Raw genomic sequence first — 55,869 nt, forward strand, 5'->3', positions numbered from 1 at the left:
CGCCGCCCGGGACACCACGCGGCCGCGAGGCGTCCGCCGGGCGTCCGTGCGGTGCCGCGCCCGCTCCCGAGCAGCGCCCCCATAGCCCAATCGGCAGAGGCGGCCGACTTAAAATCGGCACAGTGCGGGTTCGAGTCCCGCTGGGGGCACCGGTCAGAGGTCCCGCGGAACGGTGGTCGGGCGCACCGGCCGGTCCGTGCTCGATGTCGGCCACAATGGTGGCATGACCTCCTCCGCCAACCACCCCACCCCGGAACCCGCCCTCCGCGCCGAGCTCGCCGCCCGGATCGACGACGTGCTCGCACGCCTGGACGCTGCGGCCGAGCGCTCGGACCGTGACGGCGGCGCGATCACCGTGCTGCTGGCCACCAAGACCCGCACCCCGGCCGAGATCTCCCTCGCCGTGGACCTGCTGCGGGACCGCGGCCGCCGGATCGCGGTGGGGGAGAACCGAGCCCAGGAGATCGCCAAGCACTCCGATCCGCTGCTCGCGGACAACGGCGTGCCGCGCCACTTCATCGGCCGTCTGCAGACGAACAAGGCCAGGGACGTGGTGGCGTTCGCGGAGCTGATCCACAGCGTGGACCGCCCGGACATCGCCGATGCGCTCGAGCGCCGGGCCGGGATGGCGGACCTGCGCAGGGACGTGCTGGTGCAGGTCAACACCTCGGGGGAGGAGTCCAAGGGCGGCTTCGCCCCCACGCTCGAGGCGATCGCTCCCCTCGTGGAGCGGCTGCGGGCGAGCGAGACCCTGCGCCCGGTCGGGCTGATGACGATCGGCGCGAACACGACGGATGCCGAGGCCGTGCGCTCCTCCCTGCATGCGCTGCGCGCGCTGCGCGACCAGGTGCGGGAGCAGCTCGACGCCCCCGAGCTCACGGAGCTCTCGATGGGGATGAGCGGCGATCTCGAGATCGCCGTCGAGGAGGGCGCGACCATCGTGCGCGTCGGCTCCGCGATCTTCGGTGCCCGCTCCGCCTGATCCGGCCCGGCGCCCCGGGCCCGGTCGGCACGGCCCGACGGCGCGGGCTCAGCGCCCGTCGGGCAGCACGAGCATGGTCGGCAGGCCGTACTCGTGCTCGAGCACCTCGCAGGCCGCGCCGGCGGCGATCAGGTCGGTGCCGCGGGTGGAGAGCAGCACCTCCACATGCCTATGGGCCCCCGTGCGCAGGCCCTCGTCGAGCGCGGAGCGGACCGCGTCCATCGTGGCCCGGTGGTGCGCGTAGACGGACCGTCCCCCCAGGACCACCCGGTCCACGTCCACCAGGCGCACCAGGTTCAGGACCGTGGTCGCGAGGACCTGCGCCGCGGACTCCTGGTCGCCGGCGCCCTGCGCGGCGAGGTACTCGGCCTGGGCGCAGCCCCGACGGCCGCACGGGCACGGCTCGCCGCCCATCCGCACCACCATGTGGCCCGCCTCGCCGGCGCGCGACTGGGCACCGCGCACGATCGCGCCGTCGAGGCGGAGCGCGGCGCCGAGACCCTCCTCCGCCAGCACCAGAGCGGCGTTGTCGAGCAGCCCGGGCTGCGACCAGCTCTCGCCCACCAGCGCCGCCCGGGAGTCGTGGTCCAGGAGCACCGGCATCCCGAGCTCCGCGAGCAGCAGGTCCCGGATCGGCGCACCGCGCCAGGCATCGGTGGGGGAGGAGCCGAGCACGACGCCCTCCTCGGAGTCGACCGGCCCCGGCATGCCGACGCCGACGCCCAGCAGCTCGCCGTCCCCGTGACGGGAGAGCTCGCGCGCGGTGGCGGCCAGGGCCCCGATCAGGGCGGGCACCGACTGCGCGGCGGAGACCTCCGTCGCTCGGCGCTCCAGCACCTCGCCGGTGAGGTCGGTCACGACCCCGTGCAGGCGCGAGCGCGTCAGGTGCAGCCCGATCGCGCGACGAGAGGTCGGCACGATCCGGTACAGCGTGGTGGGCTTGCCGGGTCCGGAGGAGACCGATCCCGCCTCCGCCATCAGTCCCCGGCCGATCAGTCGGGAGAGGATCTTCGAGATCGCCTGCGGCGTGACCTGCAGGGCGTCGGCGAGACCGGTGCGTGCGACCGGCTCCCCGCGCCGTGCCACGGCGAGCACGGCGGCGTCGTGCGCGCCCGCCATGCGGTCGAGAGGTCCGGTGGGTCTCACGGCGCTCATCCTCGCACGCCCGCCCCCGGCGACCTCTCGATGCGCGTGCCCCGCGCAGGCTCCGAGCGCCGCGATCCCGAGTGCTGCCGCCTTCCCCCTTGACGTAACGCAACAGCGTTGGCTTACTCTGGTCGCCCGGTCGATGACGCCCTCCAGACACTGCTCCCGACCGTCGAGGACCCGCGATGACCCAGATCACCCCCGCCCGCAGCGCCCCGCACGAGATCTCCTCGCGCCGCCGCGCCCTCGCCCTGGCCGCCATCGCCCTCGGCGGCGTCGGCATCGGCGCCTCCGAGTTCGCCACCATGGGCCTCCTGCCCGGCATCGCGGACGGCCTGCTGTCCGCGCAGATGGCGGCCGACCCCGACGCCGGCATCGCCCGCGCCGGGATGCTGATCACCGCCTACGCGCTCGGCGTCGTCGTCGGCGCTCCCACCCTCGCGCTGCTGTCCGTGCGCTGGAGCCGCACCTCGATGATCACCGGGCTGGCCGTCGCGCTCGCCGTCGGCACCGCGCTCTCCGCGGTGATGCCCACCTTCGAGCTCACCGTCCTGGCGCGCTTCCTCGCCGGAGTCCCGCACGGCGCCTACTTCGGCGTCGCCTCCCTGCTCGCCGCCTCCCTGATGGGGCCGGGCAGCCAGGGCAAGGGAGTGGCCGTGGCGCTGTCCGGACTCACCCTCGCCAACCTCGTCGGGGTCCCGCTGATGACCGCCCTCGGCCAGGTCGCCGGATGGCGCTCCGTCTACCTCGTCATCGCCGCCCTCTTCCTGGTGACCGTGGTCGCCCTGCGCTGGGCGGTCCCGGCCCAGGAGGCCGTCGCGGGTCGTCGGGCGCGCGATGAGATCGTGGCGCTGCGCCGCGTGCGGCTCTGGCTCATCATGGGCATCGCGGCCACCGGCTTCGCGGGTGGATTCGCCGTCTTCAGCTACGTCGCCGACATCACCACGCAGGTCGCCGGCGGCACCGCCGCGCTCGTCCCCTGGGTGCTGGCCGCCGCAGGGCTGGGCATGACGCTCGGCAACGTGCTCGGCGGCGTGGTCACCGACATCTCGCTGCGCGGCACCCTGCTGATCGGGTTCCCGGTGTACATCGCCGCCCTGGCCGGTCTGTTCCTCGGCTCGCAGGGCTCCCCGGCCGGGCTGCTGATCGGCTTCTTCGCCGTCAACGTCGCGAGCTCCGCGCTCGGTCCGGCGCTGCAGACCTGGCTCATCTCCGTGGCGCATCGCTCCGAGGTGCTCGGCGCCTCGCTCAACCAGGCGGCGTTCAACGTCGCCAACGCCCTCGGCGCGGCCCTCGGCGGTGCCGTGATCGCCGGCGGGCTCGGCTACCGGGCACCGATGCTGGTCGCCATCGCTCTCGCGAGCACCGGCTTCCTGCTGGTCATCGGGACGCTGCTGGGGCTGCGCCTGCGGGCCGCCCGTACCCTCGCGGTGCTGCGCGAGCACGAGAGCACCTACACCGGCTCGATCCCGGTGGTCGTGACGGAGCAGGCCGAGAGCGCCGCCGAGCAGACTGAGCAGGTCGAGCAGACTGAGCAGACTGAGCAGGCCGAGCAGACTGAGCAGGTCGAGCAGGTCGAGGGCGCCTCGAGCCGCACCGGAGGGATCCCGGTGCCCGTCGGCTCCTGATCCGTCGGCCCCGGGCGGCGCGTCACATACCGACATCCGCCTGCGGGAGCGAGGGCCGTGCGACCTACAGTGGCGAGGATCCGATCGCCGCGCACACGAGGAGCATCCGTGCACATCCAGACCGCCGCCGTGCACACCCTGAGGGACTTCGAGCACGGGGCCGTGGTCCCGCCGGTGCACCTGGCCTCGACCTTCGAGCTCGACCGGGCCACCGAGGACGGCGCGTACGCCTACCAGCGCGGCTCGAACCCCACCCGGGCCCAGCTCGAGACGGTGCTCGCCGCGCTCGACGGCGCGGAGCACGGCTTCGCCTTCGCCTCCGGCATGGCCGCGACCGCCGCCTCCCTGTCGACCCTGGTTGTCGGCGACGAGGTGCTGCTGCCGGCGAGCGTCTACGGCGGCACCTACCGCTTCGTGGACCTGGTGCTGCCGGGCCGCGGGGTCACCGGGCGCTTCGTGGACGACCTCGGCGCCCTCACCGACGAGGACTTCACGCCCAGCACCCGGGCGGTGTTCGTCGAGACGCCCGCGAACCCGACCCTGCGGATCACCGACCTGCGCCGCATCGTCGAGCTCGCGCACCGCCACGACGCCCTGGTGATCGTGGACAACACCTTCATGACCCCCGTGCTGCAGCGCCCCCTCGAGCTCGGGGTCGACGTGGTCGTGCAGTCCGCCACCAAGTACCTCGCCGGGCACTCGGACCTGCTGGCCGGGACCATCACCACGAACGACGCCCGGCTCGCGGAGGCCTTCGCCCTCGCGCAGAAGGCGCAGGGCGGGGTTCTCGCGCCGCTGGACTCCTTCCGCCTGATCCAGGCGATCAAGACCCTCCCGCTGCGGCTCGAGCGTCAGCAGGCCAACGCCGAGCGGATCGTCGCGCACCTGCGCACGCGGGAGGACGTCGCCCGGGTCCACTTCCCCGGCTCGTACAGCGAGGAGGAGGCGAGGATCCACGCCTCCCAGGCCTCGGGCCCGGGGGCCGTGCTCTCCTTCGAGCTCGCCGAGGGGCTGGACCGTGTCGCCTTCCTGCAGGCGCTGCGCTACCCGGCCTATGCGGTGAGCCTCGGCGGGGTCGAGTCCTTGATCTGCCGCCCCGCCACCATGACGCATGAGGCGATGACCCCCGAGGCGCGGGCGAACGCCGGCATCTCCGACGAGCTGCTGCGCCTGAGCGCGGGGATCGAGGACGCGGCGGATCTGATCGCCGACCTCGACCAGGCGCTCGAGGCCGCTGTCCTCTGAGCGTGCTTCGCTGACGGCGGAGCGTCCGTCCAGCTCGATCCCGGGATCCGTCGGTATCATGGCCGGGTCGGTCCGACGGGAGCACCATGGCGTCCCGCGTCGACCCATCTGATCCCACGTGAGGAGCACCATGGCACGCCACAACATCGTGTTCGGCCGCGACCAGGCCGTCCAGGGTGGCGCGAACTACAACGCCCCCCGCTTCGGCCAGCAGGCGACGGCCGCCCCCGCCCAGAACACCCAGTGGTCCTCCGGCTTCGACCAGCAGGCCACGGGCCGGCAGGGCGACGACCAGCTGGAGGCGATGTACGCCCGCCCGTCCGCGACCGGTCACGACACCGGCCGCATGACCCTCCGCGACGCGCTGAACGCGATCACCGCGACCCTCGGCATCATCGTCGTGGTCGGCTTCGCCGTCGCGATGCTGCCCTACGGGCTCGCGCTGGTCGCCGGCGACGAGGGGGCGCAGGCCGGGCTCGCCATCGCGGGCGCCGCGACCTTCATCGGCGTGATCGGCGGTCTCGTCGCCGCGCTGGTGAACATCTTCAAGAAGCAGCCCTCGCCGATCGCGGTGGTCGCCTATGCCGTGTTCGAGGGTCTCTTCCTCGGCGGCATCAGCGGGACCATGGAGTACATCTACCCCGGCATCGCGATGCAGGCCGTGGTGGGCACGCTCACGGTCGCCGTCACCGTGCTGGTGCTGTTCCGCTTCGGCATCCTGCGCACCTCGCCGCTGCTGACCAAGATCTTCATGGTCGCGATGGTCGCCTACCTGATCTTCGGACTCGCGAACATCGGCGTCATGCTGATGACGGGCCAGAGCCTGCGCGAGGGCTGGGTCGGCCTCGCGATCGGCGGCCTCGCCATCGTGATGGCCTCCTACTCGCTGGTCATGGACTTCGAGGACGTCAAGCACTCCCTCGAGGCCGGGGTGCCGCGCAAGTACGCCTGGCGCCTCGCCTTCGGCGTCGCGGTCACCATGGTGTGGCTGTACATCGAGGTGCTGCGCATCCTGATGATCCTGCGCGGCGGCGACTGACCGGTCCCGCGGCCCCGGCCCGCACCGCGGGGCGGAGCACGGTCGGCAGCACGCACGCACGTATGCTGAACGGCGGGTCCCTCCGGGGGCCCGCCGTTCCGCATCCCCGGTGAGAGGAAGGTCGATGGCGGACCTGTGGCAATGGGTGCTCGACCACGGCGCCCTCGTGATCACCTATCTCTACTGGGCGCTGGACATCGTGCTGCGGCTCGTGAGCCTCATCGTGGTGCCCCGCAAGCGCCGCCCGGGCTCGGCGATCGCCTGGCTGCTGGCGATCATGGTGTTCCCCCTGGTGGGCTTCCCGCTGTTCCTGCTTCTGGGCAGGTCCCAGCTGCCACGGCGACGCCTCGAGAAGCAGAGGCTCGTCAACCGCCTGATGCGGGTGCGCGCCCACGCCATCCCCGACAGCGAGCTCGACGAGGACGTCCCCAGCTGGCTGCAGTCGGCGGTGCGCCTGAACCGGGAGCTCGGCGCCTTCCCCCTGACCGGCAACAACTCCGCGGACCTGGAGATCGACTACGAGACCTCGATCGCACGGATGGCGGCCGACATCCGCACCGCGCACGACTCCGTGCACGTGCTCTTCTACATCATGGGCCTCGACGAGACCACCGAGGACTTCTTCGAGGCCCTCGGCGAGCGGGCCGACGCGGGCGTGAGAGTGCGGGTCCTGTACGACCACTGGGGCGCGGCCAGCCACGGGAAGCAGTACCGGGCCATGCGGCGCAAGCTCGACGCCCACGGCATCGAGCACGCCCCCATGATGCCGATCCGGCTCTTCCGCGACGGCGCCTTCCAGCGCCCTGACCTCCGCAACCACCGCAAGATGGTGATCGTCGACGGCGAGATCGGCTGGATGGGCAGCCAGAACATGATCGCCTCGCACTACGACAAGCCCTCCAACATCCGCCGCGGGCTGCACTGGCAGGAGACGATGGCGCGCTTCCGCGGCCCCATCGTCTCCGAGCTGAACCTGCTGTTCGCCACCGACTGGTACTACGAGTCCGGGGAGATGCTCCCCGAGCCGACGCTGGTGCGCCCCTCACCGGACACCTCCGGCAGCTACGAGTGCCAGCTGGTCCCCAGCGGGCCGGGCTTCGTCGCGGAGAACAACCTGGCGCTGTTCAACCAGCTGTTCTACTCGGCCACGCGCCGCATCGTGGCCGTCTCGCCGTACTTCGTGCCGGAGGAGTCCATGCTCGCGGCCCTCGTCACCGCGGCGCGGCGCGGCGTGGAGGTGGAGCTGTTCGTCTCCGAGATCGGCGACCAGTTCCTGGTCTTCCACGCGCAGCGCTCGTACTACACGGTGCTGCTGGAGGCCGGGGTGAGGATCTGGCTCTACCGCTCCCCGACGATCCTCCATGCCAAGCACGTGACCATCGACGACTCGGTGAGCGTGGTCGGCTCCTCGAACATGGACATCCGCTCGTTCCTGCTGCAGATGGAGTGCTCCCTGATGATCGGCGGCACCGACTTCATGGAGAAGATCCGCGAGGTCGAGAGCTCCTATCGCGCCGCCAGCCGGGAGCTCACGCTCGAGGAGTGGGAGAAGCGGCCCCGCGCCGTGCACGTGCTGGACAACCTCTGCCGCCTCGCCTCCGCCGTGGTGTGAGGGCCGTTCGCGGCCGGGCTCAGGAGTACCCGGTCAGCGACTCGTAGGCCTCGTCCGCGGCCTGCTCGTGCTCGGTGACGCCGACGGCCGTCTCGGTGACGAACACGCTGGGCCCCTGCGGGGTGTCGATCACGACCACCACCAGCTCGGTGGCGGAGGTCTTCTCCAGCGGTGAGGAGGAGAAGTTCACGACCGCCGTGGTGCGATAGCCGGGCATGCCCGAGATCGTCACCGGCTCGGTGATCTCGTCGTCCAGGGAGCGGCCCTTCGCCTCGCCCCAGATGCTCGCGTAGAAGAAGCAGTCCACGATCTTCTGCGAGGCGACCTCGGCGCCGGGGTACTCGATGCCCGGCTGCCATTCGACCGCTCCCACGGCGATCGTGGAGTACCAGGTGTCCTCGACGAGGGCCTGCGCCCCCTGCGTGTCGTTCGCGTGGGACAGGCCCATGGGCGAACTGCGACCGTCGTAGATCGACGGGGGGATGAACTGCAGCCCGCCGCCGCGCAGCTTGCCCGAAGGGTTGGAGGAGGTGCGTTCCTGGCTGTCGGGGCTCCAGCAGCGCTCCTCCTCGACGTCGGTGGGGGTCGGGGACTCCGACGGGTCCGTCGCCTCGGGGTCCGTCGCCTCGGGATCCTCCGGCGCGGTCGTGTCCGTGCTCGGGGAGGCGACGCCGCCGCCGGTCCCTCCCGGTCGCAGCACCAGATAGCCCACCGTCCCCCCGACGATCAGCAGGAACACGATCGCGAAGGCGATGCCGCCGATGAGCAGGGCGGTGCCGCGGCCGCCGGAGGCGGAGGGCTGCTGCTGCTGCGTCAGGGGGTACTGCGGCTGCGGTCCGGTGTGCACGGCGGCTCCTGTGACGGTCTGGTCGTCGGCGACGGTCTGGTCGTCACTCGACGACGTCGAGGCTCGCGATGATGTCCTCGAGGTTCTGGGCGTGGTCGGGCTGATCGGCGGCGACGTCGCTCGCCAGGGCGCTGGGCCCCTCCGGGGTGTCCACCACGATCGAGGTGACCACCGAGGCGCTCGAGGTCTCCAGCTGCGCGGAGTCCTCGAAGTGGTAGGTGGCCTGGACGATCCAGGCGGCCGTCCCGTCCACCGTCGTCGCCTCGGAGCGGTAGTCGGTGACGTCGGGGTTCTCGCCGAAGGTCTCGATGACGCCCGAGGTGGTGGCGTAGCACTGGAAGATCGCGACGGCCGCGGGCTCGAGGCCGGGGAATCCGCCCTCCTCCTCGGGGAAGCTGACCCGGCCGAGGTTGACCACGCTGTACCAGAACCCCTCGACCAGGCGGGACTCGGCGCCGATCTCGGTGAGATAGGGCAGCGCGCGGGCGGACCAGCCGTCCCCCCAGCCCTCGGGATTGGTGTACTCGAGCCCGCCCCCGCGGACCCTGTCCGGTGCCGAGGGCTGCTGGGGCGCGGTGTTGCCCGGCACCGTGCACTCGGTGGTGGGAGCCTGGGTGAAGATCGGCGGGGGAGGCGCGATGTCCGGGTCCTCGGGATCGGGCACGTACTCCGACTGGCCCTCGGCCGAGCGGGGACCGGTCTGATAAGCGGTGGGGGGAGGGTCCTCGAGCACGGAGCGGAAGACCGTCTGGGAGAGGACCAGGGCGATCACGGCCAGCACCACCACCGCGCCGCCGATCACCGCGAGCATGGTGACACGGGTGCGGCGCACCGCCCGCTCGCTCGGCTCCCCGAGGGTCACCGCCTGGGCCTCGTCGCCGAAGGAGGGCAGGTCGCCGTCGTTCGCGGGGCCTCCGGAGGAGAAATCGGGCAGGCCGGAGTCCTTCGACCGCTGCTGGTCACCCGACCGACTCATCGTCACCTCCCCGGCGCCGCGGGACCGTCCCCGCCGTCGCTGCCCGTGCTCGTCCCCCGGGAGATTCTCGCACGCCCGGCGGATGCCACCGGGACCAGGATAGAGATGCCAGGTGCGATTGGTACTCTCCGCTCACGGAGCAGTCCCGACGCCGGGACGACTCCGGCGGCCGACGGGCCCTGCAGGGCCCGTTTCCGGAGCCCGGACCCCTCGACGATGGAGAACGCATGCGCCCGCCCCTGGTCCTGACCATCGCCGGCTCGGAGTCCGACGGCGCCGCCGGCATCCAGGCGGACCTCAAGACGTTCACGGCGCTGGGCACCTACGGAGCGACCGCGGTCAGCATGATCACCACCGTCACCGATCAGGGGGTGCGCGGGACGCACCCGCTGCCGGCGGAGGTGGTGCGCGGGCAGATCGACGCCGTCGCCGCGGACCTGCTCATCGACGTCACCAAGATCGGCGCCCTGGGCAGCGCGGCGGTGGTCGACGCCGTCGCCGGGGCGGTGCGCGAGCACCGCGCACGCCTGGGCCGCATCGTGCTGGACCCGGTGATGGTCGGCGCCGACGGCTCGGCGCTGATCACGGCCGAGGGGGCGCGGGCGCTCGGCGAGAAGCTGCTGCCGCTGGCGGATGTGGTCACGGCGAACATGGCGGAGTCGGCGCAGCTGCTGGGCCGTCCCCTCGCGACCTCGATCGAGGAGATGCGGGAGCAGGGCCTCGCCCTGCAGGCGAGGGGTCCCCGTGCCGTGCTGATCACGGGCGGACGGCTCGCGGGGGAGGACGTCGTCGACGTCCTGGTCCACGAGAGCGGCACCGATCTGCTGCGCGGCGAGCGGGACCCGGGCCGCCGCGTGCGCGGGGCGGGCACGACGCTCTCGGCGGCGGTCGCGGCGCAGCTCGCCCGCATCGCCGAGTTCGACCGTGCCGGGGAGCTGGGCGAGATCGGGGAGGCCGGCGACGAGGACGACATGGTCACCATCGTCGCCTCGGCCCGCGAGTTCGTCGCGAGCGCGGCCGAGAACGCGCAGGACTGGCGGATCGCGCGGACGGACGGCGGCCTGAGGCCGCTGAACCACCTCATCACGCTCGACCGGTAGCCTCCGCCCGCCGCGCCCTCGCCCGCCGCGCCCTCGCCCGCCGCGCCCTCACCCCTCGAGCAGCCCCAGTCGTTCCTTGAGCGCGAGCATCCGGCCCGCCGACTCCCGGACCCGCTCCTCCTGCTCGGCGCCCTGCTCCGCCCACGCCTCGATGGCGTCGACCATCTCGCCCGTGAGCGAGGCGTCGGCCGTGAGGACCACGTCCCCGCCGGCCTCGAGCAGTCGCGTGGCGCGCTCGGCCACCGGGACGTCGGCGACGGCCTTCGCGGCACCGACGTCGTCGGTGACCACGAGGCCGTCGAAGCCGAGCCGCTCGCGCAGCAGGTCCTGGATCGCGGCGGCCGAGAACATCGCGGGGACCTCGGGCTCGAGCTCGGGATAGATCGCCGAGGACATCATCACCAGGTCCGCCCCGGCCTCGATCCCCGCCCGGAAGGACTCCAGGAAGGGGTCCTCCATCCCGGTGACGGGGTCCTCGATGCCCTCGGCGGAGAAATCCGTGTTCTGCTCGACCCGACCCAGTCCGGGGAAGTGCTTCAGGGTCGCGCCGACGCCCTGAGCGGCGAGCGCCTCGGTCGCGGCGGCGACGCACTCCCCGACCTCCCGGGGCTCGGTGCCGAAGCCGCGGTCCAGTCCGCCGACGGGCTCGTTGGCGCCGCCGAGCTCGGGGTCGACCACGTCCGCGACCGGGGAGAGCGCCACCTGGATGCCGCGGGCGGCGAGATCCTCGCCGATCGAGGTGTACGCCTCCGCGACCGCGTCCGGGCCCTGGGCGCCGAGCTCCTCGGCCGACGGGGTCCGGCGGGCCGCGTCCCCGCGCAGCATCCGCACCTGTCCGCCCTCCTGGTCGACGGCGATCAGGGGCGGCAGGTCCGCGCGGGAGAGCTCCGCGGCGGCGGCGACCGTGCGCTCGACCTCCGCGGCGCTCTCCCAGACCTGCAGCAGGAAGATCCCGCCGGCGTGGTGGTCGGCGAGGATCTCCCGGGGGATCTCGCTGCCGGCCGCGACCCCCACCAGCACCAGCTGACCGGCGAGCTCGCGCGGGGAGAGGTCCTCCAGCAGCAGCTCCGCCGGGCCCGGCGGCTCGGTGGTGGGCTCGGAGGTCGGCTCCTCCGTCGGCTCCTGGCCGGTGCCGCCGTCGTCGGACCCGCCGCCCGGGGAGTCGCCGCCGTCCTCGCCCCCGGTGCCCGGGGAGGGGTCCTCGGCGGTGCAGGCGGCCAGGGCGGCCACGGGGGCCAGGGCCAGCAGATGACGACGTCGCATGCGGCCAGTGTTCCACGGGGCCGACGGGTTGTGCCGAGGGGCGACCCGCCCCGCCCCGCGCGCCGTAGGGTGGTGCCATGAGCACCGAGATCGCTCCTCAGGAGCATCCCCACGCCGCACGGATCGAGTCCGAAACGGGGACGCCGCTGGCCACCTGGACCGAGCGTATCGACGAGGCCGGCGGCCGGGATCTGGACCACGCCGCGATCGCCCGGATGCTGCCCGAGCGCTGGACGATCGGCGAGTGGTGGGCGCAGGGAGTGACCGTCGCCTACGAGCAGGTCATCGGGCGCCGTGTGGTGGGGCAGAGCTGCGAGGGGGACTTCTCCGCCTCCGCCTCCCGCACCGTGCCCGGGGACATGGGCGCCGTGCGGGACCGCTGGGACGCGTTCATGACCGACGTGCGCCGTGAGGAGCTGGGGCTCGAGGACCCCTCCCTCAGCGACACCGCGTCATGGCGGTACTGGCGCGCCGCCGCGAGCGACGGGACCCGCGTCTCGGTGAACGTCACCGCCAAGGACGAGGCGCGCAGCACCCTCGGCATCGAGCACAAGGGGATCGAGACCGCCGAGGGCCGTGAGGTCTGGAAGGCCGCCTGGAAGCGCACTCTCGCCGACTTCACCACCTTCGACCAGGAGAACCGATGACCGCTACCGCCCCGCAGCCCGAGCCCTCGCAGCCCGAGACCCCGCAGGACGGGAACGAGCAGGACGCCGCGCGCGATCGCGATGCCCCGCCCGGCACCGGTGCGCGGCTCCCGGCCGCGGACGGCGGCTCCGACCCCCATCAGTGGCTCGAGGAGGTCACGGGCGAGGACGCCCTGGACTGGGTGCGCGAGCGCAACGCGAGGGCGGAGGCGGCGCTCGACGCGATCCCCGACCCGTCGGCCGCCGGCTCGTCGACCGCCGGCTCGTCGGCCGCCGAGGGCGGGGGACTGGCCGCGACCCTGCAGCGCGACATCCGCGAGATCCTCGACGCCAAGGACCGCATCCCCGGTGTGGTCAAGCGCGGGGAGCACCTCTACAACTTCTGGACCGACGCCGACCACGAGCGCGGGCTGTGGCGCCGCACCACCCTGGAGTCCTATCGCACCGACGAGCCCGAGTGGGAGATCCTGCTGGACGTCGACGCGCTCAACGAGGCCGAGGGGGAGGACTGGGTGTGGCACGGCGCCCGCCTGCTGCGCCCCGTCGGCGCCGAGGACGGCGAGCCCTACCGCCTCGCGCTGGTCGACCTCTCCCACGGCGGCTCCGACGCGGACGTGACGCGGGAGTTCGACCTCGAGACCCTCGATTTCGTGCCCGCCGCCGAGGGCGGCTTCGAGCGCCCCGAGGCGAAGGGGTCCCTGGGCTGGATCGACGAGGACACCGTCTGGGCCTGCACCGACTTCGGCGAGGGCACCACGACCAGCTCCGGCTATGCGCGCCAGGCCCGGATCTGGCGCCGCGGCACCGCGCTGGCGGACGCGGAGCTCGTGCACGAGGTGGCCGAGCACGACATGGCCGTCTTCGCCGCCCACGACTCCACCCCCGGCTGGGAGCGGGACTGGGTGATCGAGGCGCACGCCTTCTACGACAACACGATCCACGTCGTCGACCGCTCGCAGCGACCGGCCGCCCTCACCACGGTCGACGTCCCCTCGGACCTCGACGCCACCGCCCATCGCGAGCTCGGCATCTTCTCCCCGCGCAGCGACTGGGAGGTGGGCGAGTCCCTCTACCCGGCCGGGTCCCTCGTGGTCGGCGACTTCGCCCGCTTCCAGGAGGGGGAGCCCGAGCTGCACCTGCTGTTCGAGCCGACGGAGACCACCTCGCTGGCGGACATGACGATCACCCGCACCGCCGTGGTGCTCTCGATCCTCGAGGACGTGGTGCACCGCCTCGAGGTGCACACCCGCGACGAGCACGGCGACTGGGTGCGTCAGGACCTGTACCCGGAGCTGCGCGGCGCGATCGGCGTCTCCGCGGTGGACGCGGACGTCAGCGACGAGATCTGGGTGACCGTCACCGACTTCATCGAACCCACCACTCTCCACCTCGGGGACCTCTCCGAGGTGGCCGAGGGCGGCGAGGCGGGGGAGCTCGAGGTCGTCAAGTCCGCTCCGGCGCGCTTCGACGCCGAGGGGCTCGACGTCAGCCAGCACTTCGCGACCAGCGACGACGGCACCCGCATCCCCTACTTCGAGATCTCCCGTCTGGAGACGGAGGGACAGGACGCCGAGGCACCCCGCCCGACCCTGCTGTACGGCTACGGAGGCTTCGAGATCTCCCTGACCCCGTCCTACCTCGGTGCGATCGGCAAGGCCTGGCTCGAGCGCGGGGGCACGTACGTGCTGGCCAACATCCGCGGCGGCGGCGAGTACGGACCGCGCTGGCACCAGGCGGCGCTGAAGGAGAACCGTCACCGGGCCTACGAGGACTTCTCCTCCGTCGCGCGGGACCTCGTCGAGCGCGGCGTCACCGACCGCGACCACCTCGCGGTGCGCGGCGGCTCCAACGGCGGGCTGCTCACCGGCAACATGGTCACGCAGTACCCGGAGCTGTTCGGGGCGGTGATCATCCAGGTCCCGCTGCTGGACATGAAGCGCTACAGCCACCTTCTGGCCGGGCACTCCTGGATGGCCGAGTACGGGGACCCCGACACCGAGGACTGGGAGTTCATCCGCACCTTCAGCCCGTACCACCTGCTGGCCGAGGAGCGGGCGGCGACCTACCCGCCCACCTTCGTGCTCACCTCCACCCGGGACGACCGCGTCCATCCCGGGCACGCTCGCAAGTTCACCGCGGCCATGGAGTCCCTCGGGGCCGACGTGCGCTACTGGGAGAACATCGAGGGCGGGCACGGCGGTGCGGCGAACAACGAGCAGGCCGCCCGGATGTCGGCGCTCATGTACGCCTTCCTGTGGGCCACGATCGGGACCGACTCGTGAGCGCCCCCGGCGGGGCCGGTGACGGAGCCGGTGACGGAGGAGGTGACGGAGCAGGAGAGGGCCTGGACGCCCTCGTGGACCGGCTCGCCGCCGAGCAGCGGGAGCTCGCCGAGGCCGAGCAGGCGGAGCAGGCCGGACAGGCCGGAGCGAAGGGCACGGCGGACGGCGACGGGCGCCCGGAGCCGCCGCTGCTGGCCGGAGAGGTCGAGACCCTCGAGGGATTCCTCGACTTCCTGCGCGCGACCGTGGCGCGCAAGGCCTCGGGGCTCGACGACACGCAGGCCGCACGGCGCCTGGTCGGCTCCGAGACGACGGTGACCGGGATGATCCGGCATCTCGCCGACACCGAGCGGCACTGGTTTCGGGAGGTCCTCGGCGGGGTCCCGCTCGAGGACGTCGGCTACCGCTGGTCCGACGGGCACGACGCGTCCGCGGAATGGGCGGTGCCCGCCGGAGCCCGGCTGGACGAGGCGCTCGCGGACTACCGCGCCGCGACCGAGCAGTCGCGGGACCAGCTCAGGGGCCGCGAGCCCGAGGAGGAGCTGCACGGCGGGGGAGAGGTGCGCTCCGTGCGCTGGGTGCTGGCCCACATGGTCGAGGAGACGGCACGGCACGCGGGCCAGCTCGACATCCTGGTCGAGCTCCTGGACGGTCGGACAGGGGAGTGAGGGCCGCCCCCGTGCCGCGCTCCACCCCCCTGCCACGGGCCACGGAGCTGTTCGATCGCCCTGCCCAGGACGACCTGCTGCAGCTGCGCAACGACCTGATGACGGTCTACCGGGAGTTCTCCGCCGAGGACCCCCGGCTGTTCCCCCTGCGCTACGCGCGCACCGTCCCGCGACGATCCTCTCGGCCCGTGCGCCTGCCCGCCGAGAGCGAGCCCGCCGGTCCCACCGCCGCGCCGCAGGTGCCGGTGCTGCTCCTCCCCGACGGGCCTGCTCGGGCCTCCGTCCTGCCCTACGACGTGCTGCGCCGCAGCCTGGCCGGACGCGGCCTCGACGTGCTCATGATGGAGCACCGCGGGGTGGGGCTCTCCCGCCTGGACTCCGAGGGGCGGGACCTGCCCGCCCATGCGATGACCCTGCGCGAGGTGGTGGACGACCTCGTCGCCGTGCTCGACCACGCCCGGGTGTCGCAGGCGGCCGTGGTGGGCAGCGGCTACGGCGGCTATCTCGCGCAGGTGCTCGCGATCTTCCACCCCGAGCGCGTGCACTCGCTCGTGCTGGACTCGCCGCTGACCAGCGCGCAGGACGAGGCCATCGCCCAACAGACCCTCCGCGATCTCTACTGGGACGGCACCGACCCCTCGACCTCGACCACCGCACGGGTGCTGCGCCGCCTCGCAGGGGAGGGAACGGTCGACGCCGAACGGGCCGGCGCGGTGATCCTCGCGGTCCACGAGCACGGAGGGCCGGAGGCCGTGCGCGATCTGGTCGACCTGCTCGCCGTGGGACGAGGCAGCCTGACGTGGACCAGCGTGCGGCAGGTGCTGAACCAGTCCTGGCTGCAGTCCACCCCGTACGTCATCGAGCACGATCTCACCGCCCGCATCCTCCACACCGAGCTGGGCAGCGGTCACCATGCCGACGGCGGCCCCCTGGATCCGCTGCGTCTGGTGGGCGCGCAGGCCCGTGCGGTGCCGCCCTTCGCCGGGGAGGTGCTGGACCTGCACCGGCTGGCTCCCGCGATCACGGCACCGACGCTCGTGCTCACCGGCAGCCAGGACCTGGTCTCCCCGCCGCGGATCGCCCGCGAGCTCGCCGAGCGGATCCCCGGCGCGCATCTGCTGGAGATCCCCGGCGCTCGCCATTCGATCCTCGACACCCGCAGCCGGATCCTCCAGGTCGCCGCGCGCTGGAGCGCCTGCGGGACCGCGCACCGGCTGCCGGAGAGGGCCCGGGAGCTCGCGGCGCTGCCCGCCTCGGCGACGGACCTGGCCCTGTCCCGTGGTCTGCAGATCGCGCTCGCCGCGGAGAGGTTCTCACCCTGGCGCCTGCGCCTGGAGTCCGCGCGGGCCGAACGCGAGCGGGCCCAGCGGGAGAAGGCCCAGGTCGATCCCCGCCCGCACCGCGGTCGCCGGCCCCCGAGCGAGCGCGCCGATCCGGTGTGAGCGGGACGGTCCGGTGCCGGCGGGACGTCCGGTGCGCGCCTCAGGCCCGGCACACCACCGTGAAGCCGCCGTCCTCGAACTGCGTTCGGTAGTCGACGCCCCATTCCTGCTCCGCCCAGAGCTCGAGGTCCTGCGGCGGGGCGTCGGCCCAGGAGAAGGCGTAGCGGTCACCCAGCACGCAGTCCGGCACCCGCTCGTTGGGACCGTGGATCCACTGCACGTCGTGATCGGGCACGGCCTGGGCCATGAGCGTGATGTCGACGGCGAGCACCGCGCCGTCGGGCACCGCCGCGAGCGCCGCCGCTGCGGGCTCGGCCCGCCATGTCGGCTCCCAGCGGCTCGGGCGCAGCACGTCCAGCACCGGCATCGCCGGTCCCAGCACGAGGGTCACCGCGGCGGTCGCGGCGACGGCGGTGACCCGGATCCGCCGCACCGGCCGCGGCGCGTCGGCGCGCCACCACGAGGTCGCGCGCCCGGTGCGGCGGTCCCCGAGGGCGTCCAGCATCGCGGCCAGCGCGATCGGCATCAGCACCGCGTTGTAGTGCCAGTACCAGTCCCAGTAGAACTCGACCGTGCCGGTGAAGCGCCAGGCGAGGGTGGGCACCATCAGCCAGATCAGCGGCGAGCGGCCGCCGATCACGCCGGCCATCAGCAGCAGCATCAGCACGGTGATCCATTTGACCGGTGGCCAGAACACCTCGAGCGGCGAACCGAGGTTGTCCGTGTAGTCGTACTGCCCACCGGTGTTCAGCAGCGGCAGGATCACGAACGTCGAGAGCACGAACCACAGCGCGCCCCAGGCGGCCAGGGCGATGCCCTCGCGGCGACGGTCGCGGTGCTGCAGTGCGATCAGCCCTCCCAGCAGTGCGACGGTGAGCCCCAGATCCTCCTTGACCAGCACCAGCGGTGCCGCCCAGAGCACGGCGACGCGCACCTTCCCGCGCAGCAGGGCCGTGAGCGACAGCGCCAGCAGCGGGACGGCGAGGGCGATCTCGTGGAACTGCACCGAGGCAGCGGACTGCATCCCGAAGGAGAACACGTAGGCGCCGCCGGCGAGGGAGCCGAGGCCCGGCCCCAGCCGGTCGATCGCCAGGCGGGTCAGCGGGATCGCGGAGAGGCCGAACAGCAGCGCCTGCGCCCACAGCAGCGCCTCCCCGGAGGGCCACACCCACCACACCGGTGCCAGGACCGCCAGCAGAGGGTGGAAGTGGTCGCCCAGCAGATTCACGTCGTCGCCCTTGATGGGGACGATCGGAGCGCGCAGCTCCCCGTAGGCGCGCACGAGCTGAGTGAAGATCCCCAGGTCCCAGGACCGGGCAACGAGGTTGCGGAACTGCTGGGTGCCCAGCATCCCGTAGGCGAGGGTCGCGAGCGCGGCCAGCAGGACGGGGACCAGCCTGCGCGTCCATGCCGTGGCGCGGGACACGAGGGGGTCGGCGGGAAGGTCCACGCAGCGAGCGTATACGGCACCTCCGGGACGCGGCGCGCCTCGTGGCGTCACCCCACCGCTCGTCCCCGCCCGTCCCGCGGCACGGATTCGGCGGACCCGGCCCGGCGCGGCCCGATCCGTGGTGGAATGCTCAGCGGCGGTGTGCACCGGTCTCCCCGGGCGCGATGAGGCGCGGCACACCCTCCGTCCCATCCCCTCGGAGGACTGCAACGATGCACTTCAACCGTTCTGACCTGCCCAGACCTCGCGGTGCGATCGCGGCCACGGCCGGTGCGGCGCTGGTCGCCGGGCTCCTGGTCGCCCCACCGGCGCTCGCCGACGGCGACGGCCCCGAGCTGCTCGGCACCGCGTCGGGATTCGGCGTCGACGCGCCCACCCCGACCGACGTCCTCGACGCCGACGAGACCACGATCCCGGGCCGCTGGCTGGTGGAGGTCGAGGGCGAGCCCGTGCTCCGGGGCGGCAGCTCCGCCGACAACACGCAGTCCCAGGAGCGGGTCCGGCAGCGGGCCGAGTCCGAGCAGATCGAGCTCCAGGTCGAGGAGACCTTCGTCTCCGGCTGGAACGGCATGACCGTCGCCATGGAGGACGTCGACGTGGACCGGCTCCGCGCCCTCCCGGGCGTCACCGCCGTGTACCCGGTGCTCGAGGTGCCCCTGCCCGGGCCCGGGGAGGTGGAGCCGAACGACGTGGTCGGCAACGCCATGACCGGCGTCGACCAGGTCCAGCGGGTCGACGGCCTGACCGGCGAGGGCGTCACCGTCGCGGTGATCGACTCCGGCATCGACTACAACAGCCCCGACCTCGGCGGCTCCGGCGTGGACGACGAGCAGGCCGACTTCCCGAACGATCGGGTGGTCGGCGGATACGACTTCGTCGGCGACGACTACGACTCGCGCACCGGCGAGGACCCCGTCCCGGACGAGTACCCCGACGACTGCGGGGGCCACGGCACCCACGTCGCGGGCATCATCGGCGCCGACGGCGAGGTGGTGGGCGCCGCACCCGGGGCCGACCTGATGTCCTATCGCGTGTTCGGCTGCGAGGGCTCCAGCAGCACCGACGTGATCCTCGCGGCGATGGAGCAGGCCGCCGTCGACGGCGTCGACGTGGTGAACATGTCCCTCGGCGCGAGCTTCATGACCTGGCAGGACTACCCGACCGCGCAGCTCGCGGACGTGCTCAGCGCCCGCGGCGTCGCCGTGGTGATCTCCGCCGGCAACGAGGGCGTCGCCGGCACCTTCTCCAGCGGCGCGCCGGGCATCGCCTCGAGCGCGATCACCGTCGCCTCCGTGGACAGCACGCACCTGCGCTCGCCCTACGCCACCGCGGCCGGAGCGGAGATCGGCTACGCCCCGGCGAGCGGAGGGCCGGCGGCGCCGAGCTCCGGCGAGCTGGCCCTGGTCTCCGCGGGCGCGCCGGGCACCGACGCCGGCCAGGCCTGCGACCCGGCCGCCGTGCCTCCCGCCGGGGAGGACCAGGCCCTGCTCGTCGAGCGCGGGGTGTGCTCCTTCCACGAGAAGGCGCTGGCCGGGCAGGAGGCCGGCTACGACGCCGTGATCCTCTACAACAACGCCCCGGCCGCGGTGAACCCCACCGTCGAGGGTGACCCCGCGATCACGATCCCGGTGGTGATGATCAGCCAGGACGACGGTCTCGCCCTGCAGGAGACGCTCGCGGCCGACGAGGCGACCTGGGCCTGGCAGGAGGGCACCGTCCTCCTCGACAACCCCACCGCGGGCCTGGTCTCCGACTTCTCCTCCTACGGGCTCACCGCCGAGCTGGAGCTGAAGCCGGACATCGCCGCCCCGGGCGGATCGATCTGGTCGACGATCCCGCTCGAGCAGGGCGGGCACGGCTCCATGTCCGGCACCTCGATGGCCGCCCCGCACGTGGCCGGCGCCGCGGCCCTGCTGCTGCAGGCCTCCCCGGACCTCACCCCGCAGAGGGTGAAGACCGCGATGATGAACTCCGCGGATCCGCTGACCTGGTCGCTGCTCCCGGACGAGGGCTACCTCGAACCGGTCCACCGTCAGGGTGCCGGCCTGCTCGACATGGTCGGCGCCGTGCACTCGACCACCCGCGTCGAGGAGCCCACGATCTCCCTCGGCGAGGGCGAGGACGGACCGGTGACCGTCACGCTCGAGGTCACCAACGACTCCGACTCCGAGCAGACCTACCAGGTCGGTGTGCGACACGGCGTGGCCACCGGCCCCACCACCGACGATCCGGAGTTCTACGCGGCCGAGAGCATCGCCGAGCCGGCCGCGTCGACCCTGACCGTCCCCGCGCGCTCCACCTCCGAGCTCGCCGTCACCCTCGGCGAGGACTTCGGCGAGGACGGCATCGTCCACGGCGGCTGGATCACCCTGACCGGCGCGGAGGACGACATGGTCGTCCCCTTCGCGGGCCTCTCCGGGGACTACCAGGCGCTGGACGTCCTCGACGACCTCGGCATGGGGCTGCCCTCCCTCGGCGTGAGCGACGGGGCCGGCGGCGTGCTGCTGGACCCGGAGGGCGGGCACACCTACACGATGGAGGACGAGGACATCCCCTACCTCGCGCACTTCCTCGCCTACCCGGCCGAGCGGCTCGAGGTGCGCGCCTACGAGGTGCGCGCGGGTGGCTCCCTGAAGCTCGTGAACCCCTCGGTGGGGACGATCGACGCGATGGACCATGTGGGGCGCTCCGGCGAGCCGGAGGTGTACGGCTGGGACGGACGCTTCGTGCTGGCGAACCAGAAGCCGCGCAGCGTGAAGAACGGGGAGTACGTCCTCGAGATGGCGGTGCTGAAGCCCCTCGGCGATCCGGAGGACCCGGAGCACTGGGAGACCTACACCTCCCCGCGGTTCTCGATCGAGTACGCGGACCCGCGCGCGCCCGGGAACCGCTGAGAGCCCGGAGCACCCTCCGGGCCGACGGGGCGGCGGCACCCTCACGGTGCCGCCGCCCCGTCGTCGTCCGTCGCGTGCGTGCTGAGCCCGCCCGCTGAGCCTGCGCAGCCGTCCGGACGTCAGGCCGGGGGCAGGTCCCCCGCCTCGATCCTCGCGAAGCGGATCTCGCGGGACTCCACCTCCCAGATCACGCCCACCGCGCCGTCGTCGAGCGCCTGCACCACCGAGTAGTCCAGCGGGCCCGGCTCGAACACCAGCGCCTCCTGCCAGCTCTCCCCGTCGTCGTGCGAGGCGCTCAGGGTGCCGCGGATCCGCGCGAAGCGGTCGTGGGCATTGCTGAACAGCAGCTCGCGAGCGCGGGGGTCGCCCTCGGCCGCCTCCGGGAAGCGCCGGGCCAGCTGGGCGTTGTTGCCCGGATCGACGAACTGCGGATCGATCCCGCGGTCCTCCCAGCTCGCCCCGCCGTCGGCGGAGACGGCGATCCGGCGATGCCCGCCGCGGGCGTGGTCGCGGGAGTTCAGCAGCACGCGCCCGTCGGAGAGCTCGACGATCGTGGTCTCGTCCATGTCCTCGCCCACGGGCTCGCCGCGCCGCCAGGTCTCGCCGTGGTCGTCGGAGAACAGCACGAAGGAGCGCACCACCTCCCCGTCTGCCGGACCGTCCCCGGCGCTCCCGCCCTCGCGGAACCATCCGCAGAACGGCTGCAGCAGCCGCCCCGCGTGCGGCCCTCGGTGCAGGCGGAGGCCCGCCCCGGAGGTGGGGAACGCGGTGCGCATCAGCTCCGGCGGGGCGGCGACCGCGGTCACGGAGCGGAACGTCCAGCTGCGGCCCTGGTCCTCGGAGACGCCGACGGCGGAGCCCATCACGCGCCGGTCCTCGTCGTCGGTGCCGGCCACCGCGTCCCACACGCCGCGGTCCTTGGCATGGGTGTGGAACATGACCACCCGGCCGCTGTCCGGGTCGTGGAGATAGCTGGGATCGCAGTACCAGTGCCGTCCCTCGCGGTCCGCGGCCCTCAGCTCCTCGACGGGGCCCCAGGTGCGCCCGCCGTCCACGGAGCGGCGCTGCACGAGTCCGGTCGGATCGGGCACGTCCTGCCCGGTGTCCCGGCCGTCGAAGCCGGCCAGCAGATGTCCGTCGCCCAGGTGCACCAGCCCCACGATCCGGTAGTGGGGCCAGGGCCCCTCCCCGGCCCGTGCGAGCACGGTGTGGGGGAGCGGCGCGTCCGGCACGGGCGCGGGGTCGGCGCCGAGGGAGATCATCGGGACAGCAGCCAGTTCATGTCGAGGCGGGCGAAGGTGATCGCCTCGTCCTCGCCCTCGTAGAGCAGCCCGTACAGGCCGCGGTGGATCGGGATGATCACCGAGTAGGAGCAGTCGCCGGGCTGGAAGGCGCGCTTGCGCTCCCAGGTGGCGCCGTCGTCGATGGAGATCTCGACGGTGCCGTTGATGCGGTCGTTGGGCATGTTGTCCGTGTGGGAGAACAGCAGGATCCGCGCCTTGCGCGACCCCTGGGGCGCGTCGGGGTAGGCGCGGGTGAGCTGGGCGTTGTTGCCCGGATCGACGAGGGATGCGTCGCGGTGCAGATCCTCCCAGGTCTCCCCGCCGTCATGGCTGCGGGCGACCCAGCGCGCACCGGTGCGCACGTGCTCGCGCGAGTTCATCATCAGGGTGCCGTCGGAGAGCTCGGCGACCGTGTTCTCGTCCATCTCGGTCCCCACCGGCGTGCCCATCCACCAGGTCTCGCCGTGGTCGTCGGAGTAGACCGAGTAGGCCTGGACGACCTCGCCGTCGCCCTCGCCGCGGAACAGGCCCGCGTACTGCTGGACCAGGCGACCCCGGTGCTCCCCGTAGCGCAGCTGGATGCCGGCGCCGGAGGTCGCGAAGGTGGCCCGGCAGTCCTCCGGCTTCACGACCGCGGTCAGCGAGCGGTGCTCCCAGGTCTCGCCGGAGTCGTGGCTGACGCTGAGGTTGGCGCTCATCACGTCGCGGTCCTCGTCGTCGTCCCCGTAGTCGCTGTCCCACAGGCCGGCGTCCTTGGAGTACACGCAGAAGCAGAAGACGGTCCCGGTCTCCTGGTCCACCACGTACGAGGGATCGGAGTAGCCGGTCTTCTCGCCGGGCTCCTCGGACTCGTTGCCGGCGCGCACCACGGTCGGCTCCTCCCAGGTGCGGCCGTTGTCGCGGGAGCGGCGCTGCCAGATGGAGTTCGGGGCGGGGGAGTCGCCGAAGACGGGCCGCTTGTCGTACGCGGCCAGCAGGTCGCCGTTGGGGGCGACCGCGAGGGCGGGGATGCGGAAGTTGGCGACGCCGTGGTCGCCGGGCGCCGCGAGCACCTGCTCCTCGTAGACGCCGTGCCGGCGCCCGTTCTCCTTCGGCGGCGGCAGGACGGCCAGGGCGCTCGCGCTCCCGGCGCCGAGGGCGGCCAGTCCGGCGGCGGTGCCGAGCATCGCGCGTCGTGTCATGTCCATCGGGGGTGTCTCCTTCATCAGAGGGTGTCTTCCTTCCGGGACCCGTCCCGTGAGGTCACGGGGCGAGAGCATCGTGGACGTCCCCCACCAGCACGGGGGCGTGGGAGGCGCCGGCATGGGACTGCAGGCCGATCAGGCGCACCGGGGCCCCGCCGTCCTGCGTGATCCGCAGGTCCGAGAGGGTGCAGCCGGTGAGGTCCCAGACGGTCGAGGGAAGCGCTCGGGCGGTCACGGAGGTGTACCAGAGCGTGTTCGCGCTGAAGGTCGGAGGCAGCACCCCCTCGAGCACCACCCCGGGGCCGGGGTCGCGCAGCTCCCCGCCGACGGGGAGGGCGAGTTCACCGGTCCAGTGCCGCGGGGCGCCGCCGTCGGAGTGGTTCAGCGTGCAGCCCGTGATCGAGCCGTGGCCCCAGTTGTCGCTGCTCGCGCTCCCGAAGGGGCTGGTCGCCGCGATCGAGTAGTAGGCGCCGTAGCATCCGACGACGACGTTCCCGCTGAGGTTCCAGTTGCCCGAGGAGTTCCAGACCGCGAGGCGGCAGGCGGTGAACATGCTCGTGGACAGCAGCGAGTACTCGCAGCGGTCGGCCGCGGAGAGACCGATGCAGCAGGCCTCGAAGCGGCAGTCGGAGATCTGCAGCCCGTAGGAGAAGTAGTCGTCCTCGATGCTGCCGGTGGCGGCGATGCCGGCACCGCGCCATCCCACCAGGTCGCAGTCGCTGATACGCAGGTTCGTGGCGCGGCGGGCGCGGATCGCGGTGTGCGCGGTCTCGAGCGGGACGTCGAGCGGGGAGTCCTCGGCGCCGTGGAGGCGCAGCCCCTGCAGGGTGACGTCCCGGACGCCCTCGACCTCGAAGGCGCCGTGGCCCCGTGAGGAGGTGGTCACGAGCGCGCCGTTGCCGCGGACCAGCGCTCCGTCGGGCAGCGCGACCGGTGCCTCGAGGACGTAGCGTGCGCCCGGCTCGAGCTGCACCTGCGGAGTCTCCGCGAGCACCGCTTCCCAGTCCTGGCCCGGGCGCAGGACCGGCAGCTCCGTCGGCGGGGCGGCATGCGCGGGGGCCCCGGGGGCGAGCGTCGCCGCCAGCCCGACGCCGGCGGCGCCGAGACCGGCGAGCACGGCACCGCGGGGGATGCGGGCGGCGGCGGGCGAGGGAGCAGCGTCCGGTGCGGTCGGGGGCAGGTGGGGGATCGGGCGGTCGGGTTCCGGGGACGTGCGGGCCATGGGGTCTCCCATCGTCGGGGCCAGGGTCAGGTCGTTCCGGGGCGGGGTCTCAGCTGCCGTCCGCGGCGGCCTCGACGGCGGTGCGGAACCAGCCGGTGATGCTGGTCGGGTGGGTGATGGCGGTGCCGACGACGACGGCGAAGGCGCCCGCCGCGAGGGCGTCGGCCGCCTGCTGCGGGGTGTGCACGCGCCCCTCGGCGACCAGCACCGAGGTCTCGGGGAGGCGGTCCGCGAGCTCACCGAGCAGCTCGAGGTCCGGGCCGTCGGTCGTCGGCCGGGCCCCGGTGTAGCCGGCGAGGGTGGTGCCGATGATCTCGACGCCGAGCTCGGACGCGATCAGCGCGGACTCGAGGGAGTCGCAGTCCGCCATCAGCGGGCCGTCGAACCGCCGCCGCACAGCGGTGACGGTCTCGGCGAAGGTGCGCCCGTCGGGCCGGGGCCGGGTGGTGCCGTCCAGGGCGAGCACGTCCGCTCCGGCCTCGATCACGCCGAGGCAGTGCTCGAGGGTCGGGGTGATGACCACGCCCTCGGCGCCGTCCTTCCAGATCCCGATCACCGGGACGTCGACGGCGGCCCGGACCTGACGGATGTCCGCGAGGCCCTGCGCGCGCACCGCGGAGGCGCCGCCGGCCTGGACCGCGGCGGCGACCTGCGCCATGGTGCGAGGATCGCGCATCGCCTCGCCGGGATAGGCCTGGCAGGAGACGATCAGGGAGTCCTTCAGCGGGGCGACCAGCGGGTGCATGGAGGTCCTTTCGGGAGGGCGGCGGAGGAGGGGAGCCGGCGGGAACGGGACGGGGATCAGGGCGGCGGGACCAGGTCGTCCAGCGCGCGGGCGGCCGCACCGAGCAGCGCGGCGTGCGCGCCGGCGCTCGCGGCGAGGACGGGAGAGCCGGCGACGACGTCCATCGCATCGTGCTCGATGCCGCGGGCCAGAGCGTCGTGCCAGGGTGCGGGGGAGGCGTGGACGCCGCCGGTGAGCGCCACCGCCTCGGGGTCCAGGACGTTCAGCAGGCCCCCGATCACGCGTCCGGTCGCGAAGCCCGCGATCCGGTACGCCTCGAGCGCGATCTCGTCCCCGGCCGCGGCGGCGGCGGCCAGGGACCGGCCGTCCCGCAGGGCGGCGTCGGCCCCGAGCCGGGCGGCGAGCCGGACGATCCCCGGCCCCGAGGCGAGCCCTTCGAGATGCCCCGGGCGGCCGCAGGGGCAGGGCACGCCCTCGGCCTCCGGCACCGCCACGTGTCCCACGTGGCCGCCCGCTCCGTGGACGCCGATCACGACGCGGCCGTCCACCACGTGGCAGCCGCCGATGCCGGTGCCCACGGCGACCAGCAGCAGCGAGCCGCGGCCGCGACCGGTGCCGAAGCGCGCCTCGCCCAGTCCGTGGGCGTGGACGTCGTTCAGAGCGCTGACCGGGATGCCGAACCGTTCCCGGAGCGGGGTGACGACGTCGGTCCCGGCCCAGTCGGTCAGCGAGCCGGTGGCATGGGTGACCAGCCCGCGGGCGCTGTCGATCACCCCGGCGGAGGACAGCCCCACCGCCCGCACCCGGGCTCCGGAGCGCACCTGCTCGGCGAGCTCGCCGGCCGCGCCCAGGATCGCCGCAGGGCCCTCGCCCGCCGGCGTCGCCACCTCGGCCACGCGCTCGAGGTGCGGTGCGCGGTCGTGCTCCGCGCCGTGCACGAGCGCGGCGCGGATCTTGGTGCCCCCGAGGTCGAGGGCGAGGACCGGATCAGACATCGGCGGGTCCGCCGGCCCCTGCCTGCTCGAGCATCCCGGTGTCCTCGAGGATCGCGCGGATGCGGTCCACGCTCTCGCCCTCGATCGGGGTCATCGGGGCGGCCATCGTGTTGGTGGAGAAGATGCCGAGCTCGCGCAGCGCGGTCTTGAACGCGCCGACGCCGGCGGCGGGGCCGACCTTGTCGGTGGGCTGGAAGACGATCTCGAACAGCGCGGCCAGGCGGTCCTGCTCGCGGCGCACCTGCTCCCAGTCGCCCGTCCGCGCCGCACGGTGCATGCGCACGTAGCCGGCCGGGTCGACGTTGCCGAGCCCGGGGACGGAGCCGTCGGCCCCCGCGAGGTAGGCGCCGTCGACGACGATCTCGTGGCCGGTCAGCAGGGTCAGCGGCGATCCGGCGGCGCGGTTGGCGGCGGCGAGGCGGCGGAAGCCGACGTCATCGCCGCTGGAGTCCTTCACGCCGGTGATGACCCCGTCGCGTCCCAGCTGCAGCAGCTGGCCGGGGGCGAGCTTCGCGTGCACGCACACGGGGATGTCGTAGGCCCACAGCGGCCTCTCGGTGGCGGCGGCGACCGCCCGGAAGTGGGCGTCGATCTCCTGCGGTCCGGTGATCGCGTAGAACGGGGCGGTGACCACGTAGCCGTCGAGGTCGAAGCGCTCCGCGGCGCGCACGTGCTGGATCACGCGGTCGGTCTGCATGTCGATGACGCCCGCGATCACCGGCACCTGTCCGGCCACCGTGCCGGTCACGGCCTCGAGGACGGCCTCGCGGCGGGCGTCGTCCCAGAAGGCGACCTCCCCCGAGGAGCCGAGAGCGAAGATGCCGTCCACGCCGCCCTCGAGCAGGTGGCCGACCAGCCGCTCGAGGGAGGGCAGATCGACGTCGCCCTCGGGGGTCAGCGGGGTCAGCAGCGGGGGGACGACGCCGGTCAGCGGGGTCGAGGTGGTGCTCATCAGGGGATGCTCCTTCGGGAGTCGGTGGTGTCTGGGGTGCTCACAGCAGCGAGGGGGCGGCGGCGAGCAGGGTGCGGGTGTACTCGTCCTTCGCCTCGGTGAAGATCCGGGCGGCCGAGTCGTGCTCGACGACCTTCCCGTGGTTCATGACGATGATCGAGTCGGAGATGAAGCGGACGGTGCTGATGTCGTGGGAGATGAACACCAGCCCGAGCCCCAGCTCCTGCTTGAGGTCGGTGAGGAGGTTGAGCACCTGGGCGCGCACCGACACGTCCAGCGCGCTGGTGGGCTCGTCGGCGACGATGATCCGGGGCTCGAGGGCGAGGGCCCGCGCGATCGCGACGCGCTGGCGCTGCCCGCCGGAGAGCTGGCGCGGCAGCACCTCGAGCGCGGACTGCGGAAGGCCCACCAGATGCAGCAGGTCCTTCACCCGGGCCAGGCGCTCGGGCTCGGTGCCGATGCCGTGCACCCGCAGCGGGTCCATGAGGGTCTCGCGCACCGCCAGTCGCGGGTTCAGCGCGGTCGAGGGATCCTGGAAGACCACCGACACGTTCCGCCCCAGCGCACGACGGGCGCCGCGGCCGCGGCCCAGGGCCTTCCCGTCGAACAGGACGTGCCCGCTGGTGACGGGCTGCAGCCCGGTCATCACCCGGGCGAGCGTGGACTTCCCGGAGCCGGATTCGCCGACGATCCCGAGGACCTCGCCGCGCCGCACCGACACGCTCACGCCGTCGACGGCGCGGATCGTGTCCGGGTGGAGCAGGCCGCCGCTGCGCAGCCGGTGCACCACGTGCACGTCCTGCAGCTCGATGGTGGGGACGGGCCGAGCGGAGCCGTCGGCGGGGACGTCGGAGGAGAACGAGGGACTGTTCTCGGTGGTCATCGCTGACCTCCTTCGAGGGGAGCGGGCACCTCGCCCGTGGTGGACACGCGGTGGCCGGGGACGCCGATCTCGACCAGCCGGGGCCGGGCGGTGGGATCGGCCGACGGATCCAGGGAGCGGGGGGCGAAGCGGTCGCCGCGGGCGAAGTCCCGCGGAGAGGGGACCGTGCCGGGGACCTGGTGCAGGCGCTCGGCACCTGCCTCGATCGAGAGCACCGAGCCGAGCAGGCCGCGGGTGTACTCGTGCCGGGGGTCGATGAGCAGCTCGTGGGTGGTGGCCTGCTCCATGACCTGACCCGCGTACATCACGGTGATGCGGTCGGCGAGCTGGGAGACCAGCGCCAGGTCGTGGCTGACGAACACCATGGCGAAGCCGAGCTCCTCGCGCAGGGAGTTCAGCAGGTCCACGACCTGCTTCTGCACGGTGACGTCGAGGGCCGTGGTGGGCTCGTCGGCGATCACCAGCTTCGGGTCGCGGGTCAGGGCCATCGCGATCAGCACGCGCTGGCGCTGACCGCCCGAGAGCTCGTGCGGGTAGGAGTTCAGCATCCGCTGCGGTTCCAGCCCCACCAGCTCGAGCAGCTCCTCGGCGCTGCGGGTGCCGCCGCGGCGGGTCAGCTGCGCCATCTGGGAGCGGATCAGCATCGAGGGGTTCAGCGAGCTGAGCGCGTCCTGGTAGATCATCGCGATCTCGTGGCCGCGCAGGGCGTTCATCCGCTTGGCGGGCAGGGACAGCAGGTCCGTGCCGTGCAGCAGCACCTCGCCGCTGATGCGCGCGGTCCGGGGCAGCAGGCCCATGACCGCGAGGCTCGCCACGGACTTGCCGGAGCCGGACTCGCCCACCAGGCCCATGGTCTCCCCGGGCCGGACCTGGAAGGAGACGCCGTCCAGGATGTCGACCTCGCCGTGCGCCTCGGGGAAGGAGACCCGCAGGTCCTTCACCTCGAGCAGCGGCGCGGAGACGTCGTCGGCCGGCACCCGCTCGGGCCGCGCCCTCTCGGCGGCGCGCAGCGCGGAGAGCGACTCGACCAGCAGCCGGTGCGCGGTCTCCTCGTCGGTCGCGCCCAGCACCTCGTGCTCCGTCCGGTGGTGCTCGCGGGACGTGGCGGGCGCTGCCGCCGCGCCGTCGACCTCGGTCCCGACGAGCGCCTGCTCGTCGGCCTCGACGTCGACCGCGACCTTGACGCGGGGGCTGGCCATCGCATCGGTCAGGCCCTCGGAGAGGATGTTCAGGGCGAGGGTGGTCAGCAGGATCATCAGACCGGGGAAGAAGGTCGGCCACCAGTAGCCGGACAGCAGCAGCTGCTTGCCGTCGGCGAGGATGTTGCCCCAGGACGGGCCCGGCGGCTGCACGCCGGCGTTGATGAAGGAGAGCGAGGCCTCGAGCACGATCGCGTCGGCGACCAGGACGGTCGCGAAGACCATGATCGGCGCGATGCAGTTGCGGGCCACGTGCTTGACCAGGATCCACGCCGTGGAGGCGCCCATGACCTGCGAGGCGGCCACGTAGTCCTCCCCGAACTGGGAGAGCACGTTGGCGCGCACCACACGGGCCAGCTGCGGGACGTACAGGAAGCCGATGGCGAAGATCAGCACCGGCAGCGAGGTGCCGAACACGGCGACGAACACCGCGGCCAGGGCGATGCCGGGGAAGGACATCACCACGTCGAGCACGCGCATGACGACCTCGGAGAGGATCTTCGCCCCGGTGGCGGCGATCGAGCCGATCACGGCCGCGGCGACCAGCGCCCCGGCGGTCGCGGCCAGGCCGATCAGCAGCGAGGAGCGGGCGCCGTGGGCGACCCGGGCGAAGATGTCCCGCCCGATCGCGTCGGTGCCCATCCAGTGCTCGGCGCCGGGCGGCTGCACGGGCGTGCCGGTCGCGAGCGGGCCGTGCTGGCTGACCAGCGGCGCGAAGACGGCGACCAGCCCGAGCACCGCGAGGAAGATGACCGAGATGCGGCTGGCCAGGGGGAGGGCGGTGAAGGGGGCCAGCGGGCTGCCGCTGACCGACTGGAGACGGGATCCGAGCGCGGGTCGCATGTCAGATGCTCCTGATCCGGGGATTGACGACGACGTACAGCAGGTCCACCACGATGTTCACCACGATGAAGGCGATCGCGACCACGAGGGTCACGCCCTGCACGAGGAACACGTCGTTGCGGGTGACGCCGTCGAGGATGAGCTGGCCCATGGCCTGGATGTTGAAGATGATCTCGATGATCACGGCGCCGCCCATGAGGTAGCCGACGCGCAGGCCGAGCACGGTGATCGGCGTGATCAGCGCATTGCGCAGCACGTTGCGACTGACCACCACGGGATAGGGGATGCCGGCGCCGACGGCGGTGCGCACGTAGTCGCGGTCCAGCTCCTCGACCATCGCGGTGCGCACCACGCGCGTCAGCGACCCGGCGACGGGGATCGCGAGCGCGAGTGCGGGCAGGGCGATGTTGCGCAGGTAGGTGGCGGGATCGTCGAAGACTCCGACCCAGCGGGTCACCAGGGCGGGGAAGAGCCCCCAGCCGCCGGGGATCTCGCCGAGCCACTGGATCATCAGGATCGCGAGCCAGAAGGACGGGGTGGCGAGCGCGGCGACCGTCAGGATCCGGATCACCTGGTCGACCCAGCGGTCGCGGAACAGCGCGGCGAGCACACCGAGGACCGCGGAGAGCACGATGGCGACGGCGAGGCCGAGGAAGGTCAGCTGCAGGGTGATCGGGAAGGCGTGCGCGACCACATCGGTCACCGGGACGTTGCCGCTGGTGGTGCCGAGGTCACCGCGGACCAGGCCGCCGAGGAAGGTGAAGTAGCGCAGCCAGATCGGGTCGTTGAGGCCGTTGGCCTCGCGGTACATCTCGAGCGCTGCGGGCGAGGCCGACTCGCCGAGCGCGAGACGGGCGGGGTCCGAGGGCGAGAACGACATGATGACGAACACGAGCAGGGTGACGCCGAGGATCATCAGCGGCAGTGCGATCAGTCGCCGCCCGATCAGTCGGACGAGTTGGGACACGAGGTCCTCCGTGGCGGGGCGAGGGGATGGGACGGTGCGACAGGGGCCGGGGCCGACAGCAGCTGCCGTCGGCCCCGACGCCCGGGGTCAGGACGCTTCGGTCGAGGCGACGTCGACGAAGCTGAGCCCGGTCAGCGAGATCGGCTGGAAGTCCACCAGGGTGGTGGGGTCCCAGGCGGTGGGCGCATTGCGGTGGAACAGCGGGTACAGGGGGACCTCCTCGGAGAGCAGGTCGAACAGCTCCGTCCAGGTCGCCTCCTGCTCCGAGTCGTCGGTCGCCTCCAGGCCCTTCGCCAGCAGGTCCTGGACCTCCTCGTAGGAGTCCTGGCCCTTCCAGTGCATGCGGCTGTCGGTCCAGACGTCGGCGCCGTACCACCAGCGCATCAGCAGGTCGGGATCGTTGCCGAACACCGAGGGGTCGCCGGGGGCGATCACCACGTCGTACGCCTCCGGGCTGCCGTCGATGGTGGTGTAGACGTCGGCCGACTGCTTCTGCTCGAACTGCACCTCCACCCCGGCGGCGGCGAGGGACTCCTGGATGATCGGGGTGCACTGGGCGACCCAGTCGTGATCGGTGCACAGCATCCGGAAGGACGTCAGGCCCGTCTCCTCGAAGAGCCCCTTCGCCGTCTCGAGGTCCAGCGAGTAGACCGTCGAGGCCTCCGAGTAGTTCGGGTGGTCCTTCTGCACGAAGCAGCTGGCCGCCTCCGCCTGACCGGCCAGGCCGGTCTCGATGACCTTGTCCATGTCGATGGCGTACAGGAAGGCCTGGCGGTTCCTCGGATCGTGGAAGGGGTTGTCCTCGCTGTTGTTGAACATGGCGAAGAGCAGACCGAAGCCGCCCACGGACTCGACCCCGCCGGTGGCCTCCAGCTGCTCGATGGACAGGTAGGGGACCGAGTCGATCGCCTGCACGGTGCCGGACTGGAGGGCGTTGGTGCGGGTCGAGGGATCCGGGATCACCTGCCAGCTCATGGTCCTGGCCCGGGCGGGCATCGGGCCGGTGTAATCGTCGTTGCGCTCGAACTCGACGATCTTGGACGTCGCGGAGTTGTCGGTCATCCGCCAGGGCCCGGAGCCGATCGGGTTCGAGTCGAACGCCTCGGGATCCTCCTCGACGGCGGCCTTCGGCACGATCTTCACGGTGGACAGCCGCTCGGCGAAGACGCCCGTGGGGTGGGCGAGGGTGAAGGTGACGGTGGTGTCGTCCTTGACCGAGACGGTGTCGAGGAACGGGATGAACTGCGCGTACAGCGAGGCGTTGTCCGGATCCTGCACGCGCTCGAAGGAGAACACGACGTCCTCGGGAGTCACCGGGGAGCCGTCGTGGAAGACCGCGCCCTCGCGGATCCGGACGTCCACGGTGTCGCTCTCGGCGGTGGGGACCTCGGTGGCCAGCGCCGCGTAGACCTCGCGGGTGACGGGGTGGAGCTCCGTGAGGCCCTCGAGGGTGTGCCAGTTGACCGCGACCGTCAGCGCGGCCGACGTGGTCATCGGGTCGTAGCCGTTGGTGCCGAGCTCGTAGCTGATGGCGGCGTCGATGTGGCCGTCGGCGTCGGCCTCGCCCGCGGGGGCGCCGCCGGCGTCGGCGTCGGTGCCGGAGCCTCCGGCGTCGTCGTCGCGGGGGGCGCAGGCGCCGATCCCGGCGACGATGCCGGCGGCACCGGCGAGAGCGGCGGAGCCGCGGAGGAAGCCGCGTCGGCCGAGTCGACCGGTGGGAGTGGTGATCACCGTTGATGCGTCCCTTCTGTGGGTGGTCCCGGCGCCCGTGGCGCCGGGATCGTGCGGGGCCTGTCCTCGTGAGTCGGCGGATCCTCCACCGCTGAGCGAAGATCAGACGTATGATGTCTGATGACTGGGGAGAGTACATCACGTCCGTCGGGTCCGCCACCCTCGCGGGCCGGTGGCCGTGACCGAACGGTGACCTCGGTGGCGACGCCCGTGACGGCCGCCGCGGGCGTTCGCGCCGCGGTGGTACGCGCGGGCTCGCGCAGGATCCTCCGTCCCGGACCACGGGCGGAGCAGGGAGCACGGCATGATGGACCTGGCCGCACGCGGCGGCGAGGTCCGGGAGGAGGGCGCATGGTGCGCAGCAAGGGGTCGGGCAGCAGTGCCGTCGACCGCATCCAGGACCTGATCCTGGCCGAGGGCCTGGTCCCGGGTGATCCGATGCCGACCGAGAGCGACCTGTGCGCCCGGCTCGCGATCTCGCGCTCCTCGGTGCGCGAGGCGATGCGGACCCTCGCCTCGCTGGACATCGTCGAGGTGCGGCACGGTCACGGCACCTTCGTCGGCCAGCTCTCCCTCGCGCCCCTGGTGGACGGGCTGCTGTTCCGGGCCCGCCTGGACGACGGCAACGATCTGCGGGCGCTGCGCGAGGTGGTCGAGCTGCGGATCGCGTTGGATCTCTCGGTCGCGGACCAGCTCGTGGAGCTGTACCGGGATTCGACGAACCCCGAGCTCGAAGGCCTGGTCGAGCAGATGCGGGAGCTCGCCTCCGCCGGTCGCCCCTTCCCCGAGGCGGATGCCGCCTTCCACACCGCGCTCTTCTCCCGCCTCGGCAACGGCCTGCTGCGTCAGCTCGCGCAGGCGTTCTGGGAGATCCACACCGCCGCGGTGCCGCTGCTCCAGGTCCCGCCGGCCGAGGACATCCTGGACACCGTCGATGCCCACCATGCGATGCTCACCGCGCTCGAGGCCGGCGACGCGAACGCCTACCGGGACGCCGTGGTCGAGCACTACCGGCCCCTCGGGCGCGTGCTGGACGCGGCCTCGCGAGCGGAGCGCGCGGAGCGACGGACGGCGGAGCAGCGGACGGCGGAGCAGGGCTGAGCACGATGCACCCGGACGAGGTCGTCGCCCTGGTCCGCGCCCGGCCGTGGGCGGGCCGGCCCTGGGCCTGCGACCTCGTCGAGTCCTTCCCGGCCCGTCTCCGCGCGGCGCTCGGACGGTGGGAGCTCACCGTGGTGCGCGCCTTCACCGAGGGTGCGGAGCTCCCGGTGCTCGAGGTGCACGGCCCCGACGCCGGCCCTGCGGTCCTCAAGCTCGGCGGGCACGGCTCGGACCACTCCCAGCAGGTGCGGCTCCTCCGCGCGGCCGACGGGCGCGGCTACGTGCGCGTGCTCGACCACGCCGAGGACCTCGAGGCGACACTGCTCGAGCGCCTCGGCGCGCCGTTGCACGCCACCGTCCCCGACCCGGAGGCCGAGGCGGACGCGCTCGCCGACCTGCTCCCCGCGACCTGGGACCTGCCGACCTCCGTCGGCCTGCCCCTCGACCCGGCGCAGAAGGCGACCTCCCTGCTCACGCTCATCGACGGCGTGCTCGAGGGGACGGAGGACGGCCACCGCCCGGTGCTCGACCGCGCGCGCGGCCTCGCGCTCGCGCTGATCGAGGACCCCTCGCCCCGGCAGGTCGTCCTGCACGGCGACCCGCACGCCGGCAATGCGCTGCGGCGCGGCCCGGAGCACGTTCTCATCGACCCCGACGGATTCCTCGGGGAGCCGGAGTACGACGCGGGCGTGGCGCTGCGGGACCATCAGCAGCTGATCGTGGAGCTGGAGCGGCAGGAGCCCGGCGCCGGGCGACGCCGCCACGCCGGGCTCGTCACCCGCACGGCGCAGCGGCTGGCGCTGGATCCGGACCGGATCACGGCGTGGGCGCACCTCGAGCGCGTCACCACCGGGATCCATCTGCGCGGCCTCGGGTGGACGCAGGAGGGGGAGAGCTGGCTGCGGACCGCGCAGCGGCTGCTGCTCTGAGCAGGGCCCCGAGGTCAGCTGCTCCTGCGCGACCGCTTCGCCCGGATCAGGTCCAGGACGATGCACCCGCCGATGATCGCCTGGCGCAGGTGCGGCGGCACGGTGGGGTCGATCGAGAGGACGTAGCGGCTGTGGCCGAGGAAGCCGCGGCTGAGCCCTGCCCATTCACGGGTCACCCGCGCGGCGACGACGCCCTCCACCTGGAAGGTGAAGTCGAAGCCGAACATGTCGCCGTGCAGCTCGAGCTCCATCCCGTCGGCGAGGGTCAGACCGACCCGTGTCGAGAAGAACGCGATCCGGTTTGTCACGTTCGCGACCAGGGCCCCGCCGGGGGTCGTGAGCTCGAAGCGGTCCATGCCGACGTCGGGCGGGTCCTCGACGTGCAGCAGCGGCGTGCCGTCCGCGTCGGCGACGTCCAGCGAGCGGGCGCCCGCGAAGAAGCGCGTGAGGCCGTCCCCCGTGGTGGTGACGTGTCCGACGGCCCGCTCCCCGGTGCCGTCGAGGATGTCGAAGTCGTTGGACATGAACCCGGTGATCTGCTGCATCACCAGGGTGTCGTGACGGAGGAGCTCTGGCGTCGCGGGCTGCTGTGCGGAGGTGTCCATGGCGACAGTCTGCCAAAGCCGCGGCGCGCTACCGTGGTGCCCATGACCGACGCCGACGAGAACGCTCAGCTCGCGGAGCTCGACATCTTCCTGCCGTCCCCACCGCCCGACGCCGAGCGACAGGAGGCCTTCCTCGACGAGGCGGCCGCGCTCGCCCTGGCCGGCCATCCGATCACGGTGTACCTCCAGGACGAGGACGCGTGGGCCTTCGCGCAGTGCGAGCCCGTGCGGGCGCTGCTCGACTCCGCCGGGGACTCCGCGCTGCCGGTGACCCTGCTCGGCCTGGACATCGTGGTCAGCGCCGCCTACCCGACGACGGAGCAGATGGAGCGCTTCGGGCGCGTCGGCGGGGCGCCTCGTGTGCCGCGCTCGGCCGCGGCCGCGGCCTGCGGACCAGGGGGCGCGCCGACGCCCGGGGCTCCGATGTCCGGCGCGCCGATGCCGCGTGAGGCCGGGGGCTTCGCGGCCCAGCTGATGGGCGCGGCCCCTGCCGCACCGCGCCCCGCCGGAGGACCGGAGATCGGCTCCCGGCGCAACCTCATGGGCGGCGACACGGGGGACGGGCTGCCCGGACGCTGATCGCGGCCCGGTCGGGGCCCGCTGGTCGCGCCGCGGCTCAGAGCGAGCAGGCCACCCCGTTGAACCCGTGGTTGCAGTAGCCGCCGGGGTTCTTCGCCAGGAACTGCTGGTGCTCGGGCTCCGCCGTGTAGTAGACGCCGTCGCCGGCCTCGGAGAGCGCCGAGAGCTCGGTGGTGATGCCGCCCCGACCGGCCGCGTCCAGCGCGCGCTGGTAGCGCTCGGCGGAGTCGCGCACCACCTCGCCCTGGGCCGGTGAGGTCCAGTGGACCGCGCTGCGGTACTCGGTGCCCACGTCGTTGCCCTGACGGTTCGCGGTGGTCGGATCATGCTGCTCCCAGAACTGGGTGAGCAGGGCGCGCAGGGTCGGCTCGCCGCCGCCGTAGATCACCCGCACGGCCTCGGCGTGGCCGGTGCGGGCGGAGAAGACCTCCTCGTAGGTGGGATGGGGCGTGTACCCGCCCGCGTAGCCCGAGGAGGTGGTGTGGACGCCGGAGATCTCCCAGGCGATGCGCTCGATGCCCCAGAAGCAGCCCCCGGCGAGGATGATCTCCTCGGTGCCCGCGGGCCAGGGGCGCGGGTCCGTCGGCGCGTCCGGTCCGAGCATGTCGGTGCCCAGCACCGCGTGCTCGCGTGCGAGGGGGTAGGCGTACGCGTCCCGTCCCGGCAGCGCGTCCTCGGGCGCGACCATGTCCTTCTTGTGCCCGTACAGGAGGTCCATCATCTGCCACATGACCATCACGGTAGTCCTGGCACGGGCGCGGTGGGACGCAGGAGAGGTGCGGTTCACGCTCGTCGGGAGCGGACGCCCGCGGCTCAGCGCGAGTCGGCCCAGGGCGAGAGCGCGACGAAGACCATCACGACCGCGAGGATCCCCGGCACGAGCATCCATGGTCCCAGGGCCACGCGGGCGAGCGCGAGGACCAGCAGGGACGCCAGCACGATCAGCGCCAGCACCGGGAGCAGGCGTCGGCCGCCGAGCCGCCACGCGGACCCCGTCAGGAGACCGTGCGCGGGGATCGTCGCGGCCAGGGCGAAGGCCGCGTGGGCCAGCAGGAGGGCGAGGCCGACGCCGAGCGCCCGCGGGACGGAGAGGTCCGCCTGGCCGGAGAGGGCCAGCACGATGATCCCGTGCCCCACGATGCCCAGATCGCTGTCGGGTCGCAGCACCTGGACCACCAGGACCACCGCGACGACGCCGGTGACGGTGGTGGTGCCGAGGTGCGCGAGCAGGCCGTCGGGGAAGGTGAGCAGCAGCGCGAGCACGGTCCCGAGCAGCCCCGCGGACCGCAGCACCCACTGGGTGCTGCTGACCTTCTTCAGCTCGAGCAGCGTCTCGGCGATCGGGTCGACGAGGGAGCGCAGTCTCATCAGGACCTCCTGCGTCGCGGGGCCGATCGCGCGGCGGAGAGGGAGAGCAGCACGGGGGCGAGGGAGGAAGGGCCCTCCCAGGCGGTCACCGGGACCCCCGACTCCCGCAGCTCGCGCACCGTCCGCTCCCGCAGCAGGCGCCGCAGCGCCCACGCCTCCGGCCAGAACCTGTCCGAGGCGCGCCCGTCGATGCGCGGTGCCCGCCCCGTGAGGGCGGAGACGTCGCCGATGCTGGGCGGCAGCGTGTCCACGACGATCACATCGGCCCCGTGGGCCACGAGCACGCCGATCTGCTCGATCGCGTCCTTGGTCAGCAGCGGGGAGCACACCACCGTGAGAGTTCCCGGCCGCACGGTGCGCAGGCGTCGTGCGGGGCGCAGGGCGCCGTCGTCCCTCGCGGCGCGGGACAGGGCGTCGGTGAGCACCCGCAGCTGGCGCGGCCCGGTGCCCGCGGGGACCGGGCCGATGAGGTGTCCGATGTCGAACAGCGAGACCCGGTCGCCGGCGCCCAGGTAGTGGCGCGCCACCGCCGCGGTCGCTCGGACGCTCAGGTCCAGGCTGGTGGGGGCGCCGGGATCCGCCCACGGTGCCGGGACGATGTCGGCGATGGTGTCGGTGACGATCAGGACGTCGGTGTCCTGCTCGGTGAAGGTCGCATTGGTGTGCAGGGTGCCGGTGCGGCTCGTGACCCGCCAGTTGATGCGGTGCAGGCGGTCGCCGGGGCGGAACTCCCGCACCTCGGACAGGGCGGTGCCGTCACCGCGACGGCGCGAGAGGTGCATGCCGCTGATCCCGATCGGGGTGGGGACCTCGACCGGTGCGTCCAGGACCGTCGAGGCCGGCACCGCGCGCAGGTCCACAGGCGGCAGGGTGAGCTGAGCCCGGAAGGCTCCCAGGCCGTCCGCGACGACGGTGTGCACGGGCCCGATGCGCAGACGCCCCCAGCGCCGGGCCTCGACCCGGATCCGCAGCTCGCCGTCCGCGGCGATCGCGCCGTTGCGGGGGGAGAGGACGGCATGGGGCTCGAGCGGGACGGTGGCCGCGGTGAGCAGGCCCGGTGTGCCGCGGAGGGCGATCGTGGTCGAGCCGCCCTCCTCGACGGCGCCACGACCGGTGAGGACCCTCGGCGGCCGGACGCCGCCCTCCTCGCCGCGCGCGAGCCGCGCCGCCACCGCCACCAGCGCCCAGACCACGAGCGGCAGGCCGACCAGGACCAGGGCGGGCCGGCCCAGCAGGACCGCGAGGGCGAGCGCTCCGCAGCTGACGACCGCGGCGCGGACCAGGGCGGCCGTCGGCCGCGTGTGCACGACGCTCACGCGCGGTCGCCCGCCCGCGTGCCGGCTCCGCCCCCACCCGCGTTCGCCGGGACGTCCGCCGTCGGGGGCCGGATCGCGTCGGGCACCTCGACCTGCTGCAGCACCGACTCGACGACGCCCGCACCGGTCGCGTTCTGCAGCCAGAGCTCGGGCTTGACCGTCACCCGGTGGTCGAGGGCGCCGTGCGCGAGCGCCTTGACGTCCTCGGGCACCACGTAGGTGCGCCCGCGGAGCACGGCCAGCGCACGGGCGCAGGTGATGAGGGCGAGGGTGCCGCGCGGGGAGGCGCCCACCAGCGCATGCTGGTGCTCCCGGGTCGCGGAGACGAGATCGACCGCGTAGTGGCCCACCGAGTCCTCGACGTGGACCTCCTCGACGACCTGCTGGAGTCCCAGCAGACCCGGGCCGTCGAGGACCTCGGCGACCGTCTGCTCCTCACGACGACGGTCCAGCCGGCGGGAGACCACCTCCCACTCCTGCGTCGCCGTGGGGTACCCGAAGGACAGCCGCAGCAGGAAGCGGTCGAGCTGCGCCTCGGGCAGGGGATAGGTGCCCTCGTGCTCGATCGGGTTGGCCGTGGCCAGCACGTGGAAGGGGGCGGGGAGCGCCCGGGTGGTGCCCTCGACGGAGACCTGGCGCTCCTGCATCGCCTCGAGCAGCGCCGACTGCGTCTTCGGGGGCGTGCGGTTGATCTCGTCGGCCAGCAGCAGCCCGGTGAACACCGGTCCGGGGCGGAACACGAACTCGTTGGTGCGCTGGTCGAACACCTCGGCGCCGGTGAGGTCCGCGGGGAGCAGGTCGGGTGTGAACTGGGCGCGCGTGAAGGGCAGCCCGAGAGCCTGGGCGAAGGACCGCGCGGCGAGGGTCTTGCCCAGTCCCGGCAGGTCCTCCAGCAGCACGTGGCCGCCGGCGAGGATGCCCGTGAGCACCAGCTCGAGCGACTCTCGCTTGCCGACGACGGCCGTCTCGACGGTGTCGAGCACCGCCTGGGCGGCGGCGGTGGCCTCGGCGGGGGTCATGGGGGTGGGCTGGGTCATCGATCCCTCTCCTCGCCGGCGGCGAGCTCTCGGACGTCCGTGGCCGTCCTCGTCCCTGCAGGTCCTCGGACCGGCGCGGCGCGACGGCATGGGACGACCCTACGTGAGACGCGAGCCACATCAGCGGTGCTCCCGAGATCCGTGCCTCCGCGGTCCGCGCGCTGTGCGTCCCGCCCCCGCAGGTCCTGCGCACCGCGCTCCCCGCCCTCGGGGCAGATCACGGTTTGGCAATGATCGGGGGCGGTGCACGGGGTTCGACCCCCTGTCGCAGGGGAGGGGATATTCTGGCCGTCGTCCCGGGCCGGGAACGATCCGGGACCCGCGCACGTCGTCGTGCGCGGAGACGACGGCGTGCGCCGCAGGATGGAGTGCCCGCCACCCCCGACCGCCCAGAGGTAGGAACATGTCCGCACCGATCCTGACCGTCAGCGACCTCACCGTCACCTTCCCCTCGGAGGCGGGGACGGTCCGGGCCGTGCAGGATCTCAGCTACGAGGTCCGCCCCGGCGAGGCGCTCGCGATCGTGGGCGAGTCGGGATCGGGCAAGTCGGTCAGCTCCCTGGCCGTGATGGGTCTGCTGCCCGGCACCGCGACCATCACCGGCGGCATCGACTTCATGGGCCAGGACATGTTCGCCATGAACGACCGCCAGCTCTCGGCCCTGCGCGGCGACAAGATCTCGATGATCTTCCAGGACCCGCTGTCCGCGCTGACCCCCGTCTACACGATCGGCGACCAGATCGCCGAGGCCATCGAGCTCCACGACGGCTCGGTCTCGAAGCGCGCCGCCCAGGACCGCGCCGTGCAGCTGCTCGAGGCCGTGGGCATCCCGGACCCGAGGCGCCGCGCGAGGCAGTTCCCCCACGAGTTCTCCGGCGGCATGCGCCAGCGCGCCATGATCGCGATGGCGATCGCCAACGAGCCCGAGCTGATCATCGCCGACGAGCCCACCACGGCGCTCGACGTGACGATCCAGGCCCAGGTCCTGGAGCTGCTCAAGACCGCCCAGGAGATGGTCGACGCGGCCACCATCCTCATCACCCACGATCTCGGGGTCGTGGCGGGCTTCGCCGACCGGGTGCTGGTGATGGAGAAGTCCCTGCTGGTCGAGCAGGGCCCGGTGGACGACATCTTCTACCGCCCGCAAGAGGCCTACACCCAGAAGCTCCTCTCCGCCGTGCCGCGGGTGGACGGACAGGCCACGGCGGCCGAGCGCCTCGCGATCGATCGCGGCGAGATGGATCCGGGCGACGTCGCCGAGGTCGGCGGCACCGTCCCGGATGCGGTCACGAGCGAGACCGCGGACACCACGGCCGCCCCGAAGATCCTCGAGGTCGACGAGCTCGAGCGGATCTACCCGATCACCAAGGGGGCCGTGTTCCGTCGCAAGATAGGCGAGCAGCGCGCGGTCGACGGCATCTCCTTCGACATCCACGAGGGGGAGTGCTTCGCCCTGGTGGGGGAGTCCGGGTGCGGCAAGACCACCACGCTCATGGAGATCATGAAGCTCGAGACCCTGCAGGGCGGAGCGATCCGCTTCAACGGGATCGACACCTCGAAGCTCGGCAAGGAGGACCGCAGGAAGCTGCGGTCCGACATCTCGATCGTCTTCCAGGACCCGATGGCCTCGCTCGATCCGCGCCTGCCGATCTCCGACTCGCTGCGCGAGCCGATGCGCGTGCAGGGCTACTCGAACCGGACGATGGACGAGCGGATCGACTGGCTGCTGGACACCGTGGGTCTGCTGCCCGAGCACGCCGACCGCTATCCGCACGAGTTCTCGGGCGGCCAGCGCCAGCGGATCGGCGTGGCGCGCGCACTGGCCTGCGAGCCCAAGCTCATCGTCCTCGACGAGCCCACCTCCGCCCTCGACGTGACGATCCAGGCCGGGGTGCTCAGCCTCCTCGAGAAGCTCAAGAAGGAGCTCGCGGTGAGCTACCTGTTCGTCTCCCACGACCTCTCCGTGGTCCGCAACATCTCCGATCGCATCGCCGTGATGTACAAGGGGCGGATCGTCGAGGCGGGACGCACCGAGGACGTCTTCGACGATCCGCAGCACGAGTACACCCGGGCGCTGCTCTCCGCCGTCCCGATCCCGGACCCGGAGATCGAGCGCAGCCGCGACCGCATCTTCCTGGACCGCGACGCGCTCGACGCCCGGATCGCCTCGGGTGAGGTCACCGAGGTCACCGAGGCCGCGAGCGCCTGAGACGTGAGGCGACTGGGCCTGAGGCGCCGGCAGGACGGCACCACCCACATCCGGCCCGGCGGCGCTCTCGTGCTGTGCGCGCTGGTGTGGGTGCTTTGCGGTGCCACGACTCTGCAGGCCTTCTGGCTGCTCGGCGCCGACGGGTGGCGCTTCGCCGTGCTGCCCGCGGTGGTCTCCGCCGTGATCTGGGTGGTGCTGTGGGCCCCGCGCGTCATCGTGCGCGAGGACCTCATCGAGGTGCGCAACGTGCTGGTCACCCACCTGCTTCCCATGGGCGCCATCGCCCATCCGCGCCTGGGGGCGATGCTCCGCTTCGACCTGGTCCCGGCGGCACACGAGGAGACGACGGCGGTGGTCACCGCCTGGAACGCGCCCGGGGTGGGCCGTGACCGGCCGCGCGACCGGCTCTCGCGCTCGGATCCGCGCTCGGCCCACGGCTCCCCGACGGCGCGCGAGAACTGGGCGGAGCGCCTGCGACGCGACCAGCTGACGAGCCCGAGCCATGTCGCGGTGGCGGCCTGGGAGCGCTGGACGGCCCAGGACGCGCAGACGCGGGGGCGCGCGGGGCCGGCCGCGGAGGGCCTGCGCCCTGGTGAGACCGATGCCCCCTCCGCGGAGCGACGCCTGAACCGCTTCACGCTCGGGCTGCTCACCGCCTGTGTGCTCGCGGTGCTCGTGCGCGGCCTGATCTGAGTCGTCCCGGTCGACCCGGCGCCGAGCGCAGAAGGAGGGCCCGGCCACCGACGGTGACCGGGCCCTCCTGCGGTGAGGTCCTGGCGGATCAGGCCTTGAAGCCCACGGTGGTCCAGTCGATGGACTCGAACAGGGCCGCGCCGTAGTTCACGAGGCCCTCGGCGACACCGAAGATGTTCGGGGTCGCGTAGAACGGGATCACGCTGAAGGACTTCGCCACGATTCCGGAGAACTCGTTGGAGGCGGCCATCCGGGCGTCCGGATCGAGCTCGGTCTGCATGGTGCGGGCGAGATCGGCGACCTCGTCGTCCAGGTCCAGGCCGGTGTAGTTCTGGCCCGAGGTCGCCGGGTAGAACAGGTTCGCGGAGGACTGCTGCGGGAACAGCGTGCCGATCCACGAGAAGGTCACCAGCTGGAAGTCGCCCGTATCGATGTACTCGTCGAAGTAGGCGTCCGAGGGGACCGTCTCGAGCTCCACGGAGAAGCCCACGGCGTTGAGATCGTTCTGGATCTGCCGGGCGCGGTCGGAGTTCGACTTGGTGTCCGCGGGCACCGTGACCGAGAGGGTCAGCTGCTTGCCGTCCTTCTCGCGCACGTTGCCGTTGAGCTCCCAGCCGGCCTCGTCGAGCAGGGCGCCGGCGGCCTCGGCATCGTACTCGAGCGGCGCACCGGTGCCGGCCTCGAACGAGTCCTCGTAGCCGTCCTGACCGGGCATGAACACGTAGTTGTCGACGTTGACCACCGGGGCCTCGAGGGGCCCCACGACGGCCTGGCCCACCGCTTCGCGGTTGATGGCCCGGGCCAGGGCCTCGCGCACCTGGATGTCGGACAGGGGGTTGTCGTCCCCGGTGACGTTCATGGTGACGTGCGTCCAGGTGACGCCGTTGGTCTTCTGGATCACGGAGTCGGAGCGGCCCGACGCCTGCGAGTAGGTGTCGCCGTCCGCGATGGAGATCGAGTCGATCTCGCCGTTGGCGAAGGTCGAGGGCATCTGCGCCTGGCTGACCACCGAGAAGATGATGGTCTCGAGCCGGGGGGTCTGGCCCCACCAGTTCTCATTGCGCGTGAGGGTCACGACCTCGCCGGTCTGGTCGATGTTGTCGACCTTGAAGGGGCCGTAGGACGGGGTCGGGGTGGTGACGTAGCCCTCGTTGAAGTCCTCGGGATCCGCAGTGACCGACGTGGGCAGGCTGGGGTAGAGGTACTGGATCCAGTCGGGGAAGGTCGAGGAGTACTCGATCTCCCCGGTGAACTCGTCATCGGTCTGGCGGACGTCGGCGATGTCCTCCCAGCCCGTGGTGCTGGCGACCTGGAAGTCCTCGTTGCTGCCGTTGCAGGCCTTCCACATCGAGGCGAAGTCCTCGATCGTGATGGGCGAGCCGTCCTCCCACACGCCCTCGGGGTTGTACTTCACGGTGACGATCTGCGGATCCTCGCTCGTGATCTCCGCGGAGACGACCGTGTCGGGGTTGAGCACGGCCTCGCCGTCCTCGGCGGCCGTGTAGCTGCCCGGCCAGATCGGATCGAGGATGTCCGAGAGATCGGCGAGGGCGCCGTTGGTGTGGTAGTAGTTCCACGTGTTCGGCAGCTGGGACACGGCGAGGCGCAGCGTGCCGCCGTCCTCGACCTCGTCGTACTCCGCGCGCTCCCAGCCGGTGTTGGGCAGCTCCGAGGCCTCTTCCGCGGCCTGCTCGTTCTCCTCGGCGGCCTGGCTGGCCTGCTCCTCGGAGGACTGCTGGCCGCACGCGGCCAGGGCGCCGAGGCCGCCCACGACCGCGGAGCCCTGGAGGAACCGACGGCGGTTGCTCGTGATGGTCATGATTTTCTCCTTATGAGGTGAGACGCCGTCGTGGGAATGGACGGACGCTGTAGGCGCCGGGGGGACCGGCGGCGGATCTTCGGGGTAGGGAAGGAGCGGCGGTGCTCCTTCGGCGAGGGCGCTGCAGGTGCGCGCCGGGACAGGGGGAAGGGCGATCAGGCCCGGTCGGTGCCGCTGGTCGGATCGAGGGCGTCCCGCAGCGCATCGCCCACGAGGGCCACGGCGGTCAGCAGCGCCACGAGGAAGCCGGCGGGGAAGATGAACAGCCAGGGCCGGGAGACCGCCGCGGAGGTGCCGTCCTGCAGCAGCGTTCCCAGGGACACGTCCGGGGGCTGGATGCCCAGGCCGAAGTAGGACAGCGAGGTCTCGGCGAGGATCGCGGAGCACACGCCGAGCGTGGCGTCGACGATCAGCAGGGAGGACACGTTCGGGACGATGTGCCGGGTGAGGATCTTGAACGTCCCCACCCCGGAGAACCGGGCGGCGAGCACGAACTCCCGCTCGCGCAGCGACTTGGTCTGGTTCTTCACGATCTGGGACATGATCATCCAGCCGAACAGGGCGATGAACAGCACCAGGATGATCCAGGACATACTCGCCATGAGCGGCGAGATGATCATCAGGACGTAGAAGATCGGCAGGGTGAGCAGGAGGTTCACGAGCCAGCCGTGGAACATCTCCACCGGCCCGCCCAGGTAGCCGGCGAGCGCGCCCACCAGGGCGGCGATGATCGTCGCGACGGGAGCGGCGATGAAGCCGATCAGCAGGGACTTCCGCAGCGCCGCCGTGATCGAGGCGTAGAGGTCCACGCCGATCGCGTCCGCACCGAACCAGTGCTGGGCGCCGGGAGGGGCGTTGAAGCCGTAGGGGTCCTGCTGGCCCAGGGAGTACACGTTGGGGATGTTGCCGACGAGGGCGAACAGCACGATGGCGGCGGTGATGGAGGCACCGATCCAGAAGTTGGGCTTCCGCTTGAGCCGACGCCACACCAGGGTGTTGCGGGAGATAGGACGCTTGCGCGGTCCCTCGGCGGAGGCCTCGTCATGGATGCCCGTGTCGAGATCGACGAGGTCGGGCGCCTCGGGAGCGCCGGACGGCGGAGTGGACAGAGTCGACATCGTCAGATCCTCACCCTCGGGTCGAGCGCGGCGTACAGGAACTCGGAGAGCGTGGAGGCGAACAGCACCAGGATCGCGGAGAAGAGCACCGTCCCCGCGAGGGCGTTCACGTCCGACTGCTGCACGGCCTGGATGCCGTACTGGCCCATCCCCGCCCACGAGAACACGATCTCGAGGAAGGCGGAGCCGGAGACCAGGGTCCCGAAGTTGTACGCGAAGTAGGTGGACATCGGGATCAGCGCGACGCGCAGCCCGTGCTTGATGAGCGCTCGGGTGCGGGTCGAGCCCTTGGCGCGAGCGGTGCGGATGAAGTCCGAGCCCAGCACGTCGAGCATCACCGCGCGCTGGTACCGGGAGTACCCGGCCGCGCCGAACAGCGTCAGGGCGATCGTGGGTAGGAGCAGATGGGATATGTAGTCCCACAGGACGCCGAAGAAGCCCGTCGTCCCCGGCGTATAGGCCCCGGTGAAGCGGATGACCTGCCCGCCCAGCGCCTGGTTGAGCTTCGTGGCCGCGATCATCAGGAGCACGCCGCCGACGAAGGTCGGGGTCGAGATGAGGATGAAGGAGGCGTAGGAGATGGCCTGGTCGGAGGCCTTGTACTGGCGGACCGCGCCCCAGACGCCGAAGGCGACGCCGAGGAGGGCCGCGAGCAGCGAGCCGATGATCAGCAGGCGCAGGCTCACCCCGGAGCGGCCCAGCCAGCCCTGTTCCCAGAAGGTCAGCCACTGCGAGGGATCGCCCAGCATCTGGTGGACGACGGAGCGGTCGTTGAGGTCCGTCCCGAGCTTGTCCATGAACGGCGAGGTGAAGAAGTTCTCGATCCACCACCAGGTGCGCAGCAGCACCGGATCCTTGTCGTTCACGCCGTGCCCGCTGAGGATCGCGTCGATCGAGGCTTCATCGATGGGAGGGTTGCGGCCCAGGTAGCGGTTGCGCGGCTGGAAGAAGGAGCTCGCGGCGATGTAGGCGACGATCGTGGCGAGCCCCGTGAGGATCGCGTAGTTCACGAATCGGCGCAGGATGTACTTCGTCACCGGGCCGCTCCTTCAGCCCGCAGGCTCGTCGGCAGCACGCGTCCCGGGAGGATCTCACGCCCGAGAGAGGGACGCGGGAGGTCGGTCTGCTGCACTGGTGTACCTCATAAGGTCGAGTTCTCATGCCACGTCGGGCATGGTGCCGATCACTTCCTCGTGCGGTCGGACTCCTGCACTCTAGGACAGCCCGTGAGGACGGAGACACCTGTCCGTCACGTCATGACCGAATCGTTATTCTCCGGTCGCCGCGAGCTCTCGCAGATGTCGGTGCAGGGTGCGGCGATCGATGGGGCGCAGCGGCGAGGCCTCGGCGTCCGCCGTCGCGGCACGCTCGAGGAGGTCGGTGAGCTGCGGGCTCAGCGGCGGCGCCTGCGGGTCGCGGGCGCGTTCGTCGGCGATCTCGGCCAGCGTGCGGGCGAGCGACCGGGCGGTCATCCGCCGGTTCGGCTGGGCGCCGTGGATCATGTCCTCGAGGCGTCGCACCCGGATGTCCTGACCATGCGGCAGGGCGTAGTCCGCATCGAGGTCCAGGCGCGGACCGTCCAGGTGGTCGGCCCGTGCCGGGCGCCGTCGGACGGCCCACAGCGCGGTGCCGCTCGCGAGTCCCGCAGCCATCAGGATCGGCAGCGAGAGGCGCAGGTCGAACAGGGCGCACACGGCGACGACGACGCCGGCCAGGACGGCGCCGCCCAGCACGTGCACCAGCAGCGAGCGCTGGGGGCGGGTCATCGGGCGTCCTCGGTGAGCTGGGCGACGAGTCGATCGAGCTGCCGGTGCGCGTCCGTGCGGTCGCCCTCGGCGAGCGGGGAGTCGTCGAACAGGGCGCGGCGGTACAGGTGCGCGAGGCGATCGAGGGCGGTGCGGTCGAGGTCGAGGGCGCCCAGGACGGCGACGACGAACTCGAGAGTGGTCTGGGCCCGATCGCGCGGGACCCCCGCACGGGCGATCGCCTGCTCGAGGGCGAGCCAGGCCTCGATCACCGCGTCCTGGGCATCGACCCCTCGGGAGAGCCGTTCGCGGGCGTCGTCGAGGGCGGCGCGGGCCTGCTGCTCGGAGAGCTCCTCGTCGGCGATCTCGGCGGCCTCCTCGAGCGGCGGGCGCGCGAGGGCCCGCAGGCGCCGGATCAGCACGCCCACGGCGACCAGGATGACGACGGCGAGGATCACCAGGACGATCCTGAGGGCGGTGCTCGGCGCCTCACTGCTCGGTTCCGACGGCGGCACCGTGTAGACGTCCCAGTCGGGCTCGCTGTACCCCTCCTCGTCCTCGAACTCCGCCAGCGTGCGCTGACCCGCCTCGCCCACGAAGACCGCGACGGTCCCGCGCTGCGCGGAGGCCCCGAGGGCCACCAGCGCGAATGCGGCGAGCGCGAGGACCACCAGCAGAGCGACCACGCTGCGTCGGGAGCTCCCGCCGCCGGCGGCGGTCGCGGGGCCCCCGCTCCCCTCCGGCACCGGCGGGGTCATCCCGCGCCCCCGACCGCCGGGGACCGGTGCGGCGAGGCGATGATCACCGACTGCTCGCCGTCGATCCGCGTGAGGATCAGCGTGGCGGACTCCTCGCCGAAGCGGCGCGGTCGCAGTCTGCGCCGCAGCTCCTCGGGCTCGACCGCGGTCCCTCGCTTCTTGATCTCGAGCACGCCCAGACGGTGCTCGCGCAGGTAGGAGGTCAGCCGCTTGATCCCGAAGGGCATCACGTCCCGGACCGCGTAGCCGCGGGCGAAGGGGGTCCCGACGCGGAGGTCCGAGGTCAGGTAGGCGATCGTGGGATCGAGGGTGTGCGCGGCGAGGTCCGCGGCGAGGCGGCCGATCAGACCCGCCCGGATCACGGCGCCGTCGGGCTCGTAGAGGTGCTCGCCGAGCGGACCCGGCTCCGGGTCGGCGCGGCCCTCGTGACCGCGGGTCAGCCGGTGGTCGCCGTCCCGGTCGACGACGAGCGCGGAGGAGGAGACCCCGTCGGTCGCCAACGGGCCGCACCACAGGACCGCCTCGAGCACCTTCCCGTGCCAGGAGAGCCACTGCACCTCCGCCTCCGCGGGCAGCAGCTCGCGGTCCACCGCGGGGCCGAGCTTCGCGCCCAGGGGCCCCGGAGCCCCGTCGGTCCCGAGCCGGCGGGCCAGGTCGAGCACGGTCGACAGCGGCGGTGCGTACTCCTGCGGATCGTGCACCCGTCGCGACCCGGAGCGGGAGGAGGCCCGCCGCGCCGGGTCCATCCAGAGGCCCTCGGTCGAGCGCGGATCGTGGTCCTCGGCGCTGCCCAGGCGGACCTCCGCGCCGGGGAAGGGGCGGAGGTTCACGATCGCGACGGCGACGGCCACCGGGTCGCGGTCCACGGCCTGCACGTCGAGGCCGAGCCCCGCCAGCGCCATGGCGTCGCCGCCGATGCCGCAGCCCAGGTCCGTCACGGAGGAGAGGCCGGCGCGGCGGAAGCGCTGGGCGTGCAGGGCGGCCACCGGAAGCCGCGTGGCCTGCTCGAGTCCGTCCGGGGTGAAGAGCATGGAGTCCGCGAACTCGCCGAACTTGTCCCGGGCACGGGCGCGCAGACGGGACTGCGTGAGCACCGCGGAGACCAGCTCGGGGGAGTGGCCGGCCTCGCGCAGGGAGGCGCCTCGGCGCAGCGCGTCGGCCTCGGAGTAGGGGGGCAGGGAGTCCAGCAGTGCGAGGCCCCCCGGGTGGAGCACCGGCTCGACCGCCCGGGCGGCGGCGGTGTCGTCTCTCAGCGGTGCGGGCATGCCCGCGAGACTACCCGCTGCGCCGCCGCCGGGCCCGGCGGGATCAGGGCCGCACGTCGACGACGAGCTTGCCGCGGGTGTGCCCGTCCTCGAGCAGGCGGTGCGCCTCGGCGATCTGCTCGAGGGGCAGCACCCGGGAGGTCTCGAGCGGATAGGCGCCCGAGCGCATGCCCTGGACCAGGCGGTCCAGGCGGTCGCGTCCGGTGACGATGCGGGTGATGCGCGCGGTGATGCCGCGCTCCTGCGCGGGGGTGAGGTCCGCGAGCGAGGGGAGGACCACGATCATGCCCTCGCCGTCCGCGCGCAGCACGTCGAGGCTCGGCAGGAAGGTCGAGAAGTAGCGGGTGTCCAGGACGACGTCGACGCCCTCGCCGCCCGTGGCCTCCCGGACGGCCTGCTGCCAGTCGACCTGGTCGTACGCGATCGGCTCGGCGCCGAGCTCGCGGATCCGCTCCGCGTTGGCGGCGCGCCCGGTGGCCCAGACGTGGGAGGCTCCCGCCTCGCGCGCCATCGGGATCAGCAGCTGCCCCACGCCGCCGCTGCCGCCGTGGATCAGCACGCTGCTGCCCTCGCGGAGCTCGGCCGCGTCGTGCACGGTCGCGATCGCCGTGAGACCGGCCAGGGCGAGACCGGCCCAGCGGGGGAGGTCCTCCTCGGTGACCTCGTCGGGGACCGGGGCGAGGTCGTCGGCGGCGATCGCGATGACCTCGGCGGCGACGCCGCGACGGTCGGTGGGGCGGCGCATGCCGAACACGCGCGTGCCCGGTGCGACGCCGCGCGAGGCGAGCTCGGCGGTGTCGAGATCCGGCCCGGCGCCGATCACGGTGCCGGTGAGCTCGCGGCCCGTCCCGGCGGGGAGGGAGAGGTCCGCGGCCATGCCGGAGGAGCCGTCGCGGATCTTGTAGTCCAGGGGGTTGAGCCCCGCGTAGGCCACCTCGACGAGGACCTCGCCCTCGGCGGGCTCGGGGCGCGGGGAGTCGGTGTGGAGGGTCAGGACGTCGGGGCCGCCGAAGCGGTCGAAGAGGATCTCGCGCATGTCTCCATGATGCACCCCGACGCAGACCTTCGGCGGAGCGGTCGTCCCGCCGGGTGCGGACCGGGCGTGGGATCATCGAGGCGATGCCCGCCCCGTGCTCGGGGCGGGGGATGCCGGCGAGGAGGACGATGAGCACGCACCCCGACCCGTGGTGGTGGAGGGAGCTGGTCGCCCGCGAGATCCGCCTCGTCCCCCCGGTGCTCGAGGTGCCGGTGCGCGCGGCGGCAGGTCGCCTGCTGGGTGCGGCGGTGCGCAGTCCGGAGGACGCCCCTGCGCTCGCGGTCTCGGCGATGGACGGCTTCGCGGTGCGGCGCGAGGATCTCGTCGCCGATGCCCCGACCCGTCTCCCGGTCGCGATGGACGTGCCCGCCCGCGCCGGTGCGGTGCCCGCGCTCGCCGCGGGAACGGCTGCCCGCATCATGACCGGCGCCCCCCTGCCCGTCGGCGCCGACCTGGTCGTCGAGGTGGAGGCCACCGATGCCGAGCCGCGTGGCCCGGTCCCCGCGGAGGTCGTGCTCGCGCCCGGTGCCCTGCCGACCCGTCGGCGCCACGTGCGCGATCGCGGGGAGGAGGTCGCCCGCGGCGACCTGCTGGCGCAGGCGGGGGACCGGGTGGGCGCGGGCCTGGTCGGGCTCGCCTGCACCCTGGGCCTGGAGACCCTCCCCGTGCTCGGCGCGCCGCGGGTGGGGATCGTCGCCACGGGGGACGAGCTGGTGGGCTCCGCGGCGGGCAGGGCAGGCGGCGACGGCGTGCCCGGGGCGGTGCGCGAGTCGAACGGGCGGATGCTCGCCGCGGCGCTCGAGGCCGAGGGCTGTGCCGTGGAGGTCCTCCGCAGCGGGGACGATCCCGCCCAGCTGGAGGAGGTGCTCGACGAGGCCGCCGCCGACGCGGACCTCGTGCTCACCACCGGGGGCATCGGACACGGCGCCTACGACGTGGTCAAGGAGCTGCTGGGCCCGCACGGGAGGGACAGCTCGCGCTTCGCCCACCTCGCACTGCGCCCCGGCGGGCCGCAGGGGCTGGGGGTCCTCGGCGGCGGTGCTCCCGGCGGCAGGGTCCCCGTCGTCCACCTGCCCGGCACGCCCGTCGGTGCGCTGGTCGGCCTGCATCTCTTCGTCCGGCCCCTGCTGCCGGGCGCCGATGCCGCCCCGCGGCGGATGCTCCTGGAGGACCCACGCGGCCGCATCGAGCGCAGCCGTTCCCGGGACGGTCTCGTCGTCGAGCCGGCGCGCACCGCGCTCGGCCCCGACGGCTCCGTCCGTGCCGCCCTCCTGGACGGGCGCCGCCTCGCCCCCTACGGACGGGCGGACCTCCTGGTGCTGGGCGGCCGGGCCGCGGGGACCGAGCAGCCGGGCACGGCGCTCGTGGTGCCCCTGTGACGGGGCAGGTGTTCGCGGCGCTCTCGCACGGCGGCGTCGCGCCGAGCGCGCCTCGGCTCAGCCCCCCGCGAAGGGCGGCAGCACGTCCACGCGGTCGCCCTCGGTCAGCACCCGGTCGTGCTCGGTGCAGGCGACGGCGTTGACCAGCAGGCTCGAGCGGTCGATCACGCGGGCCGCCTCCGCGGAGGCGCCGCCGCGCAGCTGATCGACCGCCGCGCCGAGGGTGGCGGCGCGCACGGTGGCGGTGTCGGCCCCGTAGGCCGCCGCGGCCCCCGCGAACAGGTGCACCTCGATCCGGGGCACGGTGCTCGACCCCTGGGGGCGGTCGATGTCGGTCATCCCGTCCTCCCTCAGCCGCCGATGGCGCTCATCGGTCGCTCGGGCTGCACGAAGTCCCCGCGATCCATGCCGTGGCCGGCCTTCTTGCCCCACTGGGCGGCGCGCCAGATCTCGGCGATCGCCTCGTCGTCGGCCCCCGAGCGCAGCGCGCCGCGCAGGTCCGTCTCCTCCCGGGAGAACAGACAGGTGCGCACGCGCCCCTCGGCCGTCAGGCGCGTGCGGCGGCAGTCCGCGCAGAAGGGCCGGGTGACCGAGGCGATGATCCCCACCCGGCCGCGATGGCGGCCGGTGGCGCGGTCGGCGACCTCGAACAGCTCGGCCGGTGCGCCGTCGCGGGCCTCGGCCACCGGGGTCAGCACCATGCGGTCGCGGAGCATCTCGTGGACGTCCCCGGCGGTGATCATCGTGCCGCGCTCCCAGAGGTGGTCGGCGTCCAGCGGCATCTGCTCGATCACCCGCAGCTGGAGGCCCCGCTCCAGGCACCAGTCCAGCAGGTCGGGCAGCTCATGGTCGTTGACGCCCGGCAGCAGCACCGCGTTGACCTTGATCGGGTCCAGGCCCGCCGCCAGGGCGCCGTCGACGCCGGCCAGCACCCGATGCAGGAGCGGTCGCCGGCTGAGCCGTTCGAAGGTCTCGGAGACCACCGTGTCCAGGGAGACGTTGATCCGGTCCAGCCCTGCCGCGCGCAGCGGCGCCGCACGATGGTCCAGGCCGATCGCGTTGGTGGTCAGGGAGATGTCCGGGCGCGGCTCGAGGGCGGCGACGCCGGCGATGATCTCCTCGAGATCCGGGCGGGTCAGCGGCTCCCCGCCGGTGAAGCGCACCTGCTCGATGCCCAGCTTCTCCACCCCGATGCGCACCAGGCGCACCACCTCGTCCACGCTCAGCAGCTGATCCTTCCCCAGGAAGGTCAGCCCCGAGGCGGGCATGCAGTAGGTGCAGCGCAGATTGCAGAAGTCGGTGAGGGACAGGCGCAGGTCGGTCGCCTCGCGGCCGAAGCGGTCGGCGAGGGCGGGCGTGAGGGGACGATCCGAGGTGTCCGGGAGCGCGGTCGCCGTCTCGTCGGTCCTGCGCGGCGTCGGCATCCCCAGGGAGATGCGGCGCGATGCCATCTGCTCACCTTCTTCCGCTGCGACCCGGTCGGGACCGGGGTGCCCCCAGGATAGGCGCGCGCCGACGGTGGTGGCGCGGTCCATGGCCGTCAGCGACCGATCGGTCCCTCGGCGGCGCCGGCGCCGTGCTCCCTCGACGTGCGGCGCGCCATACTGGGGAGGCGCCGGAACCGGGGCGCAGGAGCAGCCGACCGGCTCGATGACAGCCGACCGGCTCGATGACAGCCGACCGGCTCGATGAGAGCGGACCAGCACGGCGGACAGGAGCGAGTGCGAGATGTCGGGAGCCCAGCGGATCCCCCTGACCGAGCACGTGGCGGACGCCGTCGCGCTGCTCGGCGCCGTGCGGCGCAGCGAGCCGGTGCCCCTGGACGGGCGGGCCGTCGGACGAGCGGCCGTCGCCGAGCTGCGCGCTCGCGTGGACGTGCCCGGGCACGACAACTCGCAGATGGACGGCTTCGCGGTCGCCGCAGCGGATCTCGCCGGGGACGGCGAGCCGGTGACGCTGCCGCGCGGGGAGCTGATCGCCGCGGGGGACGCCCCCTCCGCCCTCCTCCGCGGGACCGCGCGTCCGATCATGACCGGAGCCCCGATCCCGGACGGCGCGGAGCTGGTGATCCCGGTCGAGGAGAGCGCCCAGGGACGATTCGACGCCTCCGATGCCGAGCGCGGCGCGGGGGGCGCCGAGGACGGCGCAGCGGCCCGGACCGTCACCCTCACCCCGGTCTCCGCCGCGGCCGGGAGATTCGTGCGCACCCGCGGCTCGGACACTCGGCACGGCGACACCGTGCTGCGCGAGGGTCGTCGGCTCACCCCGGCGCGGATCGCCCATCTGGCGGCCTGCGGCGTGCGGGAGGTCGAGGTCGAGGCGCCGCTGCGCACGATCGTGCTGTCCACCGGCTCCGAGGTCCGCGCCCCGGCGGAAGCGGCCCCGGATCCCGGCGCCCTCTTCGACGCCAACGGACCGGGACTGGCCGCAGCGCTCACCGAGGCGGGTGCCGAGGTGTCGCACGTCGGCGCCGTGCCGGACGACGCCGACGCCCTGCTCGAAACCCTGCGCGCCCAGATCCTCGCCCAGGACGCCGACCTCGTCGTCACCAGCGGCGGGGTGAGCATGGGAGCGCTCGAGGTGGTGCGCCGTGCCGCCGAGGGTGACGGCGTGACCCTCGCCTTCCCGACGATCGCCCTGCAGCCCGGCGGCCCGCAGGGGATCGGCACGGTGGAGGTCGAGGGGCGACGGGTCCCCTGGCTCGCCTTCCCCGGCAACCCGGTCTCCGCCCTGCTCAGCTGCGAGCTGATCGCCCGCCCCGCGCTCGGGGCACCCGCCCGGCGGCGCCTGCGCCTGCCCCTGCAGCTGGAGGGCGAGGAGACCTCGCCGCCGACCCTCGAGCAGTACCGCCGGGCACGGGTGCTGCCCTCGGGACGTGTGCGCCTGGTGGGCGGGCCCTCCTCGCATCTGATCGGCGGATACGCCGCCGCCGATGCCCTGGCGATCGTCCCGATCGGTACGGGGTCCGTGCAGGACGGCGACGTGCTCGAGACACTGCTGATCCCCGGAGGAGACTCATGAACGACGCCGCGGACGACGCCCCCGGCGGGCTGTCCCATGTGCGGGCCGACGGCTCCGCCCACATGGTCGACGTCACCGACAAGCCCGTCACCGCCCGTGAGGCGAGTGCCCGCGCGGTGCTGCGCACCCGGCCCGACGTCATCGACCGCATCGCGAGCGGCGACCTGCCCAAGGGGGAGGCGCTGGCCACCGCCAGGATCGCCGGGATCATGGGCGCCAAGCGCACCCCCGAGCTGATCCCTCTGTGCCACCCGCTGCCCCTCAGCGGGGTCGAGCTCGACCTCGACGCCCGGGAGGACCGCGTCGAGATCACCGCGCGGGTGCGCACCACCGGGGTCACGGGCGTCGAGATGGAGGCGCTGACCGCCGCCGCCGTCGCCGCGCTGACCGTGTACGACATGATCAAGGCCGTCGACCATCTGGCGAGCATCGAGGGCATCGAGGTGCTCGCGAAGTCCGGCGGCAGGAGCGGCGACTGGCGCCGCGACGACCAGCACGATCACGACCACGATCACGACCAGGGGGAGGAGCCGCGGTGAAGGAGATGCCCGCACGGCGCACCGATGCGGACTGCACGGCGCGCGAGGAGGGAGCCGCGCCTCCCGCCCTCGTCGGGTCCGCACGGGTGGTCATCGCCTCGACCCGCGCGGCCGACGGCACCTACGA

General features: G+C 73.0%; 49 protein-coding genes and 1 tRNA gene (1 of these 50 cut by a window edge). 21 read left to right on the forward strand and 29 right to left on the reverse strand.

Features of this window, described 5'->3' with window-relative positions; translation table 11 throughout:
- Positions 1–75 precede the first annotated feature (75 nt).
- Positions 76–149: transfer RNA gene (locus tag ACT3SP_RS11840), tRNA-Leu, on the forward strand.
- Positions 150–223: 74 nt separating this feature from the next.
- Entirely contained in the window at positions 224–982 is a 759-nt protein-coding gene (locus ACT3SP_RS11845) for a YggS family pyridoxal phosphate-dependent enzyme (protein WP_444587494.1), read from the forward strand.
- A 48-nt stretch (positions 983–1,030) separates the two neighbouring features.
- Here ACT3SP_RS11845 and ACT3SP_RS11850 read toward each other — a convergent pair whose 3' ends face one another.
- Positions 1,031–2,137: an ROK family protein gene (locus tag ACT3SP_RS11850; RefSeq protein WP_444587495.1), complete on the reverse strand. Its 1,107-nt coding sequence runs from the start codon at positions 2,135–2,137 to the stop codon at positions 1,031–1,033.
- A gap of 176 nt (positions 2,138–2,313) precedes the next feature.
- On the opposite strand from ACT3SP_RS11850, the gene ACT3SP_RS11855 reads away from it, so the two are divergent.
- The 4 genes from ACT3SP_RS11855 to cls all read left to right on the forward strand — a co-directional run bounded on the left by ACT3SP_RS11855 (position 2,314) and on the right by cls (position 7,652).
- Positions 2,314–3,756, forward strand: a complete 1,443-nt coding sequence (locus ACT3SP_RS11855; RefSeq protein ID WP_444587496.1) for an MFS transporter — start codon at positions 2,314–2,316, stop codon at positions 3,754–3,756.
- A 108-nt stretch (positions 3,757–3,864) separates the two neighbouring features.
- Positions 3,865–5,001 (forward strand): trans-sulfuration enzyme family protein, encoded by a 1,137-nt coding sequence (locus ACT3SP_RS11860; protein WP_444587497.1) that lies wholly within the window; start codon positions 3,865–3,867, stop codon positions 4,999–5,001.
- Positions 5,002–5,131: 130 nt separating this feature from the next.
- On the forward strand, positions 5,132–6,040 hold the full coding sequence (locus ACT3SP_RS11865; RefSeq protein ID WP_444587498.1) for a Bax inhibitor-1/YccA family protein: 909 nt from the start codon (positions 5,132–5,134) through the stop codon (positions 6,038–6,040).
- Between the two features lie 124 nt (positions 6,041–6,164).
- Positions 6,165–7,652, forward strand: a complete 1,488-nt coding sequence (cls, locus tag ACT3SP_RS11870; protein ID WP_444587499.1) for a cardiolipin synthase — start codon at positions 6,165–6,167, stop codon at positions 7,650–7,652.
- Positions 7,653–7,671: 19 nt separating this feature from the next.
- Here cls and ACT3SP_RS11875 read toward each other — a convergent pair whose 3' ends face one another.
- Entirely contained in the window at positions 7,672–8,499 is an 828-nt protein-coding gene (locus ACT3SP_RS11875) for a hypothetical protein (protein ID WP_444587500.1), read from the reverse strand.
- A gap of 43 nt (positions 8,500–8,542) precedes the next feature.
- Positions 8,543–9,475: a hypothetical protein gene (locus ACT3SP_RS11880; RefSeq protein ID WP_444587501.1), complete on the reverse strand. Its 933-nt coding sequence runs from the start codon at positions 9,473–9,475 to the stop codon at positions 8,543–8,545.
- Between the two features lie 227 nt (positions 9,476–9,702).
- On the opposite strand from ACT3SP_RS11880, the gene thiD reads away from it, so the two are divergent.
- Positions 9,703–10,575, forward strand: coding sequence for a bifunctional hydroxymethylpyrimidine kinase/phosphomethylpyrimidine kinase (gene thiD, locus ACT3SP_RS11885; protein ID WP_444587502.1), 873 nt, complete (start codon positions 9,703–9,705; stop codon positions 10,573–10,575).
- Positions 10,576–10,623: 48 nt separating this feature from the next.
- On the opposite strand, the gene ACT3SP_RS11890 is transcribed toward thiD, so the two are convergent.
- Positions 10,624–11,838 carry a glycoside hydrolase family 3 N-terminal domain-containing protein gene (locus tag ACT3SP_RS11890; protein ID WP_444587503.1) on the reverse strand — a complete coding sequence of 405 codons (1,215 nt, stop codon included), beginning with the start codon at positions 11,836–11,838 and terminating at the stop codon, positions 10,624–10,626.
- A 77-nt stretch (positions 11,839–11,915) separates the two neighbouring features.
- Between ACT3SP_RS11890 and ACT3SP_RS11895 the strand changes: the two genes are divergently transcribed.
- Genes ACT3SP_RS11895 through ACT3SP_RS11910 form a run of 4 tightly spaced genes read left to right on the forward strand, consistent with a single transcriptional unit; the run spans position 11,916 to position 16,877 of the window.
- Positions 11,916–12,485: a hypothetical protein gene (locus ACT3SP_RS11895; RefSeq protein ID WP_444587504.1), complete on the forward strand. Its 570-nt coding sequence runs from the start codon at positions 11,916–11,918 to the stop codon at positions 12,483–12,485.
- Positions 12,482–14,767: a prolyl oligopeptidase family serine peptidase gene (locus ACT3SP_RS11900; protein WP_444587505.1), complete on the forward strand. Its 2,286-nt coding sequence runs from the start codon at positions 12,482–12,484 to the stop codon at positions 14,765–14,767. Before ACT3SP_RS11895 ends, ACT3SP_RS11900 begins: the two co-directional genes overlap by 4 nt.
- A complete protein-coding gene (locus ACT3SP_RS11905) occupies positions 14,764–15,435 on the forward strand; it encodes a DinB family protein (RefSeq protein ID WP_444587506.1) in 672 nt (223 codons plus the stop codon). The genes ACT3SP_RS11900 and ACT3SP_RS11905 overlap by 4 nt, the downstream gene beginning before the upstream one ends.
- An 11-nt stretch (positions 15,436–15,446) precedes the next feature.
- Positions 15,447–16,877: an alpha/beta fold hydrolase gene (locus ACT3SP_RS11910; RefSeq protein WP_444587507.1), complete on the forward strand. Its 1,431-nt coding sequence runs from the start codon at positions 15,447–15,449 to the stop codon at positions 16,875–16,877.
- A 40-nt stretch (positions 16,878–16,917) separates the two neighbouring features.
- On the opposite strand, the gene ACT3SP_RS11915 is transcribed toward ACT3SP_RS11910, so the two are convergent.
- A complete protein-coding gene (locus ACT3SP_RS11915; RefSeq protein WP_444587508.1) occupies positions 16,918–18,327 on the reverse strand; it encodes a DUF2079 domain-containing protein in 1,410 nt (469 codons plus the stop codon).
- Positions 18,328–18,539: 212 nt separating this feature from the next.
- On the opposite strand from ACT3SP_RS11915, the gene ACT3SP_RS11920 reads away from it, so the two are divergent.
- Positions 18,540–21,221 carry a S8 family serine peptidase gene (locus ACT3SP_RS11920; RefSeq protein WP_444587509.1) on the forward strand — a complete coding sequence of 894 codons (2,682 nt, stop codon included), beginning with the start codon at positions 18,540–18,542 and terminating at the stop codon, positions 21,219–21,221.
- 119 nt (positions 21,222–21,340) lie between these two features.
- Here the strand turns inward: ACT3SP_RS11920 and ACT3SP_RS11925 are convergent, their stop codons facing one another.
- The 10 genes from ACT3SP_RS11925 to ACT3SP_RS11970 form a co-directional block, all read right to left on the reverse strand.
- Positions 21,341–22,483 (reverse strand): sialidase family protein, encoded by a 1,143-nt coding sequence (locus ACT3SP_RS11925; RefSeq protein ID WP_444587510.1) that lies wholly within the window; start codon positions 22,481–22,483, stop codon positions 21,341–21,343.
- The gene (locus ACT3SP_RS11930; RefSeq protein WP_444587511.1) at positions 22,480–23,691 is read right to left on the reverse strand and encodes a sialidase family protein; all 1,212 of its coding nucleotides are present in this window, start codon (positions 23,689–23,691) and stop codon (positions 22,480–22,482) included. The genes ACT3SP_RS11925 and ACT3SP_RS11930 overlap by 4 nt, the downstream gene beginning before the upstream one ends.
- A gap of 55 nt (positions 23,692–23,746) precedes the next feature.
- Positions 23,747–24,910, reverse strand: a complete 1,164-nt coding sequence (locus ACT3SP_RS11935; protein ID WP_444587512.1) for a hypothetical protein — start codon at positions 24,908–24,910, stop codon at positions 23,747–23,749.
- Positions 24,911–24,959: 49 nt separating this feature from the next.
- Positions 24,960–25,655, reverse strand: coding sequence for an N-acetylmannosamine-6-phosphate 2-epimerase (locus ACT3SP_RS11940; protein ID WP_444587513.1), 696 nt, complete (start codon positions 25,653–25,655; stop codon positions 24,960–24,962).
- 56 nt (positions 25,656–25,711) lie between these two features.
- Positions 25,712–26,650 (reverse strand): ROK family protein, encoded by a 939-nt coding sequence (locus ACT3SP_RS11945; RefSeq protein WP_444587514.1) that lies wholly within the window; start codon positions 26,648–26,650, stop codon positions 25,712–25,714.
- Positions 26,643–27,602 carry a dihydrodipicolinate synthase family protein gene (locus tag ACT3SP_RS11950; RefSeq protein ID WP_444587515.1) on the reverse strand — a complete coding sequence of 320 codons (960 nt, stop codon included), beginning with the start codon at positions 27,600–27,602 and terminating at the stop codon, positions 26,643–26,645. The genes ACT3SP_RS11945 and ACT3SP_RS11950 overlap by 8 nt, the downstream gene beginning before the upstream one ends.
- A gap of 40 nt (positions 27,603–27,642) precedes the next feature.
- Positions 27,643–28,485: an ABC transporter ATP-binding protein gene (locus ACT3SP_RS11955; RefSeq protein WP_444587516.1), complete on the reverse strand. Its 843-nt coding sequence runs from the start codon at positions 28,483–28,485 to the stop codon at positions 27,643–27,645.
- Positions 28,482–30,527 carry a dipeptide/oligopeptide/nickel ABC transporter permease/ATP-binding protein gene (locus tag ACT3SP_RS11960; RefSeq protein ID WP_444587517.1) on the reverse strand — a complete coding sequence of 682 codons (2,046 nt, stop codon included), beginning with the start codon at positions 30,525–30,527 and terminating at the stop codon, positions 28,482–28,484. Before ACT3SP_RS11960 ends, ACT3SP_RS11955 begins: the two co-directional genes overlap by 4 nt.
- Position 30,528: 1 nt before the next feature.
- Positions 30,529–31,494: an ABC transporter permease gene (locus tag ACT3SP_RS11965; protein WP_444587518.1), complete on the reverse strand. Its 966-nt coding sequence runs from the start codon at positions 31,492–31,494 to the stop codon at positions 30,529–30,531.
- An 87-nt stretch (positions 31,495–31,581) separates the two neighbouring features.
- On the reverse strand, positions 31,582–33,225 hold the full coding sequence (locus ACT3SP_RS11970) for an ABC transporter substrate-binding protein (RefSeq protein WP_444587519.1): 1,644 nt from the start codon (positions 33,223–33,225) through the stop codon (positions 31,582–31,584).
- Between the two features lie 351 nt (positions 33,226–33,576).
- Here ACT3SP_RS11970 and ACT3SP_RS11975 point away from each other — a divergent pair, with 351 nt between their 5' ends.
- Together ACT3SP_RS11975 and ACT3SP_RS11980 are read left to right on the forward strand one after the other, a co-directional pair.
- Positions 33,577–34,326, forward strand: coding sequence for a FadR/GntR family transcriptional regulator (locus tag ACT3SP_RS11975; RefSeq protein ID WP_444587520.1), 750 nt, complete (start codon positions 33,577–33,579; stop codon positions 34,324–34,326).
- A gap of 5 nt (positions 34,327–34,331) precedes the next feature.
- Positions 34,332–35,255 carry an aminoglycoside phosphotransferase family protein gene (locus ACT3SP_RS11980; RefSeq protein WP_444587521.1) on the forward strand — a complete coding sequence of 308 codons (924 nt, stop codon included), beginning with the start codon at positions 34,332–34,334 and terminating at the stop codon, positions 35,253–35,255.
- Positions 35,256–35,269: 14 nt separating this feature from the next.
- Here ACT3SP_RS11980 and ACT3SP_RS11985 read toward each other — a convergent pair whose 3' ends face one another.
- A complete protein-coding gene (locus ACT3SP_RS11985) occupies positions 35,270–35,860 on the reverse strand; it encodes an LURP-one-related/scramblase family protein (RefSeq protein ID WP_444587522.1) in 591 nt (196 codons plus the stop codon).
- Positions 35,861–35,902: 42 nt separating this feature from the next.
- Here ACT3SP_RS11985 and ACT3SP_RS11990 point away from each other — a divergent pair, with 42 nt between their 5' ends.
- On the forward strand, positions 35,903–36,439 hold the full coding sequence (locus tag ACT3SP_RS11990) for an arsenic metallochaperone ArsD family protein (protein WP_444587523.1): 537 nt from the start codon (positions 35,903–35,905) through the stop codon (positions 36,437–36,439).
- A 37-nt stretch (positions 36,440–36,476) separates the two neighbouring features.
- Here the strand turns inward: ACT3SP_RS11990 and msrA are convergent, their stop codons facing one another.
- The 4 genes from msrA to ACT3SP_RS12010 all read right to left on the reverse strand — a co-directional run bounded on the left by msrA (position 36,477) and on the right by ACT3SP_RS12010 (position 40,160).
- A complete protein-coding gene (msrA, locus tag ACT3SP_RS11995) occupies positions 36,477–37,169 on the reverse strand; it encodes a peptide-methionine (S)-S-oxide reductase MsrA (protein ID WP_444587547.1) in 693 nt (230 codons plus the stop codon).
- A gap of 83 nt (positions 37,170–37,252) precedes the next feature.
- The gene (locus tag ACT3SP_RS12000; protein ID WP_444587524.1) at positions 37,253–37,807 is read right to left on the reverse strand and encodes a hypothetical protein; all 555 of its coding nucleotides are present in this window, start codon (positions 37,805–37,807) and stop codon (positions 37,253–37,255) included.
- Positions 37,807–39,123 carry a DUF58 domain-containing protein gene (locus tag ACT3SP_RS12005; protein ID WP_444587525.1) on the reverse strand — a complete coding sequence of 439 codons (1,317 nt, stop codon included), beginning with the start codon at positions 39,121–39,123 and terminating at the stop codon, positions 37,807–37,809. The genes ACT3SP_RS12000 and ACT3SP_RS12005 overlap by 1 nt, the downstream gene beginning before the upstream one ends.
- Complete coding sequence (locus ACT3SP_RS12010; RefSeq protein WP_444587526.1) at positions 39,120–40,160, reverse strand: AAA family ATPase; 1,041 nt, start codon at positions 40,158–40,160, stop codon at positions 39,120–39,122. Before ACT3SP_RS12010 ends, ACT3SP_RS12005 begins: the two co-directional genes overlap by 4 nt.
- Before the next feature lie 403 nt (positions 40,161–40,563).
- Between ACT3SP_RS12010 and ACT3SP_RS12015 the strand changes: the two genes are divergently transcribed.
- Both ACT3SP_RS12015 and ACT3SP_RS12020 read left to right on the forward strand, forming a co-directional pair.
- Positions 40,564–42,369 (forward strand): ABC transporter ATP-binding protein, encoded by a 1,806-nt coding sequence (locus ACT3SP_RS12015; protein WP_444587527.1) that lies wholly within the window; start codon positions 40,564–40,566, stop codon positions 42,367–42,369.
- Positions 42,370–42,372: 3 nt separating this feature from the next.
- Positions 42,373–43,062: a hypothetical protein gene (locus ACT3SP_RS12020; protein ID WP_444587528.1), complete on the forward strand. Its 690-nt coding sequence runs from the start codon at positions 42,373–42,375 to the stop codon at positions 43,060–43,062.
- Between the two features lie 88 nt (positions 43,063–43,150).
- Here the strand turns inward: ACT3SP_RS12020 and ACT3SP_RS12025 are convergent, their stop codons facing one another.
- The 7 genes from ACT3SP_RS12025 to ACT3SP_RS12055 form a co-directional block, all read right to left on the reverse strand.
- Positions 43,151–44,881, reverse strand: coding sequence for an ABC transporter family substrate-binding protein (locus ACT3SP_RS12025; RefSeq protein WP_444587529.1), 1,731 nt, complete (start codon positions 44,879–44,881; stop codon positions 43,151–43,153).
- A 155-nt stretch (positions 44,882–45,036) separates the two neighbouring features.
- Complete coding sequence (locus ACT3SP_RS12030) at positions 45,037–45,999, reverse strand: ABC transporter permease (RefSeq protein WP_444587530.1); 963 nt, start codon at positions 45,997–45,999, stop codon at positions 45,037–45,039.
- A gap of 2 nt (positions 46,000–46,001) precedes the next feature.
- Positions 46,002–47,036, reverse strand: coding sequence for an ABC transporter permease (locus ACT3SP_RS12035; protein WP_444587531.1), 1,035 nt, complete (start codon positions 47,034–47,036; stop codon positions 46,002–46,004).
- Between the two features lie 231 nt (positions 47,037–47,267).
- A complete protein-coding gene (locus ACT3SP_RS12040) occupies positions 47,268–47,765 on the reverse strand; it encodes a hypothetical protein (protein WP_444587532.1) in 498 nt (165 codons plus the stop codon).
- Positions 47,762–48,502 (reverse strand): DUF4129 domain-containing protein, encoded by a 741-nt coding sequence (locus ACT3SP_RS12045; protein ID WP_444587533.1) that lies wholly within the window; start codon positions 48,500–48,502, stop codon positions 47,762–47,764. Before ACT3SP_RS12045 ends, ACT3SP_RS12040 begins: the two co-directional genes overlap by 4 nt.
- Positions 48,499–49,767, reverse strand: coding sequence for a THUMP-like domain-containing protein (locus ACT3SP_RS12050; RefSeq protein WP_444587534.1), 1,269 nt, complete (start codon positions 49,765–49,767; stop codon positions 48,499–48,501). The genes ACT3SP_RS12045 and ACT3SP_RS12050 overlap by 4 nt, the downstream gene beginning before the upstream one ends.
- Positions 49,768–49,810: 43 nt before the next feature.
- Complete coding sequence (locus ACT3SP_RS12055; protein WP_444587535.1) at positions 49,811–50,803, reverse strand: NADP-dependent oxidoreductase; 993 nt, start codon at positions 50,801–50,803, stop codon at positions 49,811–49,813.
- A gap of 128 nt (positions 50,804–50,931) precedes the next feature.
- Here ACT3SP_RS12055 and ACT3SP_RS12060 point away from each other — a divergent pair, with 128 nt between their 5' ends.
- Positions 50,932–52,182: a molybdopterin molybdotransferase MoeA gene (locus tag ACT3SP_RS12060; RefSeq protein WP_444587536.1), complete on the forward strand. Its 1,251-nt coding sequence runs from the start codon at positions 50,932–50,934 to the stop codon at positions 52,180–52,182.
- Positions 52,183–52,239: 57 nt separating this feature from the next.
- Here the strand turns inward: ACT3SP_RS12060 and ACT3SP_RS12065 are convergent, their stop codons facing one another.
- Positions 52,240–52,521, reverse strand: a complete 282-nt coding sequence (locus ACT3SP_RS12065; RefSeq protein WP_444587537.1) for a MoaD/ThiS family protein — start codon at positions 52,519–52,521, stop codon at positions 52,240–52,242.
- Between the two features lie 11 nt (positions 52,522–52,532).
- Positions 52,533–53,633 (reverse strand): GTP 3',8-cyclase MoaA, encoded by a 1,101-nt coding sequence (gene moaA, locus ACT3SP_RS12070; RefSeq protein WP_444587538.1) that lies wholly within the window; start codon positions 53,631–53,633, stop codon positions 52,533–52,535.
- Between the two features lie 277 nt (positions 53,634–53,910).
- Here moaA and ACT3SP_RS12075 point away from each other — a divergent pair, with 277 nt between their 5' ends.
- The 3 genes in view from ACT3SP_RS12075 to ACT3SP_RS12085 are tightly spaced (at most 5 nt apart) and all read left to right on the forward strand, a layout consistent with a single transcriptional unit that may run on beyond the window.
- Positions 53,911–55,203: a molybdopterin molybdotransferase MoeA gene (locus tag ACT3SP_RS12075; RefSeq protein ID WP_444587539.1), complete on the forward strand. Its 1,293-nt coding sequence runs from the start codon at positions 53,911–53,913 to the stop codon at positions 55,201–55,203.
- Entirely contained in the window at positions 55,200–55,742 is a 543-nt protein-coding gene (gene moaC, locus ACT3SP_RS12080) for a cyclic pyranopterin monophosphate synthase MoaC (RefSeq protein WP_444587540.1), read from the forward strand. The genes ACT3SP_RS12075 and moaC overlap by 4 nt, the downstream gene beginning before the upstream one ends.
- Before the next feature lie 5 nt (positions 55,743–55,747).
- Positions 55,748–55,869, forward strand: the start of a protein-coding gene (locus ACT3SP_RS12085; RefSeq protein ID WP_444587548.1) for a MogA/MoaB family molybdenum cofactor biosynthesis protein. Its footprint extends 418 nt past the window's final position; 122 of the gene's 540 nt are visible here — the first part of the coding sequence; the start codon lies at positions 55,748–55,750; its stop codon lies off the right edge, out of view.

Origin of the sequence: Brachybacterium sp. AOP43-C2-M15, assembly GCF_052446295.1 — a bacterium.
In the GTDB taxonomy this organism is placed as follows: domain Bacteria; phylum Actinomycetota; class Actinomycetes; order Actinomycetales; family Dermabacteraceae; genus Brachybacterium.

Excerpts from the sequence above, each read along its gene's own strand:
- ACT3SP_RS11845 (WP_444587494.1), top strand. The coding sequence starts at position 224 with ATGACCTCCTCCGCCAACCACCCCACCCCGGAACCCGCCCTCCGCGCC.
- ACT3SP_RS11850 (WP_444587495.1), bottom strand. The coding sequence starts at position 2,137 with ATGAGCGCCGTGAGACCCACCGGACCTCTCGACCGCATGGCGGGCGCG.
- ACT3SP_RS11855 (WP_444587496.1), top strand. The coding sequence starts at position 2,314 with ATGACCCAGATCACCCCCGCCCGCAGCGCCCCGCACGAGATCTCCTCG.
- ACT3SP_RS11865 (WP_444587498.1), top strand. The coding sequence starts at position 5,132 with ATGGCACGCCACAACATCGTGTTCGGCCGCGACCAGGCCGTCCAGGGT.
- cls (WP_444587499.1), top strand. The coding sequence starts at position 6,165 with ATGGCGGACCTGTGGCAATGGGTGCTCGACCACGGCGCCCTCGTGATC.
- ACT3SP_RS11880 (WP_444587501.1), bottom strand. The coding sequence starts at position 9,475 with ATGAGTCGGTCGGGTGACCAGCAGCGGTCGAAGGACTCCGGCCTGCCC.
- thiD (WP_444587502.1), top strand. The coding sequence starts at position 9,703 with ATGCGCCCGCCCCTGGTCCTGACCATCGCCGGCTCGGAGTCCGACGGC.
- ACT3SP_RS11890 (WP_444587503.1), bottom strand. The coding sequence starts at position 11,838 with ATGCGACGTCGTCATCTGCTGGCCCTGGCCCCCGTGGCCGCCCTGGCC.
- ACT3SP_RS11895 (WP_444587504.1), top strand. The coding sequence starts at position 11,916 with ATGAGCACCGAGATCGCTCCTCAGGAGCATCCCCACGCCGCACGGATC.
- ACT3SP_RS11900 (WP_444587505.1), top strand. The coding sequence starts at position 12,482 with ATGACCGCTACCGCCCCGCAGCCCGAGCCCTCGCAGCCCGAGACCCCG.
- ACT3SP_RS11920 (WP_444587509.1), top strand. The coding sequence starts at position 18,540 with ATGCACTTCAACCGTTCTGACCTGCCCAGACCTCGCGGTGCGATCGCG.
- ACT3SP_RS11925 (WP_444587510.1), bottom strand. The coding sequence starts at position 22,483 with ATGATCTCCCTCGGCGCCGACCCCGCGCCCGTGCCGGACGCGCCGCTC.
- ACT3SP_RS11930 (WP_444587511.1), bottom strand. The coding sequence starts at position 23,691 with ATGGACATGACACGACGCGCGATGCTCGGCACCGCCGCCGGACTGGCC.
- ACT3SP_RS11935 (WP_444587512.1), bottom strand. The coding sequence starts at position 24,910 with ATGGCCCGCACGTCCCCGGAACCCGACCGCCCGATCCCCCACCTGCCC.
- ACT3SP_RS11940 (WP_444587513.1), bottom strand. The coding sequence starts at position 25,655 with ATGCACCCGCTGGTCGCCCCGCTGAAGGACTCCCTGATCGTCTCCTGC.
- ACT3SP_RS11945 (WP_444587514.1), bottom strand. The coding sequence starts at position 26,650 with ATGTCTGATCCGGTCCTCGCCCTCGACCTCGGGGGCACCAAGATCCGC.
- ACT3SP_RS11950 (WP_444587515.1), bottom strand. The coding sequence starts at position 27,602 with ATGAGCACCACCTCGACCCCGCTGACCGGCGTCGTCCCCCCGCTGCTG.
- ACT3SP_RS11955 (WP_444587516.1), bottom strand. The coding sequence starts at position 28,485 with ATGACCACCGAGAACAGTCCCTCGTTCTCCTCCGACGTCCCCGCCGAC.
- ACT3SP_RS11960 (WP_444587517.1), bottom strand. The coding sequence starts at position 30,527 with ATGCGACCCGCGCTCGGATCCCGTCTCCAGTCGGTCAGCGGCAGCCCG.
- ACT3SP_RS11975 (WP_444587520.1), top strand. The coding sequence starts at position 33,577 with ATGGTGCGCAGCAAGGGGTCGGGCAGCAGTGCCGTCGACCGCATCCAG.
- ACT3SP_RS11980 (WP_444587521.1), top strand. The coding sequence starts at position 34,332 with ATGCACCCGGACGAGGTCGTCGCCCTGGTCCGCGCCCGGCCGTGGGCG.
- ACT3SP_RS11985 (WP_444587522.1), bottom strand. The coding sequence starts at position 35,860 with ATGGACACCTCCGCACAGCAGCCCGCGACGCCAGAGCTCCTCCGTCAC.
- ACT3SP_RS11990 (WP_444587523.1), top strand. The coding sequence starts at position 35,903 with ATGACCGACGCCGACGAGAACGCTCAGCTCGCGGAGCTCGACATCTTC.
- msrA (WP_444587547.1), bottom strand. The coding sequence starts at position 37,169 with ATGTGGCAGATGATGGACCTCCTGTACGGGCACAAGAAGGACATGGTC.
- ACT3SP_RS12000 (WP_444587524.1), bottom strand. The coding sequence starts at position 37,807 with ATGAGACTGCGCTCCCTCGTCGACCCGATCGCCGAGACGCTGCTCGAG.
- ACT3SP_RS12010 (WP_444587526.1), bottom strand. The coding sequence starts at position 40,160 with ATGACCCAGCCCACCCCCATGACCCCCGCCGAGGCCACCGCCGCCGCC.
- ACT3SP_RS12015 (WP_444587527.1), top strand. The coding sequence starts at position 40,564 with ATGTCCGCACCGATCCTGACCGTCAGCGACCTCACCGTCACCTTCCCC.
- ACT3SP_RS12025 (WP_444587529.1), bottom strand. The coding sequence starts at position 44,881 with ATGACCATCACGAGCAACCGCCGTCGGTTCCTCCAGGGCTCCGCGGTC.
- ACT3SP_RS12030 (WP_444587530.1), bottom strand. The coding sequence starts at position 45,999 with ATGTCGACTCTGTCCACTCCGCCGTCCGGCGCTCCCGAGGCGCCCGAC.
- ACT3SP_RS12040 (WP_444587532.1), bottom strand. The coding sequence starts at position 47,765 with ATGACCCGCCCCCAGCGCTCGCTGCTGGTGCACGTGCTGGGCGGCGCC.
- ACT3SP_RS12045 (WP_444587533.1), bottom strand. The coding sequence starts at position 48,502 with ATGACCCCGCCGGTGCCGGAGGGGAGCGGGGGCCCCGCGACCGCCGCC.
- ACT3SP_RS12050 (WP_444587534.1), bottom strand. The coding sequence starts at position 49,767 with ATGCCCGCACCGCTGAGAGACGACACCGCCGCCGCCCGGGCGGTCGAG.
- ACT3SP_RS12055 (WP_444587535.1), bottom strand. The coding sequence starts at position 50,803 with ATGCGCGAGATCCTCTTCGACCGCTTCGGCGGCCCCGACGTCCTGACC.
- ACT3SP_RS12060 (WP_444587536.1), top strand. The coding sequence starts at position 50,932 with ATGAGCACGCACCCCGACCCGTGGTGGTGGAGGGAGCTGGTCGCCCGC.
- ACT3SP_RS12065 (WP_444587537.1), bottom strand. The coding sequence starts at position 52,521 with ATGACCGACATCGACCGCCCCCAGGGGTCGAGCACCGTGCCCCGGATC.
- moaA (WP_444587538.1), bottom strand. The coding sequence starts at position 53,633 with ATGGCATCGCGCCGCATCTCCCTGGGGATGCCGACGCCGCGCAGGACC.
- ACT3SP_RS12075 (WP_444587539.1), top strand. The coding sequence starts at position 53,911 with ATGTCGGGAGCCCAGCGGATCCCCCTGACCGAGCACGTGGCGGACGCC.
- moaC (WP_444587540.1), top strand. The coding sequence starts at position 55,200 with ATGAACGACGCCGCGGACGACGCCCCCGGCGGGCTGTCCCATGTGCGG.